General features: G+C 64.7%; 54 protein-coding genes (1 of these 54 cut by a window edge). 20 read left to right on the top strand and 34 right to left on the bottom strand.

All coding sequences use genetic code 11. The features are described from left to right. From map to QCE62_RS18370, 5 genes are all read left to right on the top strand, one after another. On the top strand, positions 1-681 hold the 3' portion of the coding sequence (gene map, locus QCE62_RS18390; RefSeq protein ID WP_309921367.1) for a type I methionyl aminopeptidase. It extends 87 nt beyond the left edge of the window; 681 of the gene's 768 nt are visible here — the last part of the coding sequence; the start codon falls outside the window, past its left edge; it ends in the stop codon at positions 679-681. A gap of 180 nt (positions 682-861) precedes the next feature. Further along, the gene (locus QCE62_RS18385; RefSeq protein WP_309921363.1) at positions 862-1,530 is read left to right on the top strand and encodes an arylsulfatase; all 669 of its coding nucleotides are present in this window, start codon (positions 862-864) and stop codon (positions 1,528-1,530) included. Further along, positions 1,530-2,234, top strand: a complete 705-nt coding sequence (locus tag QCE62_RS18380) for a substrate-binding domain-containing protein (RefSeq protein WP_309921360.1) — start codon at positions 1,530-1,532, stop codon at positions 2,232-2,234. Before QCE62_RS18385 ends, QCE62_RS18380 begins: the two co-directional genes overlap by 1 nt. Positions 2,235-2,240: 6 nt before the next feature. Next, complete coding sequence (locus QCE62_RS18375; RefSeq protein ID WP_309921357.1) at positions 2,241-2,663, top strand: RidA family protein; 423 nt, start codon at positions 2,241-2,243, stop codon at positions 2,661-2,663. After that, positions 2,660-3,442, top strand: coding sequence for a TIM barrel protein (locus tag QCE62_RS18370; RefSeq protein WP_309921354.1), 783 nt, complete (start codon positions 2,660-2,662; stop codon positions 3,440-3,442). Before QCE62_RS18375 ends, QCE62_RS18370 begins: the two co-directional genes overlap by 4 nt. A gap of 12 nt (positions 3,443-3,454) precedes the next feature. On the opposite strand, the gene QCE62_RS18365 is transcribed toward QCE62_RS18370, so the two are convergent. The 9 genes from QCE62_RS18365 to QCE62_RS18325 form a co-directional block, all read right to left on the bottom strand. Beyond that, positions 3,455-4,417 carry a LysR substrate-binding domain-containing protein gene (locus QCE62_RS18365; protein WP_309921351.1) on the bottom strand — a complete coding sequence of 321 codons (963 nt, stop codon included), beginning with the start codon at positions 4,415-4,417 and terminating at the stop codon, positions 3,455-3,457. Positions 4,418-4,465: 48 nt separating this feature from the next. Next, positions 4,466-5,356: an alpha/beta hydrolase gene (locus QCE62_RS18360; protein ID WP_309921348.1), complete on the bottom strand. Its 891-nt coding sequence runs from the start codon at positions 5,354-5,356 to the stop codon at positions 4,466-4,468. Between the two features lie 79 nt (positions 5,357-5,435). Further along, positions 5,436-7,094, bottom strand: a complete 1,659-nt coding sequence (locus QCE62_RS18355; RefSeq protein ID WP_309921346.1) for a hydantoinase B/oxoprolinase family protein — start codon at positions 7,092-7,094, stop codon at positions 5,436-5,438. Continuing rightward, positions 7,091-9,202: a hydantoinase/oxoprolinase family protein gene (locus QCE62_RS18350; protein ID WP_309921343.1), complete on the bottom strand. Its 2,112-nt coding sequence runs from the start codon at positions 9,200-9,202 to the stop codon at positions 7,091-7,093. Before QCE62_RS18350 ends, QCE62_RS18355 begins: the two co-directional genes overlap by 4 nt. A gap of 44 nt (positions 9,203-9,246) precedes the next feature. Next, positions 9,247-10,551 (bottom strand): TRAP transporter large permease subunit, encoded by a 1,305-nt coding sequence (locus QCE62_RS18345; protein ID WP_309921340.1) that lies wholly within the window; start codon positions 10,549-10,551, stop codon positions 9,247-9,249. A gap of 31 nt (positions 10,552-10,582) precedes the next feature. Further along, positions 10,583-11,161 (bottom strand): TRAP transporter small permease, encoded by a 579-nt coding sequence (locus QCE62_RS18340; protein ID WP_309921338.1) that lies wholly within the window; start codon positions 11,159-11,161, stop codon positions 10,583-10,585. A 55-nt stretch (positions 11,162-11,216) separates the two neighbouring features. Further along, positions 11,217-12,206: a TRAP transporter substrate-binding protein gene (locus QCE62_RS18335; protein ID WP_309921335.1), complete on the bottom strand. Its 990-nt coding sequence runs from the start codon at positions 12,204-12,206 to the stop codon at positions 11,217-11,219. A gap of 184 nt (positions 12,207-12,390) precedes the next feature. Next, the gene (locus QCE62_RS18330) at positions 12,391-13,230 is read right to left on the bottom strand and encodes a formate/nitrite transporter family protein (RefSeq protein ID WP_309814169.1); all 840 of its coding nucleotides are present in this window, start codon (positions 13,228-13,230) and stop codon (positions 12,391-12,393) included. 278 nt (positions 13,231-13,508) lie between these two features. Continuing rightward, complete coding sequence (locus tag QCE62_RS18325; RefSeq protein WP_309921331.1) at positions 13,509-14,807, bottom strand: nitrate- and nitrite sensing domain-containing protein; 1,299 nt, start codon at positions 14,805-14,807, stop codon at positions 13,509-13,511. Between the two features lie 149 nt (positions 14,808-14,956). On the opposite strand from QCE62_RS18325, the gene cynS reads away from it, so the two are divergent. The 4 genes from cynS (at position 14,957) to QCE62_RS18305 (ending at position 17,213) form a co-directional block, all read left to right on the top strand. Further along, entirely contained in the window at positions 14,957-15,424 is a 468-nt protein-coding gene (cynS, locus tag QCE62_RS18320) for a cyanase (protein WP_309921329.1), read from the top strand. 93 nt (positions 15,425-15,517) lie between these two features. Next, positions 15,518-15,973: a diacylglycerol kinase gene (locus QCE62_RS18315; RefSeq protein WP_309921326.1), complete on the top strand. Its 456-nt coding sequence runs from the start codon at positions 15,518-15,520 to the stop codon at positions 15,971-15,973. A 33-nt stretch (positions 15,974-16,006) separates the two neighbouring features. Further along, positions 16,007-16,522 carry a GNAT family N-acetyltransferase gene (locus tag QCE62_RS18310; RefSeq protein ID WP_309921323.1) on the top strand — a complete coding sequence of 172 codons (516 nt, stop codon included), beginning with the start codon at positions 16,007-16,009 and terminating at the stop codon, positions 16,520-16,522. 391 nt (positions 16,523-16,913) lie between these two features. Beyond that, positions 16,914-17,213 (top strand): hypothetical protein, encoded by a 300-nt coding sequence (locus QCE62_RS18305; RefSeq protein WP_309921320.1) that lies wholly within the window; start codon positions 16,914-16,916, stop codon positions 17,211-17,213. A 733-nt stretch (positions 17,214-17,946) separates the two neighbouring features. Here QCE62_RS18305 and QCE62_RS18300 read toward each other — a convergent pair. Continuing rightward, a complete protein-coding gene (locus QCE62_RS18300) occupies positions 17,947-18,816 on the bottom strand; it encodes a helix-turn-helix transcriptional regulator (protein ID WP_309921317.1) in 870 nt (289 codons plus the stop codon). Positions 18,817-18,951: 135 nt separating this feature from the next. Between QCE62_RS18300 and QCE62_RS18295 the strand changes: the two genes are divergently transcribed. The 7 genes from QCE62_RS18295 (at position 18,952) to QCE62_RS18265 (ending at position 24,302) form a co-directional block, all read left to right on the top strand. Then, the gene (locus QCE62_RS18295; protein ID WP_309921314.1) at positions 18,952-19,731 is read left to right on the top strand and encodes an alpha/beta hydrolase; all 780 of its coding nucleotides are present in this window, start codon (positions 18,952-18,954) and stop codon (positions 19,729-19,731) included. Beyond that, a complete protein-coding gene (locus tag QCE62_RS18290) occupies positions 19,728-20,534 on the top strand; it encodes a transporter substrate-binding domain-containing protein (RefSeq protein ID WP_309921311.1) in 807 nt (268 codons plus the stop codon). Before QCE62_RS18295 ends, QCE62_RS18290 begins: the two co-directional genes overlap by 4 nt. Before the next feature lie 89 nt (positions 20,535-20,623). Next, positions 20,624-21,295, top strand: coding sequence for an amino acid ABC transporter permease (locus QCE62_RS18285; RefSeq protein WP_309921308.1), 672 nt, complete (start codon positions 20,624-20,626; stop codon positions 21,293-21,295). 6 nt (positions 21,296-21,301) lie between these two features. Further along, on the top strand, positions 21,302-21,955 hold the full coding sequence (locus tag QCE62_RS18280; protein ID WP_309921305.1) for an amino acid ABC transporter permease: 654 nt from the start codon (positions 21,302-21,304) through the stop codon (positions 21,953-21,955). After that, positions 21,936-22,670, top strand: a complete 735-nt coding sequence (locus QCE62_RS18275; RefSeq protein ID WP_309921302.1) for an amino acid ABC transporter ATP-binding protein — start codon at positions 21,936-21,938, stop codon at positions 22,668-22,670. The genes QCE62_RS18280 and QCE62_RS18275 overlap by 20 nt, the downstream gene beginning before the upstream one ends. A gap of 10 nt (positions 22,671-22,680) precedes the next feature. Next, a complete protein-coding gene (locus QCE62_RS18270) occupies positions 22,681-23,937 on the top strand; it encodes a hydantoinase/carbamoylase family amidase (RefSeq protein ID WP_309921299.1) in 1,257 nt (418 codons plus the stop codon). Between the two features lie 41 nt (positions 23,938-23,978). Next, positions 23,979-24,302 (top strand): hypothetical protein, encoded by a 324-nt coding sequence (locus QCE62_RS18265; RefSeq protein WP_309921297.1) that lies wholly within the window; start codon positions 23,979-23,981, stop codon positions 24,300-24,302. Between the two features lie 9 nt (positions 24,303-24,311). Here QCE62_RS18265 and QCE62_RS18260 read toward each other — a convergent pair whose 3' ends face one another. The 7 genes from QCE62_RS18260 to QCE62_RS18230 all read right to left on the bottom strand — a co-directional run bounded on the left by QCE62_RS18260 (position 24,312) and on the right by QCE62_RS18230 (position 31,487). Then, entirely contained in the window at positions 24,312-24,953 is a 642-nt protein-coding gene (locus tag QCE62_RS18260; protein ID WP_309921294.1) for a dihydrofolate reductase family protein, read from the bottom strand. Positions 24,954-25,035: 82 nt separating this feature from the next. Beyond that, positions 25,036-25,443: a GFA family protein gene (locus QCE62_RS18255; RefSeq protein ID WP_309921291.1), complete on the bottom strand. Its 408-nt coding sequence runs from the start codon at positions 25,441-25,443 to the stop codon at positions 25,036-25,038. Between the two features lie 14 nt (positions 25,444-25,457). Further along, positions 25,458-26,450 carry an ABC transporter substrate-binding protein gene (locus QCE62_RS18250; protein WP_309921286.1) on the bottom strand — a complete coding sequence of 331 codons (993 nt, stop codon included), beginning with the start codon at positions 26,448-26,450 and terminating at the stop codon, positions 25,458-25,460. 2 nt (positions 26,451-26,452) lie between these two features. Further along, complete coding sequence (locus QCE62_RS18245) at positions 26,453-27,640, bottom strand: Gfo/Idh/MocA family oxidoreductase (RefSeq protein WP_309921283.1); 1,188 nt, start codon at positions 27,638-27,640, stop codon at positions 26,453-26,455. Further along, entirely contained in the window at positions 27,640-28,965 is a 1,326-nt protein-coding gene (locus QCE62_RS18240; protein ID WP_309921280.1) for a Rieske 2Fe-2S domain-containing protein, read from the bottom strand. Before QCE62_RS18240 ends, QCE62_RS18245 begins: the two co-directional genes overlap by 1 nt. Positions 28,966-29,022: 57 nt before the next feature. Next, a complete protein-coding gene (locus QCE62_RS18235; protein WP_309921277.1) occupies positions 29,023-29,997 on the bottom strand; it encodes a PDR/VanB family oxidoreductase in 975 nt (324 codons plus the stop codon). 164 nt (positions 29,998-30,161) lie between these two features. Continuing rightward, on the bottom strand, positions 30,162-31,487 hold the full coding sequence (locus tag QCE62_RS18230; RefSeq protein ID WP_309922891.1) for an MFS transporter: 1,326 nt from the start codon (positions 31,485-31,487) through the stop codon (positions 30,162-30,164). Positions 31,488-31,756: 269 nt separating this feature from the next. Here QCE62_RS18230 and QCE62_RS18225 point away from each other — a divergent pair, with 269 nt between their 5' ends. Together QCE62_RS18225 and QCE62_RS18220 are read left to right on the top strand one after the other, a co-directional pair. Further along, on the top strand, positions 31,757-32,344 hold the full coding sequence (locus QCE62_RS18225) for a MarR family transcriptional regulator (protein WP_309814242.1): 588 nt from the start codon (positions 31,757-31,759) through the stop codon (positions 32,342-32,344). An 8-nt stretch (positions 32,345-32,352) separates the two neighbouring features. After that, entirely contained in the window at positions 32,353-33,531 is a 1,179-nt protein-coding gene (locus tag QCE62_RS18220) for an SGNH/GDSL hydrolase family protein (RefSeq protein WP_309921274.1), read from the top strand. A gap of 18 nt (positions 33,532-33,549) precedes the next feature. On the opposite strand, the gene QCE62_RS18215 is transcribed toward QCE62_RS18220, so the two are convergent. Both QCE62_RS18215 and QCE62_RS18210 read right to left on the bottom strand, forming a co-directional pair. Further along, complete coding sequence (locus QCE62_RS18215) at positions 33,550-34,677, bottom strand: YbdK family carboxylate-amine ligase (protein WP_309921272.1); 1,128 nt, start codon at positions 34,675-34,677, stop codon at positions 33,550-33,552. A gap of 108 nt (positions 34,678-34,785) precedes the next feature. Then, positions 34,786-36,366 (bottom strand): ABC transporter substrate-binding protein, encoded by a 1,581-nt coding sequence (locus QCE62_RS18210; protein WP_309921269.1) that lies wholly within the window; start codon positions 36,364-36,366, stop codon positions 34,786-34,788. 350 nt (positions 36,367-36,716) lie between these two features. On the opposite strand from QCE62_RS18210, the gene QCE62_RS18205 reads away from it, so the two are divergent. After that, entirely contained in the window at positions 36,717-38,354 is a 1,638-nt protein-coding gene (locus tag QCE62_RS18205) for a rhodanese-like domain-containing protein (protein WP_309921266.1), read from the top strand. A gap of 1 nt (position 38,355) precedes the next feature. Here QCE62_RS18205 and QCE62_RS18200 read toward each other — a convergent pair whose 3' ends face one another. From QCE62_RS18200 to QCE62_RS18150, 11 genes are all read right to left on the bottom strand, one after another. Next, positions 38,356-39,687: an LLM class flavin-dependent oxidoreductase gene (locus tag QCE62_RS18200; protein ID WP_309921263.1), complete on the bottom strand. Its 1,332-nt coding sequence runs from the start codon at positions 39,685-39,687 to the stop codon at positions 38,356-38,358. Further along, positions 39,684-40,892 carry an LLM class flavin-dependent oxidoreductase gene (locus QCE62_RS18195; RefSeq protein WP_309921260.1) on the bottom strand — a complete coding sequence of 403 codons (1,209 nt, stop codon included), beginning with the start codon at positions 40,890-40,892 and terminating at the stop codon, positions 39,684-39,686. The genes QCE62_RS18200 and QCE62_RS18195 overlap by 4 nt, the downstream gene beginning before the upstream one ends. Further along, on the bottom strand, positions 40,889-42,562 hold the full coding sequence (locus QCE62_RS18190; protein WP_309921258.1) for a rhodanese-like domain-containing protein: 1,674 nt from the start codon (positions 42,560-42,562) through the stop codon (positions 40,889-40,891). Before QCE62_RS18190 ends, QCE62_RS18195 begins: the two co-directional genes overlap by 4 nt. Positions 42,563-42,616: 54 nt before the next feature. Then, entirely contained in the window at positions 42,617-43,615 is a 999-nt protein-coding gene (locus QCE62_RS18185; protein ID WP_309921255.1) for an ABC transporter substrate-binding protein, read from the bottom strand. Positions 43,616-43,644: 29 nt separating this feature from the next. Further along, entirely contained in the window at positions 43,645-44,391 is a 747-nt protein-coding gene (locus tag QCE62_RS18180) for an ABC transporter ATP-binding protein (protein ID WP_309921253.1), read from the bottom strand. Continuing rightward, positions 44,378-45,283, bottom strand: a complete 906-nt coding sequence (locus QCE62_RS18175; RefSeq protein ID WP_309921250.1) for an ABC transporter permease — start codon at positions 45,281-45,283, stop codon at positions 44,378-44,380. Before QCE62_RS18175 ends, QCE62_RS18180 begins: the two co-directional genes overlap by 14 nt. A 133-nt stretch (positions 45,284-45,416) precedes the next feature. After that, positions 45,417-46,793 carry an aromatic acid/H+ symport family MFS transporter gene (locus QCE62_RS18170; protein ID WP_309921247.1) on the bottom strand — a complete coding sequence of 459 codons (1,377 nt, stop codon included), beginning with the start codon at positions 46,791-46,793 and terminating at the stop codon, positions 45,417-45,419. A 72-nt stretch (positions 46,794-46,865) separates the two neighbouring features. Further along, a complete protein-coding gene (locus QCE62_RS18165; RefSeq protein WP_309921246.1) occupies positions 46,866-47,627 on the bottom strand; it encodes a glucose 1-dehydrogenase in 762 nt (253 codons plus the stop codon). An 18-nt stretch (positions 47,628-47,645) separates the two neighbouring features. Then, complete coding sequence (locus QCE62_RS18160; protein ID WP_309921243.1) at positions 47,646-47,984, bottom strand: NIPSNAP family protein; 339 nt, start codon at positions 47,982-47,984, stop codon at positions 47,646-47,648. Continuing rightward, on the bottom strand, positions 47,981-49,726 hold the full coding sequence (locus tag QCE62_RS18155) for an FAD-dependent oxidoreductase (RefSeq protein ID WP_309921239.1): 1,746 nt from the start codon (positions 49,724-49,726) through the stop codon (positions 47,981-47,983). The genes QCE62_RS18160 and QCE62_RS18155 overlap by 4 nt, the downstream gene beginning before the upstream one ends. 53 nt (positions 49,727-49,779) lie before the next feature. Next, positions 49,780-50,610, bottom strand: coding sequence for an SDR family oxidoreductase (locus QCE62_RS18150; protein WP_309921237.1), 831 nt, complete (start codon positions 50,608-50,610; stop codon positions 49,780-49,782). A 155-nt stretch (positions 50,611-50,765) separates the two neighbouring features. Here QCE62_RS18150 and QCE62_RS18145 point away from each other — a divergent pair, with 155 nt between their 5' ends. Next, complete coding sequence (locus QCE62_RS18145; protein WP_309921234.1) at positions 50,766-51,695, top strand: helix-turn-helix domain-containing protein; 930 nt, start codon at positions 50,766-50,768, stop codon at positions 51,693-51,695. Between the two features lie 37 nt (positions 51,696-51,732). Here QCE62_RS18145 and QCE62_RS18140 read toward each other — a convergent pair whose 3' ends face one another. Genes QCE62_RS18140 through QCE62_RS18125 form a run of 4 tightly spaced genes read right to left on the bottom strand, consistent with a single transcriptional unit; the run spans position 51,733 to position 55,911 of the window. Then, positions 51,733-53,049 carry an MFS transporter gene (locus QCE62_RS18140; protein ID WP_309921231.1) on the bottom strand — a complete coding sequence of 439 codons (1,317 nt, stop codon included), beginning with the start codon at positions 53,047-53,049 and terminating at the stop codon, positions 51,733-51,735. A gap of 51 nt (positions 53,050-53,100) precedes the next feature. Then, on the bottom strand, positions 53,101-53,994 hold the full coding sequence (locus QCE62_RS18135) for a phosphate ABC transporter substrate-binding protein (RefSeq protein ID WP_309921229.1): 894 nt from the start codon (positions 53,992-53,994) through the stop codon (positions 53,101-53,103). Between the two features lie 48 nt (positions 53,995-54,042). After that, positions 54,043-54,891: an amidohydrolase family protein gene (locus tag QCE62_RS18130; RefSeq protein WP_309921227.1), complete on the bottom strand. Its 849-nt coding sequence runs from the start codon at positions 54,889-54,891 to the stop codon at positions 54,043-54,045. 48 nt (positions 54,892-54,939) lie between these two features. Then, complete coding sequence (locus tag QCE62_RS18125) at positions 54,940-55,911, bottom strand: ABC transporter substrate-binding protein (RefSeq protein ID WP_309921223.1); 972 nt, start codon at positions 55,909-55,911, stop codon at positions 54,940-54,942. Positions 55,912-56,039 lie beyond the last annotated feature (128 nt).

Below are 56,039 nucleotides of genomic sequence, written 5' to 3'. Positions count from 1 at the left end.
CTGACCGGCATGTCGACGATGCAGGTCAACGATCGGGTAGACAGCCTCATCGTCGATGAACTGAGCGCGCGCCCTGCAAGCAAGGGGCAGTATGGCTATGCCTACGCGCTCAACGCATCCCGCAACGACGTGGTGTGCCATGGCGTTCCGTCGCACGCGGAGATTCTGCAGAGCGGCGACATCGTCAACTTCGACATCACGCTCGAGAAGAACGGCTATATCGCGGATTCGAGCAAGACCTATCTGGTCGGCGATGTCGCAGCGCCCGCCAGGCGGCTCGTGCAGGTGACCTATGAATCCATGTGGAAAGGCATCAAGGCGGTGCGGCCCGGCGCGACGCTCGGCGACATCGGTCATGCCATCGAGCGGCATGCCCGCAGGAACGGCTATTCGGTCGTCAGGGAGTATTGCGGGCACGGCATCGGCCGGGAGATGCATGAAGATCCGCAAGTGCTGCACTGGGGCCGGCCGCGAACCGGCCTGCGCTTGCAGGAAGGCATGGTGTTCACCATCGAACCGATGCTCAATCAAGGGCGCTCCGCCGTGTGGACTGGGAAGGATGGCTGGACCGTCCTAACCCGCGACGGTCAGCTCTCCGCGCAGTTCGAGCACACCGTCGCGGTGACGCGCAATGGCGTGCGTGTGCTGACCTTGCGAGCCGAGGAAACGCGCCTGCACTGAACAGGACTTCACGCGACACCCCGCCTCGGCACGGCGGTCGAGTGCTGACGCCTTCGCCCCGGTGACATCGACTCAACACCTGTTGCGTTTTTTGAGTTTGAGCGGCCACACGCGGGCCGGTACGCTGGGATGAGTTGCCGGACGCCTGATCCGGCGCCCGCACCCGGCGCACCGATCTCCATGAAACTCGACCATTCCATCGTGCTCCTGCACGCGACGCCCGTCGCGATCGCGCCGATTCAGGCCGCGTTCGCTACTGACTGGCCCAAAGCGAAACTGAGCAATCTCCTCGACGATGGCCTGACGGCCGCACGCGGCAAGAGCCGGGACCTGGACGGCGCGCTGCGGCAGCGCTTCGTCCGCCTCGCGCGCTATGGCTGCGAGACCGGCGCCGATGCCGTGCTCGCCACCTGCTCGGCCTTCGGTCCCGCCATCGAGGCAGCGGACGCCGAGTTGCCCATTCCGGTCTGCAAGCCGAACACGGCGATGTTCGCCGACGCGCTGGCACAAGGCCAAAGCATCGCGATGCTCGCGACCTTCGCGCCCGCCTTGCCGACGATGGTCACGGAATTCTTCGAGGAAGCCGAACGCAGCAATCCGGGCGCGACGCTTTCGACGTTCGTGGTCGACGATGCGATCGACTGCCTGCGCGCCGGCGATGCCGCGACACACAACCGTCTCGTCGCGGACAAGGCCGCGAGCCTGCATGGCTACGACGCGATCATGCTCGCGCACTTCTCGACGGCACAGGCCCTCGATGCCGTCACGGCCGTTGCCGCGTGTCCGGTGTTTTCGGCGCCGCGCAGTGCGATCGCGCATCTGAAAAGACGGCTTGGCGTGTCCTGCTGATGAATCAGATCCCCGACTCTTCGTTTTCGCTGATGAGCACGCTGGCTGTGAAAGGCGCGCTCGTCGATACGGTGATCCCTTCCTTCGAGGCTGAACACGGAATCGAAGTGCAGCCGCTCTTCGATCCCACCAACGTGCTGCAACAGCGCATCTCGGACGGCACACGGGCGGACGTGCTGATCGCGACACGCGCCTGCGTGCAGCGTCTCGCGGAAGACGGGATCGTTGCAGCGCCAAGCGTGCGTGCGCTGGTCAGGACCGGCGTCGGCGTGGCAGTTGCCGGAGATGTGGCCCTGCCGTCCCTGCACAACGTCGACGCATTGCGCACGCTGCTCCTCGACGCGCGCTCGGTCGCCTACTCGCAAACAGGCGCGAGCGGCGTGTATTTTTCGTCGCTGCTTCGGAGACTGGGCATCGCGGAACAGGTCGATGCGCGCGCAACCATCATCGAGAAAGGCCTGACGGGCGAATGCATCCTGCGCGGCGAGGCGGATGTCGCGATCCAGCAGATGAGCGAACTGGCGATGGTGAACGGCATCGCGCTCGCCGGTCCCTTGCCTGAAGAGGTACAGCACTACACCGATTTCGATGTCGCAATGTTCGACGCCAGCGCCGGCCTGCCAGCGAGCGCCGCGTTCGTCGAAGCCTTGTTCTCTGCCACGGCCCGTCACGCTTATGCGCGCTTCGGCCTCACTGTCTTCTGACTACTCATGGACCCCGACAAGCACACGCCCAGTTCACTCATCACGCCCGTCACCGTGTTCGGCAATCTCGCGTTCGTGAGCGGCCAGTTGCCGCGCCAGAATGGCGTCGTGATGTATTCGGGCAAGGTCGGCGCCGACCTGTCCGTGGACGATGCCCGCCACGCCGCCGCACTGTGCGCGCAGGCTTGTCTCGATGCCCTCGCCCAAGCGCTGAATGACGACGCGCGCGTTGCACGGATCGTGAAGATCACGGGATTCGTCGCCTCCGCGCCGGATTTCACGCAGCAAGGCGCGGTGATCGACGGCGCATCGCGCGTGCTGATCGATGCTCTCGGCGAGCGCGGCCGGCACGCGCGAAGTGCAATCGGCGTGCAGCAGTTGCCGCATGGAGCCGCGGTGGAAGTCGAGATGATCGTGGGGCTGACATGAAGCGCCGCTTCGCCGCGAATCTCAAATGGCTGTTCACCGAACTGCCGTTCATGAAACGCTTCGAAGCGGCGGCGCGGCAAGGCTTCGAAGCAGTCGAGTACGCCTCGCCCTATGAATATGCGCCGCCCGAACTTCGACGCGAACTTGAACGCTGGAACCTGACCCAGGTGCTCATCAACACGCCCGCGGCGCAGCCGGGCACGACCGGCGCGAACGGCCATGCGTGCCTGCCAGACCATGTCGAGGTGTTCCGCGAAGGCATCGATCAGGCGCTCGACTACGCCGACGCTCTCGGCTGCGGTCTGATCCATCTGCTTGCCGGAAAGCGGCCGGATACGTGCCCACAAGAAGAAGCCGAAGCGGTCTTCCGAGACAACCTCGCATGGGCGTCTGAGCGGGCATCGGGAACGCACGTGACCTTCGTGCTCGAATGCCTGAATCAGCAGGACGTGCCCGGCTACTTTCTTCACAGCCTCGACCACGCGAGCACGTTCCTGCAACGCAATGTCAGGCTGCTGTTCGATTGCTATCACGCCGGCATGAGCGGCGTAGACGTGGCACGCGAGTTCACCACGCATCAGGAAAACATCGCGCATATCCAGATAGCCGATCTGCCGGGCCGCCATGAACCCGGATCAGGCCGTCTGCCGTGGCGCGCGATCCTGTGCGCCATCGACGACAGTGCCTATGCCGGATGGATCGGTTGCGAATACCGTCCGCGTACGACGACGCTCGCGGGCCTCGACTGGCGCAACGATTTCCCGGCTACAGCAAGCTGAGCCGCGCGGCGCTCAGAACATCGTCCGCAGGTGCGCGGTCTCGAGTGCCGCGCGCAACCACTTCTCGAACACGGCGGCCTCGGCCGAGTTGCGCAGGCTCGAAGACCGCAGCAGGTAGTACGAGATATTGTCGACGTGATACTTCGGGTCGGGAAACGGCTCGATCAGGCGTCCGTCGCGCAACTCCTCTTCCGCGAGAATCTCGCTCTCGAGCACCACGCCCAGTCCCTCGACCGCGGCTTCGATCGCCATGGCCGAACGGTCGAGCCACAAGTCGTGCGCCGGCTTGACGACCAGATTGCCCACACGGCGAAAATAATCCACCCAGTTCAGCGGATTGTTGGAATGGATCAGCGTCGCCCTGGCGAGATCGCGCGGACTTTCCAGCGCGAGTTCGCGGGCCAATTGCGGACTGCACAGCGGTCTCAGCCGTTCGACCAGCAGCGGCTCGGCCAGCTTGAGACCGGGCGTTTGCGGACCGTGCGCGATGGCGATGTCGTAGCGGTTGGAATCGAGTTCGTGGGTATGCAGCGTGGCGAGGCGCACGCGGAACAGCGGATTGGCCTTCAGGAAGGTTTGCAGGCGCGGCTGCAGCCACTTGACCGAAAAGCTGTTGGGCACGGCAATCGCCAGATAGCCGCCCCAGGACTGCGGCGCCAGCGCATTGGTCGCGTTCGCGATCAGGCCGAACGCCTTCTCGAGTTCGCGCGCATACGAACGGCCGGCGACGGTCAGCACCGCGCGGCCCGCATGGCGCTGGAACAGCGGCACGCCGAGGAAGTCTTCGAGTTGCTGGATATGGTGGCTGACGGCGGAGGTCGTGATGCCGATCTCGTCCGCGCCCTGCGTGAAACTGCCATGACGCGCGGCGGCCTCGAAGGCAATCAGGGACTTGAGCGGCGGAAAGCGCACACGGCGCGCATCGGCTGCCGTATCCGCCGGTTCGCCGTTCTTCTTCCTCGACTCAGCCGTCATGAACCTGTCCTTCGCTTTTCGATGACGGCCAGCATAACGCAGTTCAAGTCAGCGACCCAGGCACAGACTGAAGAAGCGCATCAGCTCGTCGGCCAGCTTCTGAGGCTGCTCTTCGGGAATGTAATGACCGCACGCTTCGATCACGCCGCCGTCAAGCCGCTCGCACAACGGTTTCATCAGTTCGTGGATGGTCGGCGCGCTGCCGACGTCGCCGCCGAGCGCCAGCACCGGCGGCCGGATGCGTTTGGCGAACAGCTCCCGGTTCTGCCGCATGTCTTCCTCGACGGCGCGGTAATAACCCAGCATGCCGCGCAGCCCGCCGGGCGACGCATAGGCTTTAACGTACTCGTCGACATCGGCGGCTTCGAAGGTCGTCATCGCATTCGCGGTCTTGCGATTGAAGAACCATTCGATCAGGATGCGCTCGCGCCCCGCAATCAACGCCTCGGGCAAGTCTTCCACGGCATTGAACAGGAAATGCCAGCTGCGCCAGTTCGACGGCGCCGTGACCGACACGTCCGGCTTGAGCGTGATGCCCGGAATATTGCCGTCGATGAACACGATGCCGTCGAGATCGTCCGCGTAGTGATGCGCATACGGGTACGCGACCCACGAGCCGATGTCGTGTCCCACATAGAAGTGCCGGCCCACGCCCAGCGTCTTCAGCAGGTCGTGGATGCGGGCCGCGGCGGTTTCGGTGTCATAGCCGCCCATCGGCTTGTCCGTGTAGCCCTGACCCGGAAGGTCAATGGCGATGGTGCGGAACGAATCGGCCAGCAGCGGCTGGACCCGGCGCCACGCGTACGCCGTCTGCGGGAAGCCCGCGAGGAGCACGACCGTCGGCCCGGTTCCGCCGTCCACCATGTGATACCGGATGTCGCCGCTGCGGACGAAGCGGCGCTTGAACGGCTTGCCGCCGAGATCGATCACGCCTTCCATGAGAGTCCTCTTCGAGAGTTGTCGGGGAGCGCCGCATGCCGATTGTATCGGCGCCTTGCCAACGTTTCAGACGATGGCCTCAGGCAAGTTCGCGCGACTGCCGCGGATAATTCGCCGCGACGAACTGCGCGCTGACGAGGCCCGCATCGAGGTCCGCCGCGATGCGCGCAACCGGCCGCCGCGCGGGATCGCCGAAACCGCCGCCGCCCGCATCGCGAATCTCGACGATGCCGCCGTCCGGAATCAGCACGCGCGCCTTCGGATCGGTCTCCACGCCATCCACGATCACCCGCCGGTGCGCGCCCGGCTGCGCGCCTGCAAAACCCTTCGCCGCGATGCGCGTGCGCGACGCCATGAACGACGCTTCCAGCGGCCGGCCGGTGTCGTTGCGGATCGCAAAGACCTGGCCGTTGCCGCCCTGATACTCGCCGGGTCCGCCGGTGTCCTCCAGCACTTCCTTGCGCAGGAACGTGCAACTGATCTGCTGCTCCCAGAACTCCACCGAGCCGCCGATGATATTGGCCGGCGCCGGCAGTGCCGCGCGGCCGTCGTAGCCCAGCAGCGCGCCATAGCCGCCCGCCGAAAAGTAGATGGACGAATACGGCTTGCCCGCGCGCGTCTGGCCGCGCAGGTTCATCTGGAACACCATGCCAGAGTCGGCCTGCACGTCGTGCGGAAAAGCATCGGCGAGCGCATTGAAGATCAACGGCCCGACAAAATGCCCGAACACATGGCGCGCGCCGGTCGGGTTCGGACGCAGCGCGTTCAGGATGCAGTTGTCCGGGGCATCGATGGTGACGAAGTCCAGGATCGCCTGGTTGTTCGGGATGTTCGGCGCCACCAGCACCTTGGTGCAGAAGTAGCAGAACGCCCGCGTGTAGCACAGCGGCACATTCACGCCGCGCGCCACCACGGGGTCCGTGCCAGCGAAGTCATAGGCGAAGCCCGCGTCGCTCAGCGTCACCGCGACGGCCAGCGTAATGTCCGGGAAGTCGCTGCCGCCTTCGACCGGGATCGTCGCCGCATAGCGCCCCTTCGGCATCGCTTCGAGCTTCGCGAGGATCGACTTGCGCGTCAGGGCGAAAATGGCGTCGGCGGCCTCCGTCGTCGTGGCGAGCCCGTGCTCCGCGAGAATCCTGACGAGCCCCTGCGCGCCCACGTTGCAGGCCGCGATGTTGCAGTAGATGTCGCCGAGCACGTAGTCGACGGTACGCACGTTGTTCCGGATGAACTCGATCACGAAGCGGTTCTCCACGCCCGCCTCGTACAACTTGACCGGCGGGAGCGAGAAGCCTTCCTCGTAGACGTCGCGTGCGACTGAACCCATCCCCACGCCGCCGACATCCGCCAGATGCGACACGGTCAGGCAATAGCCGACCAGCGCGCCCTCATGAAACACCGGCTTCATCACGTTGATGTCGAAGGTATGCCCGGTGCCGATCCACGGATCATTGGTTACGATGACGTCGCCGTCGCGCAGCGTGGCTGCATCGAACGCGTCGAGCATGTGGCCCAGCGTGCTCGGACCCGTGCCGGTGAATGACGGCACGCTGGTCGCGCCCTGCGCGATCAGACGGCCGCGTGCATCGAACAGCATGCAGGAGAAATCGCCGCTGGCCCGCACCATCGTCGAGAAGGCGGTGCGCTCCATGGCCGAGACCATTTCGTCGGCGACGGAAACGAAGCGCGACCAGATGATGCCGGCATCCACCGGGTCCATGTTGATTGGGGTTGTCACTGCATGATCTCCGCGATGAGGTCCAGCGTCGGCGCCACACGAGCGTGCGCGTAAGCGGGAATGTAGAGGGTCGTGTCGTTCTCCTCGATCAGCGCCGGACCCGTCCGCGCCCAGCCGACCGGCAATGCATAGCGGTTGAACACGGGCACGTCGGTCCAGGTGTCGCGTTCGCCGTCGCTGATGTAGCAGGCGCGCGGCGCCTTCTCCTGCTGCGCGGCGGGCGTCAGCGCGTCGTAGGTGAAGCGGCGCACGGACTTGAGCTGCTCCGGCATCGACACCTCGACCTCCCAGGTGCTGATCTCGATACCGTAGTCGGCGAAGTTCAGGCCGAAGATGTCCTTGTACGCGGCAAGAAAGCGCGTGCGGATCGCGGCCGCATCGAGATAACGTCCTTCAGCGGATATCTCGACCGTCACCTCGGAATCCTGCCCCTCGTAGCGCATGCCGAGCTTCACGCTGGTCTGCGCGCCGCCCGACACGAGTTGCCGCGCATACGGCTCGGCAGCGATGAGCGCATCAACGGCGCGGCGAATCACGTCATCGTCCACATCCGCGAGGTTCATCTTGCGCGTCTGTTGCAGCACGATGCCTTCGCTGCTCGCGAACTGACCCATCGCCGATGCCACGCCCGCGGCGAACGGAAAGATCACCCGGCGGATCGACAGCAGACGGGCAATGGGCAGCGCGTGTACCGGCGATGAACCGCCGGTGCAGACCAGCGTGGCCCGCCGGTAATCGACACCCCGTTCCGCCGCATGCACGCGAAACGCACGAGCCACGTTCTCGTTGATCGTGCGGTGGATGCCGAGCGCCGCGCGTTCCACGGCGATCCCGAGCGGCCGCGCAATCCGCTCTTCGATGACCCGCTGCGCTTCCATGCGCGTCGCCTCGATGCCGCTGTTGCGAAAGTTGGCTTCGCCCAGAAAGCCGAGGAACAGGTTCGCGTCCGTGACAGTGGCTTCGGTGCCGCCGCGCGCATAGCACGCCGGTCCCGGCGCCGCACCCGCGCTGCGTGGTCCGACCGAGAGCGCGCCGCGTTCGTCGATCTCCGCGATGCTGCCGCCGCCCGCGCCGATCTCGATCAGATCCAGCGCCGGGATCATCAGCGGGAAGCCGCTGCCCGCTTCGAACGCGCCTTCACGCGCCACTTCGAGCCCGGCCTGCACGTCCACCTTCCCGCCGATCAGGAACGCGCCCTTGGCGGTCGTGCCGCCCATGTCGTAGGCGAGCACGGTGTGCGCGTCCGGCGCGGCATCGTCGGGCGCGTTGCGCGCGGCGATCTCGCGCGCCGCCAGCACGCCCGCCGCCGGCCCGGATTCGATCAGCCGCACCGGCGCGCGCACGCAGTGATCGATCGGCAAGGGCAGGCCCGAGGACGTCATCATCAGCAGACGGCCTTCGAAACCCTTCTCGCGCGCGCCGGCATCCAGACGCGTCACGTATTGCGCCAGCAACGGCTTGGTGAACGCGTTCACCGCGCAGGTCATCCAGCGTTCGTATTCGCCGGAGCGCGGCGCGAGCGCGCTGGACACCGAGACCACCGCATCCGGAAAAGCTTCGAGCAGCCAGGCTTCGACCAGCCGTTCGTTGGCGGGATTTTGAAACGCATGCAGGAAACAGATGGCGAAGTTGCGGGTGCCGGTGTCCTGGGTCAGCCGCCGCACGTCCGCCAGCAACGCGTGCTTGTCCGGCTGCTGCACGACGTCGCCGTCATAGGCCACGCGCTCCCGCACCGGCACCTTCAGCCGATGCTTCGTCAACGGCTTCGGAAACGCGAGCCGCAGGTTGGACACGTTGTAGCGATGCTCACGGCCGGTCTCCAGCGTCGTGCCGAAGCCTTCGGTATGCAGCAGGATGAAGTCGTGACCGCGCCGCTCGATCACGGCATTGGTAATGACCGTGGTGGCGTGCAGGAACACGTCGCAAGCGGCGAGATCGAGGTGCGCGTCGTCGCGCAGATGATCGAAACCCGCGAAGATGGCCTCTTCCGGGCGCGGCGGCGTGCTCAGCACCTTCGCGGTGGTCACGCGGTGTGTCTCGTGGTCGAGCACGACGAAGTCGGTGAAGGTGCCACCGATATCCACTGAAACAGCAAACCTGGACGTCATGGTGTTTTTCATTTGACGATGCAATGGGCGAAGGGTCGTGGCGTTCATTTCATGCCGAGGTGTTCGGGCAGCCACAGCGCGATCTGCGGAAACGCAATCAGCGCGATGCCGAACAGGATGAGCAGCGCGAGGTACGGCAGCGTGGCTTTCGTGATGACGGACAGCTTCTCGCCGGTGATGCCCTGGATCACGAACAGGTTGAAGCCGATGGGCGGATGCACCTGCACGATCTCGACGGCGATCACGAGAAAGATGCCGAACCAGATCGCGTTGAAGCCGGCGGCGAGCACCATCGGCAGGACGATGGGCAAGGTGATGACGATGATGGAAAAGCCTTCCAGGAAGGAGCCGAGCAGGATGTAGCCGATGAACAGCACGAACAGCAGCGCGAACGGCGACAGATGCAGCTGGTGCACGAACGACGCCGCCGCCTGCCCGACGCCGAGGAACGCCGAGGCGCTGCCGAGGATCGATGCGCCCAGGATGATCAGCGCGATCATCGAGCAGGTCTTCACCGCGCCGAGGCCCACTTCCTTGAGCTTGGCGACGCTCAGGTCGCGCTGGAATCCGGCAATCGCCAGCGCGCCCACCACTCCGGCCGCCGCGGCCTCGGACGGCGTGACCAGCCCGCCGTACATGCTGCCGAGCACCGCCCCGATGAGCAGCGAGACCGGCGCGAGATGCCTGAGCGAAGCCCAGCGTTCGCTCCACGGCAATGTCGCCATGCTCTCTTCCTCGGGGATCAGTTTCTTGTTCCACGTCGTGTGAATCATGATCCACGCCATGAAGCAGGACGCCAGCAGGATCGCGGGCACGAGTCCGGCCGCGAACAGCTTCAGCACCGACACCTGCGCGAGCACGCCGTACACGATCATGATGTTCGAGGGCGGCACCAGGAAACCCAGCGTGCCTGCGCCCGCGAGACTGCCCATCGAGATGCGGCGGTCATAGTGACGGCGGTCGAGTTCGGCGAGCGTCACGCGTCCGACGATCTGCGTCGTCGCGGCCGAGGACCCGGAGATCGCCGCGAACAGGGAGCAGCCGATCACGTTCGAATGCAGCAGCTTGCCGGGCAACAGGCTGGCCCATGGCGCGAGTCCCTTGAACAGCGACGTGGAAATGCGCGTGCGGAACAGGATCTCGCCCATCACGATGAAGAGCGGTAGCGCCAGCAGTTCCTGCGTGGTCATCACGTTCCACGCATATTGCGCGACGAGGCGGTCGACCGGAATCGACTTGAAGATGAAGAGCGCGAGCGAGCCGGTGATCGCCAGCGTCAGTCCGACCCAGATACCGATGGACAGCCCGCCGAACAGCAGCACGCCCATCGTGGCCAGTACGGTTCCCATATGCGTTACCTCCGTGTGATCGACGCTGCGCTCAGCGGATCAGGTTCTTGTCTTCGACCGGCTCGCCAAGCAACAGCTGGCCGAGACGCGCGAGCAGTTGCAACGCGAGCAGCATCGCGCCGAAAGCGACCAGCGCTTCCGGTATCCACAGCGGCGTATTGCTGGCGAGCGAGCGTTCGTCGAGCGTGTAGGCCTGATACGAGAAGTGCGTCATCGCGATGGAGAAGAACGTGGCAAAGGCAAGGCCCGCCGCGCTCGAGATGCATTCGAGCGCCGTCACCACGGCGGGCGACGCGTTCGACAGCAACACCCGCACGCGAATGTGGCCGCCGGCCCGCAAGGTGAGCGCCGCGCCGAACGTGAAGGTCACGGCCATCAGGTACGAGCTGTATTCCCATGCAATCGGGATATCCTTAGGCAGCCAGCTGACCACGCTCGACAGCGTCCGCACGACGATGCCCGCGATCATCAGCAGGCACAGCAGAAACAGGCACAGCGCGCCGAGCCAGCCGTCGAGCCGCGCGAGCGTGTCGATCGCGAGCAGCGCCTTCTGCGCGAACGCACGGCCCCGGGAGCCCGTGACGTGGGCGCCTGATTCGATGTTTTCCATGATTGATTCGCTCCGCTTCGGTCCGTGGCCGGTGCGAGAAACAAGATGCGGCGGCTTACTTGCCGGCCGCCTTCAGGTATTGATCCAGCAGCGGCCGGGCAGCGGGCACGGCTTGCTCGAAGGCGGTCCAGCTCGCCTTCCCCTTCGCCGCCATGGCATTGCGCACATCGGCGGACGGCGTATAGATCGCCATGCCCTTGGCCTTGAGCATCGTGAAATTGCGCGTGTCTTCTTCCCGCGCCGCTTCCCAGAACTCAGGCTCGAGCTTCGCGGCGACCTCTTCGATCGCTTTCTGGTCTTTCGGACTGAGCTTGTTCCATGCGTCGAGATTGACCGTGACGCCTTCGAAGTTCGATTGCCAGTTGACGACGTTGCAGAACTTCTGGAAGTCCCAGAACTGACCATCCACCGCCGACGAAGTGGACGTCGACACACTGTTGATCACGCCCGTCGACAGCGCCGGCACCACTTCGCCCCACGGAATCTGCGCGGGCGACGCCCCCAGGCTGCGGAAGAAGTCGCTGCCGTTGCGGTCGGTGGTGCGGATCTTCATCGAGCGGAAGGTGTCCGCATTCGCCAGTTCGGCCTTCGAGAAAATGTTCTGGCCGGGCCACGGAATCGTGAACAGCAGCTTCTGGTTGAACTTCTTGAATTCGGCGTCGTAGTAGGGCTTCGAGACGGTGCGGAAGGTCTTCATCTCGTCGAAGCCGGACACCAGATACGGCACGGAGGACGCGCCGAGAACGGGCGAGACGCCCACTTGCTGCGCGAACTGGAACGAGCCGATCGGCACGAGTCCGTCGCGGATCACGCCGAGCATTTCAGGGCCCTTGAAGCCCAGTTGTCCGCCGGCGTGAACGGAAATCTGCACGTCGTTCTGCGTGGCCGCGGCCACAGCAGCCGCAAATTTTTCGTCCAGTTTCGTCTGGTAATTGCCGGGCGCATTGGCGGTCGCGAAGTCCCAGTTCACGGCATGCGCGGGCATCGCCGCAAGCGATGCAACGACGCACGCGCATGCCGCGCCCAGCCTTTTCAATCCGTTCATGTCTCACCTGTTCGAAGGGGTTCATCGGCGAGATCGGGCTTCGCCTGACTCGACTTCGATCAGGTTAATCAGCCGGGTTGGGACCGGCCAGTTCAAAAAAGAAATGACTTGTTGAATGAAATTCAACGGCGCGGAGGGCGTGCTTCAAGCGGCTTCTGCCGCCCTCCATCAGGGCGGCTGGCGCTCAGGCCTTGCTCACCCGCACGCCGCGCGCACCCGGCGTACGCGCCGGCGCGGTCTTGTAGTGCGTGCTATAGAGCGTCGCGCCGACGAACGTCAAACCGCCGACCAGATTCCCGAGCACCGTGGGAATCTCGTTCCACAAGAGGTAGTCCATCAGCGTGAAGTGACCGCCGAGCATCAGGCCCGACGGAAACAGGAACATGTTGACGACCGAGTGCTCGAAGCCCATGTAGAAGAACACGAGAATGGGCATCCACATCGCGACGACCTTGCCGGTGACCGAAGTCGACAGCATCGCCGCCACCACGCCGGTGGACACCATCCAGTTGCACATCACGCCGCGAATGAAGAGCGTCAGCATGCCCGCCGCGCCGTGCGCCGCATAACCCAGCGTGCGGGCCTCGCCGATCCCGCCGATCTTGTGCCCGATGGCGTTCGGCGCTTCCGAGAAGCCGAACGTGAAGATGATGGCCATGAACAGGGCCACGGTGAGCGCGCCCGCGAAGTTGCCGATGAACACCAGCGACCAGTTGCGCATCACGCCGCCCCATGTCGCGCCGGGACGGCCATCGAGTACGGCCAGCGGCGCGAGCGTGAACACGCCGGTGAGCAGGTCGAAGCCCAGCAGATACAGCATGCAGAAGCCCACGGGAAACAGCAGCGAGCCGACCAGCGCATTGCCCGTGTTGATGGTGATGCTCACCGCGAACGCCGCCGCCAGCGCGAGAATGGCGCCGGCCATGTAGGCGCGGATCAGCGTGTCGCGGGTGGACATCAGGAGCTTCGACTCGCCGGCATCGATCATCTTCGGAACGAACTCGGCGGGAGACAGGTAGGCCATGGTTGTACTCGCTTTGAAAAGCCAAAAAAAAACCGCGCACGGGCAACGCATTCACATGCGTGACCTTGTGCGCGGACTTCGTTATCCACGGGTTGACGCGCAGCGTGTTGCCTGCGCGACGATCAAACCACCGTTAGCTTGATGGCCTCTAAAAGCACCTTCCATACCAGGCGACGTTCATGACGGTATGACAGGGCTTGCTTGCGGTGCGTGTGTTCGCGGTTGCACTGACGAAGTGCTTTGAGGCATCGCGCGGGACCAATCTAGTGCAGGCGTGCTCAGGAAGAGCGCTTGTCCGGCCGTGCATGACGCGGCGAGAAGCTCACCGTCTCCGGCGCGATCAGGAATTCTTCGGCAAGCTCCACGAGCGAACGGTTGCGGTCCATCGAGGTCTTCTGCAACAGCCTGAAGGCGACGTCCTCGCTGAGACCATGACGCACCATCAACGCATGCTTCGCCCGCTGCACGAGCTTGCGTTCATGCAGTGCGCGGCGTGCTTCGTCGAGTTCGACTTCCATGCGTGCCAGCCGTGCCGACTGCGCCTCCAGCACCGACTTCAGGCTGCTGACCGTCGCGCGGTCCGCGCCGGTCAGCGTGTCCGACGAGACTGGCGCGCCGTCGCCTGCGAAGAAATGATCGAGCGCCTGCGCGTGCGTGGGCGGCGTGTCGCGCAACGCCTGCAACAGCGCTTCGGAGTCGCGCAGCGCCTGTTGTGCGAGCGCGATGGAGGCATCGCACGCCGCGCGGCCGAGCGCCGTCAGCGCGAGTTGCAGATGCCACAGGTCGGTGATGCGCGCACTGCTGGCATCGAACCAGGATTCGGTCAGCGATGCATCGAGCGTCTCGCCCGCCTGCGCGCCGCACAGGATGCGCCGCAGCCGCATCAGCGCGCCGGCATGCGGCGTGAGTGCACGGCTTGTCCACCAGTCGGCCTGGGCGGCAGCGGCGAAATTCTCGAAGACTTCGAGACTGCGGTCCTGTGCGTGGATCAGATGAAGCAAGCGTTGCTGCTGGTCGGCCGGGAAGCCGCCCGACGCGAACATGTGCGCGCCCACCGCGCGTTCCTGCCCGGCTTCTTCCTTGCCCTGCACCACATGCACCAGCGCGACGAGCAGCCGCGAGATGGCCGGCTCGGGCGCGCCGTCGGCGAGCTGGAACACGAGCTCCATCAGGCCGCCGATGACCTTGCTGAAGGCCAGCACGGATGACGGCGCGGACAGGCTGCGACGATCGATCCGTCCGCGTAATGCATCGAGCGAGTCGAGATCGAGCAGCACCCACGCGATCAGCGCGAGCATGCGCGACGACGCAGCGCGCTCCGGCGCGAGTTGGAGTTCGAGATGCGTCTGCAATTGCGCGATGAGCGGCCCAAGCTCGCCGCGCGCCGTCATGCGTTCTTCGCTGAAGCGCTTGCCGCTGGACGCGAGAAAAATGCTCGTGATGCCGCGCTCGCGTTGCAGGACGTGAATGGTGCGGCCGATGAGATCGACGAGTTCGATACGGTCGGCCAGCAGCTGCAACGCGGCGATCTCTCGTTGCTTGGCGCGCAGCGCGAACTGCGAGGCGGGTGCGAACATCGTTCCGGAAAAAAACTGAATGCGGGTTGCACGAATTGTAAGCCGGACAATATTCGCCGCGGTTCAGCGTGGCTTCGAAACACGGACGCACGGATTTTTGAAGTGTTCAACTGTGCATCCCGCTGTTTGAATCGACCGGAGGAAACCTCATGCAATCGCAGATCTCGCAGTTGTCGCGCGCCACGCTGAGCGAGGCGCTCGTCGCGGCCAAGGCGCGTCTTGGCCTGACCTATGCCGAACTCGCGGAAGGCACCGGACTGAGCGTGCCCTACGTCACGGCGGCGATACTCGGCCAGCATCCGCTGCCGGAACAGGCCGCGCACAGCGTCGCCGAAAAGCTCGGCATGGACGGCGACGCCGCCGCGCTGCTGCAAACCATTCCCCTGCGCGGCAGCATTCCCGGCAACGTGCCGACCGACCCGACCATCTACCGTTTCTACGAAATGGTGCAGGTCTACGGCACGACGCTGAAGGCGCTCGTGCATGAACAGTTCGGCGACGGCATCATCAGCGCGATCAACTTCCGTATCGACATCAAGAAGGTGGAGGATCCGGAAGGCGGATCACGCGCGGTGATCACGCTGGACGGCAAGTTCCTGCCGTACAAGCCGTTCTGAGCAGCCGCGCGCTGGCGGGACGGACGGGTCAGTCACGTGCGACGTGCGGCCCGTGGCATGATGTTCGTTCAGCTTCCACGCCACCTACGCGTCATGGTTCGTCCCACTTCATCTTCGCGGTCATCGTCATCGTCCAAGGACACGCCTCATTCCAGTCCGGGCAACCGCAAACGCAGCGGCTTGCTGCGCGGCTTCTTCGCGCTGCGCCATTCGCGTGACGGCATCGTCGCGACGTGGCGCGAGGAAAGCGCGTTCCGCCAGGAGGTATGCATCGCGGTGATCCTGCTGCCGATCGCGTTTCTCGTGCCGGTCACGAGCGCCGAGCGCATCTTGCTGGCTGCCTCGGTGCTGCTCGTGCTGCTGGTCGAGTTGATCAATTCGAGCATCGAGGCGGCCATCGACCGCATCTCGCTGGAGCGCCATGAACTGTCCGGCCGCGCGAAGGACTGCGGCAGCGCGGCGGTGACCGTGGCGCTCGTGATCTGCGTCATGACCTGGGGCGTGATCTGCGGACCGCTCGCGTGGCAGTGGCTGCGGGCGCATCTGTGACGCTGTGCCGTTTCATCGACTCGTGGAGCTTCCATGCCTGTTCGACTTCTCACCGCCGCCGACGCCTCCTCGTTCCAGGCACTGCGGCTCGCCGGACTCAGTGAATGTCCGGCATCGTTTGCATCGAGTCACGAGGAAGAAGCGGACCGCTCTGCTACGCAGGTCGAGCGCATGCTCACGACGAACGACGACCAGGGCGTGTTCGGCTGCTTTGAAGGAGCGCGCCTGATCGGCATTGCAGGCGTGAAGCGCGAGACTCTGCGGAAGTTGAGCCACAAGGCCTTCGTCTGGGGCGTATATGTCGCACAGGACATGCGAGGCAAAGGCGTCAGCCGAAGCTTGCTCCGCGAAGCCATCGCCTTTGCGCAACGCACGCCGGGCGTTACCCAGTTGAACCTGACCGTGAATGCGGACAATGCGGCTGCGATACGGCTCTATGCATCGCTCGGCTTCGAGCAGTTCGGCCTCGAACGCAATGCGATCTTCGCCGAGGGATGCTTGCACGACGAGATGCTGATGCAACTCCTCCTCGACTTGCAAAGCCGCTGAAGACACGAGCGCCCGGACGCAGTCGCGACTGCGCCCGCGAACTTTGGTGCGACCGCTTCATGAGCGGTCAAGTAAGCGCACGTTCCAATCTTTTCTATTCCGCAGTTCTTCCCTTCCCCAACGTTTCATTTTTCGAAACGCATTCCGCTATTTATCGGCGAAGAATATTCCGTTACACGAAAGCCCCGACGGACGCGACGGATCGCAAAGCACAGCCACGTTAAAGAGCCATTGCCGACGGAATTCCTGTCCGAGGTAATAAGCACGATTGGCTGATGTCATGTTTGCGCGCGGTTTTTTTAAGCGACTCACCACCGCTCCAGAAAACGCGTCGCCCGGAAATGTGATTGCGCAAATCAAGTCGAAGACGTCCTACGAGGTTCAACCGATCATGAAAGCCACCCTCACCCTTCTTGCGCTTGCAGGCGCTTTTTATTTTTCAAATGCCCAGGCGCAGGTCATCGTGGCGCCGCCGCCGGCTGTCGTGGTCGCGCCGCCACTTCCGGTAGTGGTCGCCCCGCCGCCGGCGGTCGCGCCGGCGGGCGTGGCCTATCTCGCGCCCGTAGGCGTGGCGCCGGCCCCCGGCTATCTGTGGCGCTATCACGTCGGTGCTGGCTGGGGATGGTGGCATCCGCATTACGGATGGCATGCGCCGGTCGTTTATCACCACTGGGGCTATCGCCGGTGGTAAGCGGGATCACGGTGCATCAACGGATCACATCATGGTTTGGGCCATTGGAACTCTAATGAACAAGCAATTCACCTTACTCGTCGTCTCGACCTTATTGGCTGGAATGCTCGGCGGATGTGTAGTGGAGCCCGTGCCTGCCGCGCAATGGGTGCCGGCGCATTACGGTCCTCACGGCGGCTGGATCCCGGGACACTGGAGATGATCCGGCCTGCCCCTTGCATTACGCGCGTGCATCCCGCGGGAGCGCTCGCGGCGCGTGGCTCGACTGTTTATCGCTGGACTGGCGAAATCTTGAAAACGCTTTTTGTAATCACCGCGCTGGGTCTGGGCGCGGCACTGGGCGGGTGCGCCGTGTATGACACGCCCGGTGGCCAGCTGGTCGGCCCCATAACGGCAGCACCCGTGGCGGCATCCGCCGTTGTTGATACAACGGTGACGCCCGCGCAGACAGCACCTGTGGTGGCGCCGGCCACCGTCGTGACGGCGGCTCCGCCCGCGCCGGTCGTGGTCGCTCCGCCCGCGCCCGTGGTTGTCGCACCGCCCGCGCCTATGGTGGTTGCGCCAGCGGTCGTGGCGCGGCCCCCTTATGTATGGGTGCCTGCGCACTATGGGCCTTATGGCCGCTGGATACCAGGACACTGGCGTTACTACTGACGGGCATCATGCCGGAGGCGATTCGCGTTCGCGCAAGACGATGCACCCGCGAACCGCCCCCACCCGCAAAGCATCACACTCAGTCCGAATACTTCTTGATGAGCCGGTGCAGTTCGTGCATCGCCTGCGCGCCCTTCAACGCGCTTTGCCATAGCGTTCCAGTCAGATGATCGTGCTTGGCCAGCGCCTCCGGATCTTCCGTGATGGTGCCGACGCCATAGCGCAGGTTGGTCGGCTGGCCGATCCGGAACGGGCTGTTCACGAGATACCGCCGCCCTTCCGCATGAATGATCTGATAGCCGGAGGTAGGCAAGGGCTGCGTCGTCAGGCCGATCTGCACATGCATCGGCGGCGAAGCGATCAGGTCCGCCATGTGCCCGATCTCGCGCGCGGCCTCGCGTCGGAGTTCGGCGCGCTCGGCGTACGGCTTGTCGGCCGTCACCGCGAGTCCGTTGGCAAGATAGCGTTCGATGCTGCTCAACGGAACGATGTTGACCATCGCCGGCTGGCGAAAACGAAAGATCGCCTTGCGCCGCTCCAGGACCTGCAACAGCCGCTTGCCTTCGGCCGGCGTGAGCGGATCCAGGTCCTGTGGATCATGCAGGCTGCGCGCGAGCGAGCGGTCGTAACCCGCCGAACTCAGCACGTAGATCAGCGGCCCGAACACCACTGACACTCGGTCTGCCTTCTCTTCCAGGCTCGCGACGCGCTCAAAAAAGCGGAACCCGTCGGTCAGGTATTCGGCGCCGAGCCCGAGCAGCGTGCTCGGCGACATGCCATATACCCGCGCGAGCCTTTCGAGCGTCTCCAGCTTGACGATATTGCCCGCTTCATACCGGTGCAGCAGCGCGCGCGAGACGCCGATGGCCTCGGCGACTTCATCGGCGGTCATTTTCAATTGCTGGCGATGCAGCTTCAGGCGCTCCCCGATAGCGCGAAAACTCTCCATGCGTTCCGTTTTTTAATGGTGGCCCGTGACTCAAAAAAGTTACATGCGCCATAAATATGCGTCAAATCATAAAAATGAGCGTTGGCCCGCTGGTTTTGCCGCCCGATACTCGCTCCATCCAACCAGGAGCACTTCATGCCCATCATCCGACTCGACGGCGCCCGCGTTCACTACACCGACAGCGGTGGCGAAGGCCGCCCGGTCATCTTCCTGCACGGCGGTTTCGGCAGTTCGTCCGAACTCTGGCAACGCACCATCGACGCGCTGCCGCCCGGCTATCGCGGTCTCGCCATCGACAACTTCCTGCGCTCCGACGCACCGCCCGACGGCTTCACCATCGAAGCGCTCGCGCGCCGCGTGGCGGCATTCATCGACCGGCTCGAACTGGAGCGGCCGGTGGTAGTCGGTCATTCGATGGGCGGCGTCGTCACGCAGATGACGGCCGTGCGCTATCAGGAAAAGCTCGGCGGCATCGTGCTGGTCTGCACGGGTCCGTCGATGACCAATCACGCTTTGGGCCGCGCGCTGCTTGCCCAACTGGAAAACGACGGCATCGAAACGATGCGCGAGATCAGCGCGCACTGGTTCCGCGAACTGCCGCAGCCGTTCTTCGACGGCTACGTGGAGCGCGCCAAGGCCGCGCCGCTGACGGCGATGATCGACATCCAGTCTTCGCTGATCGAAACCGACATGCGCCCGCATCTGCCGGGCGTGCAGCTTCCCGCGCTGGTGGTCTGGGGTGCGCACGACAGCGGCCGCACGATGGAGCATGCGCAGCGCCTGCTGGATGGCCTGCCGAACAGCACGCTCGCCGCCATGACCGACAGCGGCCATTCGCCGATGCTGGAAACCCCCGCTGTATTCGACGAAGCCTTCCACGCCTTCCTGAAGTCCATTCCGGAGTCTGCACAATGAGTTTCACCGCTACGTTCAAGCGCCGCCTGGGTGCGGCCATGTTGTCGGTTGCCGGCGCGATGGCGCTGCTGAGTCACGCCCCAGCCGCGCATGCCGACACGCTCGACACCGTGAAGAAGACCGGTGTGATCCGCGTCGCGGTGCCGCAGGATTACGCGCCGTTCGGCTCGGTGGGCAGCGACATGGAGCTGCACGGCTACGATGTCGAAGTGGCGAAGCTGACTGCCGCCGCGCTGCATGTGAAGCTGCAGATCGTGCCGGTGACGATGGCCAACAAGATTCCGTTCCTGGTAACCAACAAGGTCGATCTCGTACTCAATCTCGGCAAGAATCCGCAGCGCGCGGAAGTGATCGACTTCACCTCGCCGTACGCGCCGTACTACACGGCGGTGTTCGGTCCGCAAGCCGATGCTCTGACGGACGTCGCTGGCCTGAAGGACAAGAAGATCGGCGTGGTGACGGGCTCGCAGGAAGACCTCTTCATCACGAAGAACGCGCCCGCCGGCACGCTGTTCTCGCGCTATCAGGACAACAGTTCGGCAGTGGCCGCCTTCCTGTCCGGGCAGACGGAATATCTCGCGACGGGCAACATCGTCGGCGCGAAGCTGCTCGCCGACAATCCGCAGAAGCATTTCGCACAGAAGCTCCTGCTGATCGATTCGCCGGTGTGCGCCGCCGTGCGCAAGGGCGACAGCGCCATGCTGGCCGCCGTCAACAGCGTCTTCGCGGCACAGAAGGCCAGCGGCCAGCTCGACGCGTTGTCGCGTCAATGGCTCAAGCAGCCGCTCGACGCAAAACCCTGACGCACTCCGCTGCCTCATCCGCTTCCTTCGCGTGGCATGAGGCAGTGAAGCGCCCTTCCGCCGCATCCCGCTCCGGATAGCTTCAGACCATGTCCTATCAATTCGACTTCGGCGCCATTGCGCCGTATCTGCCCCTGCTCGTCCAGGGCGTGGCGATGACGCTCGCAGTCAGCATCGCCGGCGGCCTGGGCGGCTTTGCGCTGAGCATTGCCGGTGCGTGGATTCATGCGGAAGGCAAGCCGTGGGCGCGCGCCATCACGCGTGCCTATGTGGAAGTGTTCCGCAACACGCCGTTCCTGATTCAACTGTTCTTCATCTTCTTCGGCTTGCCGCAACTGCATGTCAGGCTCGATGCCGTCGAGGCCGCGCTGTTGGCCGTGACGATCAACTTCGGCGCATATGGAACGGAGATCCTGCGCAGCGCGATTGCAGCGACGCCGCGCGGCCAGCATGAAGCAGCCGCGAGTCTCGCGCTGACGCGCCTGCAAACCTTCCGTCACGTGCTGCTGCGGCCCGCATTGCAGAAGGTATGGCCCGCGCTCACGAGCCAGTTCATCATCATGATGCTGACGACTTCCGTCTGCTCGCAGATCGCGCTGATGGACCTCTCGCATGTGGCGGACTTCATCCAGGGCCGCACGTTCCGTTCTTTTGAAACCTACGCCGCCGCGACGTTCACGTATCTGCTGCTCGCCCTCGTGCTGCGCCATGCGCTGCGCACGCTCGGCAAGCGCTTCGTGACCGCGCGCCCCGCGAGATAAGCCACCATGGACTTCACCCTGTGGGACATCCTGCGCGTATTGCTCGCCTCGCTGCGCTGGACCGTGGCGCTCTCATTGGTCGCCTTCGTCTGCGGCGGCGCGCTGGCCTTCGCGATCATGTGGCTGCGCCTGACGCCCGCACGCCTGCCGCGCGGCGCGGCGGCCGCCTTCATCGAACTGTTCCAGGGCACGCCGCTGCTGATGCAGTTGTTCATCGTGTTCTTCGGCATCGCGCTGTTCGGCTTTGACGTGCCCGCGTGGCTCGCGGCAGGCTTGGCGGTGTCGCTGTGGTCGGCGGCGTTCCTCGCTGAAATCTGGCGCGGCTGCATTGAAGCGGTGCCGCGCGGACAGTGGGAGTCATCCGCTTCGCTGGCGATGACACGCATGCAGCAGTACCGCCATATCGTGCTGCCGCAGGCCTGCCGCCTCGCCGTGGCGCCGACGGTCGGCTTCTGCGTGCAGATCGTCAAGAACACCTCGGTCACGTCGATCATCGGCTTCGTCGAGCTCACGAAGGCAGGCACGATGATCAGCAACACGACCTTCCGGCCGCTCGAAACCTTCGGGCTCGTCGCGCTGATGTACTTCCTGCTGTGCTCGGCGCTGTCCGCGCTGAGCCGTCATCTGGAGAAGCATTTCAATGCCCCTTATCGCAATTGACCAGGTCACCAAGCGCTTCGGCGGTAACGAAGTGCTCAAGGGCATCGACCTGAACATCGGCGCCGGCGAAGTCATTTCGCTGATCGGCAGGAGCGGCTCGGGCAAGAGCACGCTTCTGCGCTGCATCAATGGACTGGAGGGCATCGACGGCGGCCGCATCGATGTGGCGGGCACGCGCCTGTCCCACGACGACGCCGCGCTCAAGCAGTTGCGGCTTCAGGTCGGCATGATCTTCCAGCAGTTCAACCTGTTTCCGCATCTGAGCATTGGCCGCAACGTGATGCTCGCACCGATGATCGTGCTCGGCATGAAGCCCGCCGAAGCACGCAGGCAAGCGGGCCTGCAACTGGAGCGCGTCGGCCTCAGCGACAAGTTCGACGCCTATCCCGACCAACTGTCCGGCGGACAGCAGCAGCGTGTGGCGATCGCGCGTGCGCTGTGCATGTCGCCCAAGGCGTTGCTGTGCGACGAGATCACGTCCGCGCTCGATCCGGAACTCGTGCAGGAAGTGCTCGCGGTGATGAAGGAACTCGCGGCGGGCGGCATGACGCTCGTGATGGTCACGCACGAGATGCGCTTCGCGCGCGAGGTCTGCGACCGCGTGGTGTTCCTGCATCAGGGGCGCATTCATGAAAGCGGCACGCCCGATGTGCTCTTTAACCAGCCGCGCACCGACGAACTGCGCCAGTTCCTTGCAGCGGCCCATGATGCATGAGCGCACTCGCATGACGGCATCGACTGATTACGCGCACATTGCACAGCAGCTCTTCGACACAGTGCGCGAGGCCACCGCTGAAGGTCGTGGCGTGACGCGCGCATCGTACGGCGCGGGCGAGAGCCGTGCGCTCGACTTGCTGACGGCGTTCGCACAGAAGCAAGGCTTCGCTGCACATGTCGATCGCGCGGGCAACGTCACCTTCTCGCATCCCGATGACGCACGCACACGCCCCATCCTGTGCGGCTCGCACATGGATTCCGTGCCGGAAGGCGGCAACTTCGACGGCCTCGCCGGCGTGATCGCGGGCCTGCTGTGTCTCATGCGGCAACGCGATGAAGGACAGCGAGGTATGCATCCGCTGCGCGTGCTGGCGCTGCGCGGCGAGGAGAGCGCGTGGTTCGGCAAGGCATATATCGGCTCCAGCGCGCTCTTCGGGCGCTTGCCGCCCACGACGCTGGACGCGCAGCAGCGCTCGACAGGCGAGACGCTCGCGGCCTGCATGCGCGAAGCAGGCGCCGATGTGGAGGCGATCGCGGCGGGCGAAGTGCTGCTCGACGCGAACGGCGTCGCGGGCTATATCGAGTTGCATATCGAACAGGGTGCGCTGCTCGATGATGCACAACGCGCGGTCGCCATCGTGCCGTCGATACGCGGCAACGTGCGTTACCGCAACGTGCGCTGTATCGGAGAGCCAGGTCATTCGGGTGCGGTGCCGCGTGAACGCCGTCACGATGCGGTGTTCGCGGCGGCCCACGTGGTCAGCGCGCTCGATACGTACTGGAAACGCGCGCTCGCCGAGGGCGCGGACCTCGTGATCACCTGCGGCGTGTTCGGCACGCGCGCGGAACAGCACGCGATCTCGCGCATTCCAGGCGAAGTCGATTTCAGTTTCGAGGCACGCAGCGCGGACCCCAACGTGCTGGCGCAGGTGCTCGACGTGTTCGAACACACGCTCGCGGACACGGCGGCATCCCATGGCGTGCGCTTTGAAACGGGCGCGCTGTTGCAGACCGCGCCCGCGCACATGGACGCGGGCTGGATCGGCTTGCTCGAACAGCATGCGCAGACACTGAACCTGCCCGCGCCGCACGTGCCGAGCGGAGCGGGTCATGACGCCGCCATGTTCGCCGCAGCCGGCATTCGCAGCGCGATGATTTTCGTGCGCAACCAGAACGGTTCGCACAATCCCGACGAGGCCATGCGTCTCGTCGATTTCATGGACGGCGTGGCGCTGCTGTATGAAACCATCAACGCCTTCGTCTGACCGGTCGCACCGCGCGACGCCTCATCTTTGGAGAAGCAACTATGAATCTGGAACTGGCAGCGGCATCGCTTTCGCGACGAGGTCTGGGCTTGACCGATATCCGCGAGTTCGCGCTGCAATGCCGTGACAGCGCCCGTCAGCCCGGCGGCGAGGCGGCCGCGTTGATCCTGCTCGCGGAGAAGGCATCGGCGTTCTTCGAGCGGCACGAAGGCATCGCGATGACCAACGACGCGCTGCACCGCTTCGTCGAATCCCTTGGTGCCGATGTCACGCGTCTGCGCGCCGCCGCCATGGCAGGCGATGCCGCGCTGATTGAAGCGTTGAATGCGTTCGCCTCGGCCTTCTCGAACGACGTGGTGATCTGAGCGCGACCTTCAGCGCATCAGGACGATATGAGTGGCGCGTTCGGTCGGAACATGTTCGACGGTCCTGTATCCCAATGCATGGAGATCCAGCCCGTCGAAGAGCGGTTCTCCGGCGCCCAGCACGACCGGCGCCATCGCGAGATGAATCTCGTCCACATGGCCCGCCTGAATGTACTGCTTCACCGTAGAAGCCCCGCCGCCGATCTTGACGTCCCGCGCACCCGCCGCTTCGCGGGCCCGCTGCAGCGCTTCGTCGATCCCGCCGGTGATGAAATGAAACGTGGTGCCGCCGCGCATCTCGATGGAAGGCCGCGCGTAATGCGTCAGCACGAACGTGGGCGCGTGATAAGGCGGATCTTCGCCCCACCATCCTTTCCATTGATCGTCGGGCCATTCGCCACGCACCGGTCCGAACATGTTGCGGCCGAGAATGAAGGCGCCGAAGTTATCCATGGCGCGGTGGGCGAAGCTGTCGTCGGGGCCGGTTTCGCCATCGTCCTTGCCTTGCATCGCGCGGAAGGTGCGCGTCGGGAAGAACCACTGGAAGATTTCGTGGCCTCGCACGCCAAGCGGATGTTCCAGGCTCTGCGCGGGGCCCGCAGCATAGCCATCGAGTGAAACGCCGAAGCCGGCAACTTTTACTTTGCTCATTCACGTCTCCGTGTCAGGTCGTGCATGTCGGTCACGAGAGCATGAGCACGAATCGACGCGGACGCAATAGAGGTTTGTCTCTTCAAGGCTGCCCTTCGAAAGCCTCTGCCGTGCCGAGATCCGGGAGCCAGCCGAAGCGCCGCCGGGTCCACGACTGCCGCTTCGGCACGCCGAGTTCGTAACGCTGCTTCAGCGCGCCTACGCGCAACGAATAAGAAGAAGGGTTCTCTTGCGCCGACGAATACACCGGCCCGCCGCATTCCGCACAGAACGCGTGGATGCGGCGCGCGCCGCTGTCGGCGGTCTTCAGATAGCGCTTGGGCTCGCCTCTGAGGATGCGAAAGCTCTCCGCCGGTGCGGCGATATTCACGCGAAACGCCGAGCCCGTCAGCGTCTGGCAGTCCGCGCAATGACAGATGGCGACGGTGCCAGGCGTGACGTCAGCTTCATAGGCGATCGCGCCGCAATGACATTGCCCTTCGACTTTCATGGACACTCCTTCGATCAGATCTTGAAGCTCTCCAGCGTCGCCGGATGAAACAGTTCTTCCGGTTGCAGCAGCCGGCTCGACAGCCCTTCATCATGATGCCGCTTCAGGAAGCGCGACAACACATGCCGGTTGGGCGCAAAACCATACGACCAGAAATCGTGGCCCATCAAGCGGCGCGCATTGCTCAACTGTTCCTCGACGAAAGGCAGCGTCACTTTCGTGGCCGACGTGTCGCTCAACTTTGCAAGTGCCACTGCCTTGCTCTTCTCGAACGCCTTGGCCACCGCGCCCGGCAGCCACGGATGCCGCTCGGCGAGGGTGCGCCGCACGCCCAGCAGGTGCATCACCGGGAACAGCTTCGTGCGCGTGTACCAGTCGGCGGCCGCTTTCTGCGGATCGTCGTAAAGATACTTCACGTTCGGATGACCGTTCGTGAAACAAGACGGCGCACGCGGACCGATGACCGCATCGATTTCACCGGATGCCAGCATACCCGTGATGGTCGCGTTCGACGGTGCATTCTCCAGCCGTACATCGGCGGGAAGATTCAGCGTGATCTTTTCTTCACGGCCGGTCTCTTCATAACCGCCGCGCACCCACGTCACATCCGATGCCTTGACGCCATGATCCTCTTCGAGAAACAGACGCGCCCATACGTTGGCGGTCAATTGATACTCGGGCACGCCGATGCGCTTGCCCTTCAGATCCGCAGGCGTGTCGATGCCGCGATCGTTGCGCACGTAGATGGACGTATGACGGAACGCACGCGACGGAAACACCGGCACGCCGATATACGGACTCGTGCCCGCGGCCGTCTTCACGCTGTAACTGGAGAGCGACAGTTCGCAGACGTCGTAATCCGCGTGACGGAAGGCGCGAAAGAAGATTTCTTCCGGGTCTTGCAGCATGAACACCGGATCGACGCCGTCGATCTGTACTTCGCCATCCACCAGCGGTCGCATGCGGTCGTAGTTGCCCACTGCAACCGACAGATTCAGCTTGCTCATGTTCAATGTTCCTGTGTTGTAAGCGTCTCGCCGCCGATGAGTACGTCGCGCTGCTCAGCGCTCGAACGCAGCATCGCGAGGCAGATTTCCAGCGTGCCGCGTGCCCATACGCCGTCGTGCAGCGGTGCGATATCGCGCTGTACCGCGGCGATCAGTTCGTCGATGACTTCGGCGCGCGGGACCTGCGGCGCATCGAGCGCGACTCGTTCACACCGCTCGTCGCCATACACGACGATGGCGTCCGGCAACGGCCGCAGGTCGCCCCGTTCGCACGAGACGATGAGCGGCCCGAAGTGCTGATGCCAGCGTGCTTCGGATCGAGTTGGGGAATAAGCCGCGCCCCCGTAAGTGCCCGCAGCCTTCAGGCGCGCCTCTTCATCCCGCGACTGCACACGAGCCAGCTTGCGCCGCGCGGCGCCATAGTCGGCGGCGTGCTTCGTCTGCCCCATCTCGCCGATCCATCCGGTCCATTCATCGGAATCGAAGTGCGCATAGCCGTTGTAGGAGAGCGTCGCGAACGCCCCGTTCTCGAACCACAAGGTCGCCGTGTATGCGCCTTCGGTCGGACGCGCGGCGTCCCAACGGCCCACAGCTGCACGGATGCGCGTCACGCGGCTTCCGGCGAGCACTCGCACGATATCGACCTGATGCGCCGCCTGACTGAACACCGCGCCGCCGCCCTCTTCCGTCTGCAATTCCTCGGGCCTGCGCGGCCGGTACAAATAATCCGTGAAGTTGAGCGCCTGGATCATCTTCACGTCACCGAATGCGCCCGACGCAATCACCTCGCGCGTGCGCAGATACGGCGTGTCGAAGCTATGGCAATGACCGACGATCAGATGCACGTGCGCATCACGGCATGCGTCGATCATCGCGTCGCATTCGGCGAGCGAGAGCGCCATCGGTTTTTCGACCAATACATGCTTGCCATGCCGCGCCGCCACCCGCGCATGCGCTGCATGAAACTGATGCGGACTCGCGATGTACAGCGCATCGATGTCCGGCTGGCTCGCGAGCGCTTCGATATCGGCGAAGGTGGGCGCATCGAAGTCGGCGGTGAACTGCGCACGCGCCGTCTCGCGCGGGTCGCATGCCGCGACCAGCCGCACGCGCGGGTCCGCGAGAAAGGTCGGCAGCATCAACGAGAACGCGCGCCCGAGGCCCACGATGCCAAGCCGCAACGGCTCCATCAGACCTGCACCTGATAGTTCGTCTCGAGCTCCGGCGCCGCTTCCGCAGCCGGTTCGACCCACACCGGATGCGCGGCATACTGCTTCCAGTCGGTGTCCTTCGGCACCATCGCCTGGAACGAGCACACGTGGCGCGGAATCGCCTGCTCACCCGTACCGATACCAGCCTCGCCCGCCTGAAATTCCCGCAGCGCATCGAGCATGCGGCGGCGGAACTCGACCACGGCAACATCGCTGGCGCCGAGCCTTTCTTCGGTGCGATCGGCGATCGGACCCATCGTCACCCACATCGCGATGTCCTGATTCGGGAAGCCCTTGATGCCGGTGAAGTTGCCGTTCTTCATCGCCTCGCGATCCTGCCAGAAGCGATTGTCGTGATTGCGCAGCGGCCGATACGTCGCATCCAGATCGACGCCTACCTGCTGCCCGAGAAACTTGCGCCACGTCTCGGTTTCCGGCGTCTTGTCCGGGTGCCCCCACGCCATGAAATAAAAAGCAGTGCTGGTGTCGTCGCAGGGCACGTTGATGTTCGCGACGTTGTAGAGATTGTTCGGCGGAATCAGCGCGGTGGCCGGCGCGACGAACACCGTGGAGCGCACATAGTCATGCGTCGCGGCGTTCTGGATGGGACGGCGCAGCGCGGCATAGCGGAAGCCATAGCTCGTGCGATGCACTTGCAGGCGCGGCGCCTTGTCCGTCGACGGACGCAGCCAGTTCTTCGCCGTGGCTTCCGCGCCGCCGACGCGCGCGGGCACGAAATCCGACGAATGCAGACTCGAACTGTGCGCGGAATCGATCGCGCCTTCGAGAATCTGCGCCCAGTTGCACGGCACGATGACCTTGGCGATGCTCACGCGCGTGTCCTCGGTCGGCGCCCACGCGGGCGGCGCGAACGCGGGAATCGCGTCCTGCGGGCCCATGTAGGCCCAGACGAAGCCGCCCCATTCCTTCGTTTCATAAGCCTTGTGGCGGACCTTCTTCGTCATGTCGCTGCAGGAAGGCTCGGAGACCATTTCGATGACGTTGCCCTTCACGTCCATCTTCCAGCCGTGATAGAGGCAGCGCAGGCCGCAGTCCTCGTTGCGTCCGTATACGAGCGACACGCGGCGGTGCGGACAGTATTCATCCATCACGCCGACGTTGCCATCGGTATCGCGGAACACGACGAGATCTTCGCCGAACACACGCGCCTTCACCGGCGCGCCGTCCGGCTCGCTCACTTCCTCGATGAGACAGACCGGCGTCCAGTGACGACGCATCAACTGGCCCATGGGCGCGTCGCCTTCGACGCGGCACAGCAATTCGTTTTCTTCATGCGTAAGCATTTGCGCTTCTCCTGACCTGCTTATCTGAAATCAATGCAATGGGGATGAATTCAAAATTCAAAGATCCAGCACGAGTTCTTCGCTCCGGGCGCGCGACACGCAAATCATGATCTGATCGTGCTGCTCGTCTTCGCCGAGCACCATGTCGCGATGTTCCGCCACGCCCGCACACAGCTTCGTGCGGCACGATCCGCACGTGCCGCTCTCGCAGGAACTCGGCGCGCGGATGCCGTTGTCGCGCAGGATTTCGAGAATCGAGCGGTCGGCGGGGATGGCGAAACTGCGACCGGTCCGTTCCAGTTTTATGTTGAACGGCGTGTTCTCCGCCGCGCGCGACTGGTCCACGCCGAAGCTTTCGAAATGCACGCTGCCGGTCGGCCAGTGACCCGTCATGTCGCGCACGCCATCCATCAGCGCGCGCGGGCCGCAGCAGTAGACGTGTGCGCCGCTGCCGGTCTTTTCGAAGACCGGCCAGAAGTCGAAGGCCCGGGCGAGGTCGCCGTGATCGTGATGAACCACCACATGCGGCTGCCATTCCTCACTCGAGAGTTCATCGAGAAATGCCGTGGTTTCAGGGCTGCGCGACACGTAATACAGCTTGAAGCGCGGGCCGCCCGTGGCCTTGAGATGACGCATCATCGAGAGAATCGGCGTAATGCCGATGCCGCCCGCGACAAACACGAAGCTCCGCGCGCGCTCGCTCAGTCCGAACTCGTTGCGCGGCTCCGAGACCTCGATGCGTGCGCCTTCCTCCACCTCGTCCGCCATGCTCACCGAGCCGCCGCGGCCGGCTGCTTCGCGCTTCACGGCGATCACATAGCGGTCCGTTTCAGCAGGATCGCTGCACAGCGAATAGTTGCGGTTCGCTCCGCTCGGCACCCGCACGGTGAGGTGCGCGCCCGCCGTAAACGGCGCCAGCTCGCGCCCTGCTTCATCACGCAATTCGAAACGGAAGATGCCTTGCGCCACGCATTCCTTCTTCGTCACCACGAGCGTCCTGAATGACATTTCGTGGCTCGCCGACTCGTTCATTGCACCTGCTCCCTTGCTGATCTCCATGGGCTTTATATTAGATATCTAATCATTTGTAGGCAAGGGGGTTTTCCCTGAACGCGTTGTTTTTTACTGTTGCGCCGTTGCAAAAAAAACGGCGCCTTCGATACGAAGGCGCCGTGCTGCCGCAAAAAACCGGAACGTCAGGAGAGCTTTTCCGCGTGCTCGCGCAGCGTGTTCGCCGGCACGCCGATCAGCACCGCCAGGCCGCCGAGCATCACGATCGCCGCGATGGCCGCAAGCCCGATCGCCAGGCTGCCCGTCATGGTCTTGATCCAGCCGAGCGCGATAGGTCCGCAGAACGCGCCGACCTGGCCCAGACAACTGATCGCGCCGATGCCCGCGGCGGCGCCTTCGTCGGAGAGATAGGCGGGCGGAATCGACCAGATGATGGCCGCCGCGCCGAAGTAGGAAATGGAGATCATGCCGAGACAGATGATCGCGGCCGCCGTGTTGCCCGACAGCACCGGCAACAGGAAGCCGCCCAATGCGCCAATGGCCGTGCAGGCAAAGAAGTGCCAGCGGCGTTCGAGCGTGACATCGGAACTGCGCGCCACCGCAAACATGCCGAGCGCGCCGATGATGTACGGCAACGCGGACAGCAGGCCCACGTTGAGCACGTCGGACACGCCGGCCTGACGAATGATGGTCGGCGTCCAGTAGTTGAGGATCGTGCCGCACAGCGGGACCGTGCCCCAGCCCGCCGCGAGGATGTACACGCGCGGATCCTTCAACGCGACCAGCAACTGGTGGCGCGTGTGCTTTTCCGTTTTTTTCTCGGCACGGTCGGCGGCGAGCGCATCGAGGATGATCCGTTTCTGTTCGTCGTCGAGCCAGCGCGCGTCCTGCGGACGATCGACAAGATAGAAGAACGCCACCACGCCCATCAGCAACGCCGGCAGGCCTTCGAGGAAGAACAGCCATTGCCAGTTGCGGAAGCCGAGCACGTCGACGAAGTTATGCAGGATCCAGCCCGACAGCGGCCCGCCGATGACGCCCGCCGCCGCAATCGCCAGCAGGAAGCGTGAGGTGATGCGTGCGCGCCGCGCGCCCGGATACCAGTAGGTCAGGTACAGGATGATGCCGGGCCAGAAACCCGCTTCCGCTGCACCGAGCAGAATGCGCGCGATGTAGAACTGCATCGGCGTGGTCATGAAGGCCATCGCAGTGGAGATGCCGCCCCACAGGATCATGATGCGTGAGATCGTCAGCCGCGCGCCGATCCGCTTGAGCCACAGCGTGCTCGGCACTTCCAGCAGGATATAGCCGATGAAGAAGAGGCTGACGCCGAGGCCGTAGGCGGCATCGGACAGGCCGAGATCCTGCTTGAGATGCAGTTGCGCGAAGCTCACGTTCACGCGGTCCAGGTAGTTCAACACCCAGCAGACGAAGATGAACGACATCAGCCGCCAGGTGACCTTGTGATAAGTCGCCTCGACGCGCGCCGCTGCTGCGTCCGATTCCGACATGAATTGCGTGACTGTGGATTTGGCCACCAGACTCTCCGTTTCCCGCATCGATGAGGATGATGCGCGAACCGGCTCGATCGTCCGGCTCACGCTTTGGTTTTTATTCGATATCTAATCATAATGGTAAGGAGGCAGCGGTTCGCGAACAAGTTCGGGTTTGCACGGAGAGCGCCGCGCGCGCGGCCGGACGGCTGATTGAAGGGGCCAGCTGAGGGGGCCAGCGGCTATCATGTCGGGAGATACCCGCTTTCATGAAAGAAGACATCGCCATGACACGAAAGAAGACCGTTGAAGGCGCGCCGCGCGAAACCGTGGAAATGCTGCGCCACTGGCACGAGTCCGTGCCGAACGACCGTCTCGCGCACCTCGTCAAGGACGCCGCGCGCTCGATGGTCCGCGCGTTGCAGATGCGGCTCGCGGAACACGCGGTATCGTTCGGGCACTGGACCTTCCTGCGCATCCTGTGGGAGACGGACGGTCTCACGCAGCGCGAGCTGAGCGAACAGGCCGGCGTGATGGCGCCTACGACGTTCGCCGCCGTGACGGCGATGGAGAAGCTCGGACTGGTCGAGCGTCAGCAGCGTCCCGAGAACAAGAAGAACACGCATGTGTATCTCACGGCCGAGGGCCGTGCGCTGAAGGACAAGCTCGTGCCGCTCGCGGAGGAGGTGAACGACATCAGCGTGACCGGACTGAGCGAGCGCGAGATCAAGGTCGCGCGCAAGGTGCTGTTGACGATCATCGAGAATCTCGCGGATGACGAGTCGGGTTCCACCGATCCGCGACGGCGTGTGCTGTCCACGCGCGAACTCGGCAAGCTGATTGCCGAGCGCGGCGAGAGTCTGGAAGACGCCTGATTCGGCATATGCACAACTGGATCACCACGCCCATCGATGCCGCGCTGCTGCGTGGCGCCATCGAACTCGAACACACGCCGTATGGCGTGCGACCGCATCGCCTGCCGGCCTGGGCTCGCAAGCAGTGCCCCGATCCGCAACTGATGCTCGCGGAGGCCAAGCCTTCCGGCGTGCGGCTCGTGTTCGATACCGCCGCGACCGACATCGAACTCGACGTCCTGCCCACGCGCTATGTCCATGCCGGTGCGCCGGTGCGTCCTTCGGGCCTCTACGATCTCATCGTCGATGGCCAGCTCACGCAGCAACACCGCGCCAAAGGCGGCGACACCGTAACGGTCGATGCCGCGACCAACACCACCTCCGTGCAATCGGACGGCCCTGTCACGCTCGCGTTCCCGGGCCTGCTGGAAGGCCGCAAGCGTATCGAGATCTGGCTGCCGCACGACGAACTCAGCGTGCTCGCCGCGTTGCGCACGAACGGCCGCATCGAAGCAGTCGGCACGGAGGGCAGGAAGACGTGGATGCACCATGGCAGTTCGATCAGCCAGGGCTCGAATGGCGACAGCCCCACGTCGATATGGACCGCGCTCGCGGCCCGTCTCGCGGATGTCGAGCTAACGAACCTGGGCTTCAGCGGCAGCGCGTTGCTCGACCCGTTCACGGCGCGCGTCATGCGCGACACGCCGGCTGACTTCATCAGCGTCAAGATGGGCATCAACGTGGTCAACTTCGATCTGATGCGCATGCGCGCCTTCGGTCCGGCGATGCATGGGTTTATCGATACGATCCGCGACGGTCATCCGCACACGCCGCTGCTGATCGTTTCACCGCTCTATTGTCCGATCCACGAAGCCACGCCCGGTCCGGGTGCCTTCGATTTCGCCGCGCTGGCCGAAGGCAGGATAGCGTTTCGAGCGACCGGCAACCCGGACGATGTTCAGGCCGGCAAGCTGACCCTGCAGGTGATTCGCGAGGAACTGCGCCGCATTGTCGAACAGCGCGCCGCCGATGATCCGAACCTGCATTATCTCGACGGCACCCGTCTGTATGGTCCTGAAGATCAGGCCGCGTATCCGCTACCTGATGAACTGCATCCGGATGGAGCGACGCATCGTTTCATCGGCTTGCGGTTCGCGCAATTCGCTTTCGCTGACAATGGTCCCTTCGCGCGGCGTAACGCGCGCTGACGGTCACGCGCTAAGCCCCTATTCCGGCATCTGCGCCCCGCGCCATATCCGGCACTGCTGACGCACGACCTCATGCAACGAATCATGCGCGTCATACACGCGGCGCAGCCACGCGGCGTCGCTAGCGCCTTGCGTCACGGCGCGCCGGATGTCCGCCAGTCCTTCTTCCGCGCCCAATGCCTGCGCATGGGGCGCCAGGACGTCCAGCGTGGCGAGGATGCGCTCGCGAATCGGCGCGCTTTGCCCGGTTTCGGGATCGACGCAAGCGCCGTCCAGACCGAAGCGGCAGGCCATGAACCGGTTGGTCCGATACACCTCGTAGTCGCGCTCGCTGAGACGTAACGGCCGGTCAACCAGCAGATAGCGCGAGAGCGCCTGGATATACGCGGCGATGCTGGCGGCCCATTCGACGCGCAACGGCGTATCCATCACACGCACCTCGACGGTGCCATAGCCCGGACTCGGGCGAATGTCCCAGTAGAAATCCTTGAGGCTATGCACCAACCCGGTATTCGTCATGCGTTCGAAGTATGCTTCGAAGTCGGACCAGTTCGTCACGAACGGCGCCTGGCCCGACAGCGGAAACGGCGCAACCGAGTTCAGCCGTGCGCACTGGAACTGCGTGTCGCTGCCCTGCACGAAGGGTGAAGCGGCGGCCAGCGCGATGAAATGCGGCACATAGCGCGACAGCGAATGCAGCAGGACGAGCGCCGAATCCGCATCGGGACAGCCCACATGCACGTGCTGGCCAAAGATCGTGAATTGCTGATAAAGCGCGCCGTACAGACCCATCAAATATTCGGAACGCTCGCGGCCGTCAGAACGCTGGTCGTACCAGTTCTGGAAAAAATTGGTGCCGCCGCCGCACACGCCGACGTTCAGGAAATCCGCCGCGCGCACCAGCGTGTCGCGCAGCGTCTGCAACTCGCTGCGTGCCTGACCGAAGTTCCGGCAGACGCCGGTCGACAACTCGATCATGCCTTCGGTCGTCTCGGGATTGATTGCGCCCGCAAAGCGCTCTTCCCGCACGCGGGTCAGGAGCTCGGTGGTGGCCTTGGTCAGGTTGTAGTCGTGTGTGTTGACGACCTGGATTTCGAGTTCAACGCCGATCGTGAACGGATCTGATGACGCAAAGGCTTGCAGCATGGGAGGTCCTGTGCGGTCGGAGAGCGCGTGTTTTCATTCTACGCGCGCCGTCTCGACGCCATGGATATCCACGACGCACGTCCGTGCCATTCCGGTTTCTTGTGATGGTCAGGTTTGAAGCCAGGCATCCGCAAGCGTCGAATAGAACAGCATCGGTCCCTTGCGCAATCCCTTGAGCCGGCTCGAATAGAAGCCGAAGAACTTCAGTTCGAGCAGGTTGATCGAGGGCACCTCGGTCTGCACGAGCAACTGCATCTCGTCGATGAGCGCCTTGCGCTTCGCGACATCGCCTTCTTCCTGAATGCCTTCGATGATCCGGTCCATCTGCGGATTCGCATAACTGGATGCATTGCTGGACGGCACGCCCTGCTTGATGTTCTTGCTCCAGAAACGGCGCGTGACGCCGATCTGCGGATCCGGATAAGCGGAATACCACATTGAGGCCGTGTCGAAATCGCGTTCCGTGTACAGCTTGCGAATCACGCCCGGCAGGTCGAGATTGACCAGCGTCATCTCGACGCCCACGTTGCGCAACTGCTGGCGCATCAGCTCCGCCGCACGCAAATACACCTGTCCATACGCCACCTCGGTCACATGATCGATACGAAGGCGCACGCCGTCCGCGCCGCGTTTCAATCCCGCTTCATCGAGCAGACGCTCGGCTTCCTTGGGATTGAACGCGTGTTGCGGCAGTCCCGGTTTGAAGAACTGCTTTTGGTAGCTTGGCACGCAACTCTGCGCGACATCCGCCAGACCGAACCAGACGATGCGCGCCAGCGCGGCCCGGTCGATGGCATGCGCGAACGCCCGCCGCACGCGGATATCGTCAAAGGTCTTGCGGCGGTAGTTGAAGTCGAAGAAGAACATCGGCGCGGGCGCCTGCCAGCCGATCGTATCGAGCACGAGCTTCGGGTTCTTCTGCAAACGCGCGACATCCACTTCCGGCACCGGGTTGTTCGCCGCGAATGTCAGTTCGCCCGTCTCGAGCGCGACAGCACGCGCCGCCGCGTCCGGCACCATCTTGAAGATGATCTGCTCCAGATAGGGCTTGTTTTCCTTGCCCGAGGCGCCTTTGTCCCAATAGTCCGGATTGCGCTGCAAGATCACATGACTGCCGCGCACCCATTCCTTGAACATGAACGCGCCATTACCGATCGGCTTCACGTTCCAGGGATTCGTCAGCGGATCGGTGCCCTCGTAGAGATGCTTCGGGACGATCTGCGTTTCAGTGCCGAACAGCACGGCCCACAGTACCGGCGAAGGACCGCTGAGCCGGAACACGACAGTATGCGGGTCAGGTGTATCCACGCCGATCACCTTCGCCAGATTCGACGCGCCGCGCGGATGCGTCTTCTTGACCACGTTGAGGATCGAGTACTGGACATCGGCGGAAGTGAACGGCACGCCGTCGTGCCATTTGACGTTCCTGCGCAGCCGGAACGTGATTGACTTGCCATCCGGCGCGGTGTCCCACGATTCGGCCAGCTGCGGCTTCGGGCGATAGTCGCTGTCGTAGGTCAGGAGGCCGTCGAAGATGTTCGCCGAGATCACCACCGCCGGACTGGAGATGTTGATGCCCGCCACGAGACCGCCCGGCTCGGGCGTCACGTTCGCGAGCAGCGTTCCGCCTCGCACGACGGCGCCGGGCAGCGACGCGGCGAGCGCCTGCGCCGCGTGAGCGGAGGACACGAGGCCGGCTCCGGAGCTGGCCAGCAACAATTGCAGCATGCGGCGGCGTGTGATGAGGGGCGAATCCGGATTCATGGGCAAATTGGCAGGCAAGGTTATGCGCGGGTGGACGCCGTGCTTTGGAAGGACCGAAAGCGTAGGCCATGCGCGCCATCGCGCGAACCAATCTGATCTGCTATGCAAAGCTCGCGCGCTGGAAACGCGGTTTGCCCGCGTATAAGGTTGTGACGAATGCTTGGTTCGGAAAGCCGCGTGGCATTTCTAGAATGGGGCTCTCCGCGGAATGCGGAATGCATAACGCAACATGCAAAATGCAACCCCTCTCGAACACCGTGACAGGTAACCCACCCATGCCCTTTGCCATCGACGCTTTCCGCTTCATCGACGCCGCCACCCTGCGCGCCTGGCTCAACGATGGCCGCGAACTCGCGCTGCTCGACGTACGCGAGGCCGGACAGTTCGGCGAGGGCCACCCATTCTTTGCGATCCCGTTGCCGTTCAGCCGCCTCGAACTCGATGCGCCGCGCCTGCTGCCGCGCACCAGCGTGCGCATCGTGCTGATCGACGACGGCGCGACGGCCAGCGGCGCGGGCATCGACCATGCGCCGGTCGCGCAGCGGGCCGCCGCGCGTCTGCATGCCCTTGGCTACAGTAACGTCGCGGTGCTGGAAGGCGGCGCGCCGGCGTGGCAGCGCGCGGGCCGAACACTGTTTCGCGGCGTGAACGTACCATCCAAGACATTCGGCGAACTCGTCGAACATGCATACGGCACACCGCATGTCAGTGCATCGCAACTGGCGCGCTGGCGCGCCGAGCGCGGCGGATGTCCGCTCGCGCTGATCGACGGACGCACCCGCGAAGAGCATCGCAAGATGGCGGTTCCGGGTGCGGTATGCGTGCCGAACGGCGAACTGCCCGCGTGGGTCGACGCCTTTGCCGGACCGCCGGACACGACCATCGTCGTGCATTGCGCGGGCCGCACGCGCAGCATCATCGGCGCGCAGACGCTGCGCAATCTCGGCGTGCGCCGCGACGTGTTCGCGCTGGAAAACGGCACGCAGGGCTGGGCGCTGGCAGGTCTGACGCTCGAACACGGCAGCACGCGCAGTTACGCCGACCTGCCACCGTTGAGCGAAGCCGAACGTGATACCGCGCGGGAACGGGCCCGGGCGCTGGCGGAGCGCTTCGGCGTCAGCGCGGTGGACGCCGGCACGGTGCGGCAATGGCTCGGCGATCCCGCCCGCACCACGTATCTCTTCGATGTCCGCACCGCCGAAGAGTACCGCCGCGATGGCCTGCCGCTTGCGCGGCACGCGCCCGGCGGCCAGTTGATCCAGGCAACCGACCAGAGCGTGGCCGTGCGGAATGCGCGCATCGTGCTGGTGGATCATGACGGCATCCGCGCGCCGGTAGTGGCGCACTGGCTGGTGCAACTGGGCTATGAGACGGCGATCGTGGAAGCGCGATCGCTGGCGTCGACGTCCGCTGAAGCCGAGCCATCTTCGACAGTGGACGAAGACACTCCCGTCGATCCGGCCGCCCTCATACTCGATCTGCGCGCCAGCGAAGCGCATCAGATATCGCGGCCTGCCGGAAGCATCTGGACGAACCGCGTGCGTGTCTTCGACGCACTCCGCGCCCGCGACGTGCAGCGCGATGCGCCCCTGATCGTATTCGCCGATGCCCGTTCGCGCGACGCCGCGCGTCTCGTCGTACAGGATCTGCGCGATGCGGATTACACAGGCGTCACACTCGCGGCACATGGAATCAACGGATGGTCAAGCGCAGGCTGGCCCGTGGATGACACGCCGCTCCGTCTCGCGCCTGAAGACCGCATCGACTTTTTATTTTTTGTACACGATCGGCACGACGGCAATCTCGATGCCGCACGCGCTTATCTTGAATGGGAAACCGGTCTGATCGCCCAATGCGCGGAGGATGAACTCGCAGTGTTTCGCGTGGGCGAGGCGGCGCTGAGCGGGCGCTGATTCACGCCGCATCCGCCCCACGTTCGTACTGACTGCGCGGACGCGGCAAGCCCAGATGCTCGCGCAAGGTCGTGCCTTCGTACTCGCGTCGAAAGATGCCCTTGCGCTGCAACAGCGGCACGACATGATCGACGAACGCGGCCAGTCCGGACGGAAACACATCCGCATTCAGATTGAAACCGTCCGCGCCGCGTTCATGAAACCAGCGCGCGATATCGTCGGCGATCTGCTCCGGCGTGCCGACGATCATCCTGTGCGCACCCGGATTGCGATCGAGCAGATCACGCACCGTGAGACCTTCGCTGCGCGCCAGCGCAACCGTCGAATCGATGAAACCGCGCGGCAGGTCCGAGCGCGATACCTTCGCGATCAGGTCATAGGGCAGCGGCGCATCGATGCGCAGATCGTCGGGTGCAAGCCCCAGCGCACCCGCGAGCCGCGCCACCTCACGCTCCGTATCGAGCAGCGCGTCGAGTTCGGCCTTGCGTTGCCGCGCTTCGGCTTCGGTGCCGCCGATCACCGGATACAGCCCCGGCAACAACAGGAAATGATCCGGATTGCGCCCGTGACGCCGCACGCGCTCCTTCATCTCCGTATAAAAAACCTGCGCGGTGGGCAGCGTGGTCTGGGCGGTGAACACGGCATCGGCGAAACGCGCGGCGAGCGCCCGCCCGCCTTCCGACGATCCCGCCTGCACCAGCACCGGCCTTCCCTGCGGACTGCGCGGTACAGTCAGCGGCCCGCGCACCGCGAAGTGAGCGCCGCGATGCGCAATCGCATGCACGCGCGCCGGATCGGTATAACGCCCGCTGTGCTGCTCGGCGAGGAAGGCATCGTCTTCCCAGCTGTCCCACAGCTTCGTGACCACCTCCACGAATTCCTGCGCGCGCGCATAGCGTTCTTCGGTGGAGAGCGGCACGTCATGACTGAAGTTCGCCGCAGCGGACGCGTCGTACGTGGTCACTGCATTGAAGGCCACGCGCCCGCCGCTCACGTGATCGACGGATGCGAAACGCCGCGCGAGATTGAACGGATCGTTGAACGTGGTCGATGCCGTGCCGATCAGCCCGACATGCGTCGTCGCGCCCGCGAGCGCCGTCAGCAACACGGTCGGCTCCAGCGCCTGCGACGGCCCTTCCGCGTGATTGCGCAGCGCCAGCAGGTCGGACAGGAAGATGGCATCGAGCTTGCCGCGTTCCGCCGTCCGCGCGATCTCCTTGTAGAAGTTCAGATCGACGATCGCGCGCGGATTCTCGAGCGTGCGCCATCCCGCCGGGTGACGTCCGACGCCCGTGACATTGGTGTTCAGGTGAAGCTGACGTGGCTGGCTCATGACGTTGCCTGAAGTGAAGAGCGAAGCGGCGCTGCGGGCACGCGCAAGCCCGCTTTCACGAGCAGCGGCAGCACGGCCTCGCCGAAATACTTGAGGTCCGGCTCGAAGTCGAAGAAGGTGAGCTGAACGCCGTCGCAGCCTGCGTGCTTCAGCGCGATCAGTTGCTCCACGACCTGTTCCGGCGAGCCGATCAGATGCAGGTTTCCGCCCAGCACGCGCTGCTCGCGCTTGTGCTTGGCCCACGCTTTCGCGTCGCTGCGGCCATGCATGCCGATGAAACCATCGAGCGCGCCTTCGTCCGGATGCGCGACGATGGCATCGTGATACGCGCGGGCTTCGCGTTCGGTCGGCCGGCAGACGATGGTCGGATTGATCAGCGTGCGTACGCGCCGCCGGACGCGCGCCGCGCCTTCGCGGATCTTCGCCGTATGCGCGGGCAGCGCGCCGATCGCATCCTTGAAGTCCGCGCCGGCCGGGCTCGTGATGAAGATCAGGTCGGAATGCCGCACGGCATAGTCGATGCCCGCCGCCGAGCCCGTCGCGTTCACCAGCACCGGCCGATGAAAGCACGGACGCGGACTGACGAAGGCATCGTCGAGTTGCCAGTGCGGCGTGCGGATGGTCAGGTTGGCATCGCTGCGCCACAGCGTGTCCAATACGCCGACGAACTCCGCCGCGCGCACATAGCGTTCGTCATGCTCGATCATCGGCTGGCCGAACATCGCCCATTCGCTCGCGACGTGACCCGTCACGAGATTGATGCCCCAGCGCCCGTTCGAGATGTGATCGAGCGTCGCGCCGAACTTCGCCAGATGCAGCGGATGCCACGGCCCATAGAGCGCGTGCACCGTCGAGATGAGCAGGATGCGTTCGGTGATGGCGGCGAGCGCGCTCGTCGCGATGAACGCATCGAGCGACTGCTCGCGATACTTCAGCGTGCCGCCATGTCCGTTCTTGCCGAGCCACTGCGCGAGGCCGAACACGAGATCGAAGCCGAGCGCCTCGGCCTGCTTCGTCAGGCGCGCGTTGTAGTCGAAGCGCCAGTCGGTCCCGCGCGGCAGCGTCGAGATCGACCAGCCGCCGTTCTGGATCGGCAGGAACAGGCCGAGCATCAACGGCTGCGCGAAGGCCGCCGCGAGCGGACTGCCGGGGATGTCGGCGGGGCTCGTGGCGCCGTCGAAGACGGGCGAGACGGCCGCGTTCATGCGGCGCGCGCCTGGTCAGCCTTCAGTTCGTCAAGCCGCGCATGACTGCGCTTCGCCGTTGCCGTGCCGAAATCGAGCACGTCGATGGACGCAATGTCGTCACGCTCCAGTTGCTCGACGAGTTGCAGTTCCCATGCGAGATACGCGTTCATCTGCTCGGCGACACGTTCTGGCGCGGCGTGATAGGGGCTGTACCAGGCGTCGTCGTCGCCGGTGAGATTGCCGGTATCGCCGGAAGCCTGCGGCAGGCCCAGGGACAACCAGCGCCGCGTGCCGCCCGCGAGTGCCGCAACATTCGCGCGCTGTTCCGCCAGTTCAGCCGCGACCAGCGCTGCCAGCGCGCCGTCTTCCGAGGTCAGCACCAGATCACGATCTGACGGGAAATCCGCGAGCTTCGACGGAAGTTCGCTCGCCGCGATGAAGCGCGCGCCCTCGATATGCGCGCGCCTGAACCCCAGACTGCTGTCGATATCGATGACCTGCGCCGTGCCCTGCTTCAGCGCATCGGCCAGCCGGTCCGCCTCGATCCAGCGCGTGCGCGCGCCGTGCGGCCGCACGTTCAGCGGCTCGGGGCCAGCCGCGTAGCGATCGTTGCTCAGCGCAGCGCTGGCCGTGTCATCGAGCACGCGGACATCGAGATAGCCGAGTTGCTTGAGCCACGACGCGGTCATGCGCGCGCGCACGCCATCGTCGTCGCGGAGGATCACGCGTGCATGCAAAGTACCGATGTACTCGTCCGTCGCCTGCACCAGTTGGCCGCCCGGCGCCGAACGCCAGCCTGCCGGATGCCCGGCTTCGTATTCCAGCGGATCGCGCACGTCGAAGCGGTACAGCGTGCGCGTGCCGCTCTCCTGTTCCAACGCGGCGAGCGCGGCGCCGTCGATGACCGCTACATCGGCCTTGCGTACCGCCGCAGCGGCAAGCTCGCGCGCGGCTGCGAGCGTTGCGCCTTCAGGGCGCGGCGCAGTGCGCACTTCGCCATGTTGCAGTTCGAGGCCCTCAAGCAGCCACGCCATCGAGCCCCCCGTGAGCGCGGCAACCGGATTCGGCACGCCCGCGTTGATGAGCGACTGCGCGCCGAGAATGCTGCGCGTGCGGCCCGCGCAGTTCACCACGATCAGCGTGTCCGGCGAAGGCACCGCCGCCAGCGCGCGATACACCAGTTCCGCGCCCGCGCAGTCGATGCCGCCCGGAATGTTCATCGTGTGATATTCGCCGAAGGGACGCGAATCCAGCACGACCAGATCGTCGCCGGCATCCTGGCGCGCCTTGAGCGTGACAGCGTCGATGTTGGGCGTATGCAGGCGATGTTCGATCAGTTCGCCGAACGCCTTGCCCGGCACGTTGGTGCCGCTGAATACTTCGAAGCCCGCCTGCTCCCAGCCGTCGATGCCGCCCGCAAGCACCGCGACGTCCGTATAGCCCCAGCGCGCGAGCAACGCGGCGGCGCGCGGCGCTTGCTCTCCATGACTGTCGACGAGCACGACCGGCGTGCCGCGGCGCGGCACGAGCCGCTCGATCAGCAAGCCGAGCCGCCCCACCGGCGCAACCGACGAATAGAACAACCGCCTGCGGGCTGACACGCCTTCCTCGCGGACGTCGAGCACCGCGAGTTCGGAGCGTTGGGCGATGAGCGTGCGCAATTGCGCGGGAGACACGGAGCGGGACATGAGCGCGGGATCCTGGGTAATGAATATCAATGAAGGTTGGCCGGACACGGCGCGTCAGCGCGTTGCCACTGCCTGCGCGTCGAACACCGGGTTGAACTCGATGTCGACCTTGATGGGATGCTTGATGTCGCCCGACTTGTGCAGCGTGTCGGCGATCTTCTGCTCGCGTGCGACCAGCGCGCCATCGAGCGGATAGAACACGGAACGGCCGTTCTCCGCCGAGAACTTCGCGCGCGCCGGGCTCTGCTTCATTTTCTCCAGATAGATTTTTTCGACCGCCGGCACGTTCTGCGCCCACCAGGTCCACGAGTTCTTCAGACGGCCGAGAAAGTCGCCGAGCGCGCGGCTCTTTGCGGGATCGCGCAGCACGTCCGTGCGCGCGGCGAACACTGACAACGCGGGGATGTCCAGTTCGTCGCTCTTGATGATGACGCGCGCCTCGCCCTTGTCGACGGCTTCCTTCACCGGCGCATAGCCGCCCGAATACACCGCGACCTGACCGGCATTGAAGGCCGAAGCCGACACGTTGCCGTCGCCGAACTTCACGCCTTCGAAGTCCTTCGGCTTCAGATCGGCCTTGATGTACGAGAGCACGTATTGCAGATAGTTGAAGCCGCCGAAGTTATAGCCCCAGGTCTTGCCGCGCAGGTCCGCAATGGTCTTCACATTGGCGTTGTTGCGCACCACCGTGACGATGGGCGGATAGCTGCTGTCCGGGTTGCGCCATCCCGCGATGATCTGCAACGGCGCGGTGTCCGCGGTCCATGGCGCGCGCGCGTTGCCTTGCTCGATGATGAGCGAGGTATCGCCCATCAGGCCCACGTCGAGGCTCTTCGAATACAGCGCGGAGAGTTGCGCGGCGGGACCCGTGAGCACGGCCCACTTGATCTTGTAGGGCGCGCCATCGAGCACGTGCGACTGCTCGACGATCAGCGGCCACGCCGCATCCTGCGTGCCGATGGTGAGGGTGAGCGGTTCATCGGCGAACGCGGAAGAGGCGCCCGCAAGCAGGCTCGTGAAGAAGACAGCGGCAAGACGTGTTCTGATGCGCATGGTGCTTGAAGAGGAGTTGAGTGAGAGGTTCAGGCAGCGTCGGCATGCGTGACGCCAAGCTCGGCGAGCAGCCGTGCTCTGAGAGCGACGGCGGCGGCATCGCTACGCGAGCGCGGGCGCGGGGTGTCCACTTGCAGGTGCGCGCTGATCTCGCCCTCTGCCAGCACGACGATGCGGTCGGACAGCAGAATGGCTTCGTCGATATCGTGCGTGACGAGCACCACGGCCGGCGTATGTGAACGCCATAACCGCGCGACCAGTTCGTACATGCGGATGCGGGTCAGCGCGTCGAGCGCGGCGAAGGGCTCGTCGAGCAGCAGCAGCTTCGGCTCGCGCACCAGCGCACGCGCCAGCGCGACCCGCTGCGCCTCGCCGCCCGAGAGCGTCTTGGGCCAGCCATCGGCATGACGCGCGAGGCCGACTTCATCGAGCGCGGCGAGCGCCGCCGCCTTCGCGCTGCCCAGCCGCGCATGACCGATCACGACGTTCTCCCACACGCGTCGAGCCGGCACGAGGCGCGGTTCCTGAAACACCACGGAGCGCGCGCCCGCGACGCGCACGCGGCCGCTGTCGGCCTGATCGAGTCCGGCGAGGATGCGCAGCAGCGTGGTCTTGCCCGCCCCCGAGGCGCCGAGCATCGAGACGAACTGGCCGCGCCGCACGTTCAGCGAGACGTCCTTCAGCACGGCGCGGCCGTCGAAGACGCGGCTGACGGCTTCGAGCGCGAGCGCGTCGTGAGCATGGGCATTGGCATGCGTGCGTTCAGGCGAGTTCAAAGCGCGGCCTCCATGGCAAAGCGAGATGTTCGAGCGCACGCATGACGAGGTCCGTCACGATGCCGAGCGTCGCATAGACCAGGATGCCCGCGATGATGATGTCCGCGCGCTGGTTCTGGTTCGCATTGACGAGGATGTAGCCGATGCCGTTCTGCGCGTTGATCTGCTCGGCGACGACGAGCGCCAGCAGCGCCACCGCCGACGCATAGCGCACGCCGACGAGGATCGCGGGCAGCGCGGTCGGCAGGATGATGCGCCACGCGACCTGGCGGCCCGAGAGGCCGAACACGCTGGCCGCTTCGAGCAGTTTCGGATCGACGCCGCGCACGCCGGCATAGGTGTTGAGATACATCGGGAAGATGGTGGCCGCGAGGATCACCGCGACCTTCGCGCCCTCGCCGATGCCGAACCACGTGATGAACAGCGGAATCAGCGCGATGAACGGAATGGTGCGCAGCATCTGCAACGGCGCGTCGATGACTTCTTCGCCGATGCGCCAGAGTCCGGCCAGCAGCCCCGCAATCAAGCCAATGCCGCCGCCAATCGCGAGGCCCGTCGCCGCGCGCACCAGCGACACGCCGATGGCGCTCTGCAACTCCCCATCGGCGATCAGTTCCTTGAGCGCGGCGAAGATGACGGTGGGGGGCGGGAGCGTTTCAGGCGCGACGAGCTGCAAGGAAGAGGCAAGCTGCCACAACACGACGAGCGCCACCGGCACGCCGATGCGCAGCGAGCGCGAGCGCAACGCCGCGCGGCGTTGCGTGCCGCGGCGGGCGGCGGCACGCGTGGGGAGATCAATCAGCGAAGTGTTCGTGCCGCGCGCGCCCGGGCGTTCGAGCGGCGTGCCGGGATCGAGTCCGAGCGCGGCGGAGGGAAAGCGGGGGACGGTCATCGGTGTTCATCGGCGGATGGGTGAACAACCGATGGTACGGCTGCCCTATCCCGTGCCCAACCAACGAATTACCAGATGCTATGCGCATGAATCGTCATTTGGAATCCCGCGTGGGCGCAATGAGCGCGCGCGCCTATTCCACCGTCGATACCGCCTTCTCCGCAAGCGCCGGCTCGAACCCCGGCATGCGCATGCCGCCCAGCGCGAACAGCGCGAGCGCCGCGACGAAAGCCGGCACCGCGAGCAGCATGAACACCGCGCCGAACGGCAGGCCCATGCTCATCATCACGCCGCCGGTCATCGCGCCGGCCACCGCGCCCATGCGGCCGACGCCCAGCATCCATGCAACGCCGGTCGCACGGCCCTGCGTCGGATAGAAGGCGGCAGCGAGCGCCGACATCGACGTGACCGCGCTCGTCACCGCCGTCCCCGTGAGGAAGATCAGCACGGCCAGCCAGACGCGGTCCGATACCCCGCTGCCGATCACCAGCACCAGCGCCGCCGACACCACATAGGCACACGCATTGACCCGCCGCGGATTCGTGCGGTCCATCACCCAGCCGAGGCACAGATTGCCGAGAATGCCGCCAAGCGGAAACAGCGACGTGGTGAGCGCGGCGCCCTGTGCAGTGAAGCCCGCATCCTTGAAGAGCGTCGGCAGCCAGTTGGTCAGGAGGTAATAAATCATCAGGCCCGTGAAGTACGCGAGCCACAGCATCGCCGTGCCGAAGCGATACGGCCTGGACACGATCAGCGATACCGCCGAGGTCTTCTCCGTCGCCGCTTTTGTGTCGGCGGCCACGAAATGGATGCGGGCGCTGTCGTCGAGACGCGGGTCGCTGGAGATGCGCCGCAACACGCGCGCGATCCGCTCGGCGGGACGCTTGCGGACCACCATGAACTGCGCGGACTCGGGCAGCAACGCGACGAGCAGCGCCGCCAGCACGAGCGGCCCGACGCCGCCCGTCACCAGCACGCTTTGCCAGCCGAAATGCGGAATGAGCCACGCGGCGCTCAAGCCACCGATCGACAGTCCCACGGAAAAGCCGCAGAACATCGCATTGACCGCGACGCCGCGAATGCGCGCAGGCGCGTACTCGGACATCAACGTCACTGCGTTCGGCATGGCCGCGCCCAGCCCGAGCCCGGTCAGGAAGCGCCACGCCGTCAACGACTCGATGGAGCTTGCATGCGCCGACGCCAGACTCCACACGCCGAAGAAGAACACCGACAACACCAGCACCGCCTTGCGTCCGATACGGTCTGCCGCCGGCCCGGCCGCCAGCGCGCCGATGCCGAGACCGACGAGCGCCGCGCTCATCACCGGGCCGAGCGCGGCGCGTGTGATGCCCCACTCGCCGAGCAGCGAAGGCGCGATGAAACCGACCGCCGCCGTGTCGAAGCCATCGGCGGCCACGACCAGGAAGCAGAGAATCAGGATCCTCCATTGATACGGCGAGAAGCGTTGACTATCGATGAAACTCTGGACTTCCAGACTGTGCGTTTTCATGGCGGTTCGTCTCCGTTGATCTGCTGTCGTTGTCGTGGTTCATGCAAGCGCGGGTTCAGGCGTCATCGGCCGTCATGCCGAGCCCGACGCATGCCAGCCGCCGTCCACGCTCAGCACTGCGCCGGTGACGTAGCTGGCGGCATCGGAGGCGAGGAAGAGAATGGCCTGCGCGATCTCGTCGGGTTGCGCGAGGCGGCCCATCGGCGTGCGGCGTTCGATGCGCGCCAGGTCGATCTGCCCGTTCTTCACGAGTCCCTGCGCGAGCTCGGTCGCAACATAGCCCGGCGCAACCGCATTGACACGAAGGCCGTCACGGGCCCATTCGCATGCCATCGAACGGGTCATCGCCGCGATGCCTGCCTTGGCCGCGCCGTAGGCATTGCGTTGCGGAATGCCTGCCAGCCCGGCGATCGAACACAGGTTCACGATGGCGCCCGAGCCTTGCGCGAGCATCGCTTTCGCGGCCTCGCGGCTGGTCAGAAAGGTGCCGCGCAAGTGAATGCCGATCAGCGCATCGAACGCGTCCACGCCTTGCTCGATGGTCGGCTTCGCCTGTTCGCCGATGCCCGCGTTGTTGACCAGCACGTCGAGCCGTCCGCAGGCTTCGAGCGTGCCTTGCAACAAGGCCGCGACCTCGGACTCCGACGACACATCCACGCCGATCGCCACATGCCCTTCGCCGTCGAGTTGCGCAATACGCTGTCGCGCCGCTTCGCGATGCAAGTCGGCGATGACCACGCGATATCCCTGCGAGGCAAACGCGCACACCGTCGCCCAACCAATCCCGTTCGCGCCGCCGGTGACCAGCGCCACGCGTTGCCGTGCTTCGTTCATCGTCTCCTCCTTCATGCTTCAGCGCACGGCCGCCGACAGGCTCCTGAACTCGACGCGCCTGATGATGCGGCTTTCCTGCGCGGTGATCAGATGCGCCGATGCCTGCAAATAAGCGGGCCAAGCGGGATCGTCGTCGCGCGCGGTGCGGCGCTGGTCGTAATCGGCGATGCTGTCGTAGCCCCACAGATGCACGACCTGGTTCAACGCGCCGATATCGCTCATGTAGAAGCCCACCGGCGCGCCGAGATACTTGAGCTGGATGGGCATGGCAAGACGATCGAACACGTCGATGAACTCGGCCATGCCGCGCGGCCTGATGGTGTAGATGCGGTGGTCGATGAAATACTTGTGGCTCATGCCGCGCTCCTCAATGGGCTGACGCTGCTGCGCTCGGCGATGCGTCCGGCGAGATGCAAACCGGTGAGATAGCCGAAGGTCATGATCGGTCCGAGCGTGATGCCCGCGCCCGGATAGTTGCCGCCCATGATGCTCGCGCGGTCGTTGCCGACGGCGTAGAGACCGGCAATCGGCTCCGTGCCCTTCAGCACTTGGCCATGCGTGTTGGTGGCGATGCCGTCGAAGGTGCCGAGATCGCCCATCACGAGCTTGAGCGCGTAGTACGGGCCAGCGCCGAGCGGCGCGACACACGGGTTCGGTGCATGAGCGGCATCGCCGAGATAGCGGTTGAAGGACGTCGTGCCGCGCCCGAAAGCCCGGTCCTGTCCCGTCGCCGCATCGCGGTTGTACTCGCGCACCGTGGCTTCGAGCGCGGGGCCGTCGATGCCCGCGCGCTGCGCGAGTTCGGCGAGCGTGCGTCCCTTCACGAGATAGCCGCTCGTCAGATGCGGCTTCAGCGAGAGCGGCGCGGGTTTCGCGAAACCGAGTCCGTAACGGCGGATCGTCGCGTGATCGCAGATGAGCCACATCGCGGTTTCATGCGCGCCGCGGCAGGCTTCGATCATCGCCGCGCCCACGTCGTGATACGAATTCGCTTCGTTGGTGAAACGCACGCCGCCGCGCGTCACGCCGATGACACCCGGCTTGTAGCGGTCGAGCAGATGCGGAAACACGCCGACGCTGCCGTCTTTCTGCGGCACGCGTGACACGGGCATCCATGCGGCGGCCTGCGGATAGCGCAGATCGACGCGTCCGCCCGCGCGTTCGGCCATGCGCGCGCCATCGCCGGTATTGCCCGTGGGCACCGGCGACACGTGTTCTCCGCCCCGTTGCACATGCGGATACGCCGCCGAGAGACGCGCGAGATCGTGCGAGAAGCCGCCGCAGGCCAGCACCACGCCGCGCCGCGCCACGATGCGTTGCTCGCTGCCGTTCGCTTCGACTATCGCGCCGGTCACGCGGCCCTTCTCGGTGATGAGTTCCTTCGCGCCGGTGTGAGTGTGGATGGGAATGCCGAGATCGAGCGCGGACTTCGCGAGGCGTGCGGCCAGTGCGTTGCCGCTCGTCACCTGCACGCCGCGCCTGTAGCGCACGAGTTCCGTGATGTGGCTGCTCAACCGCTTCGCGACATACCACGCCGAAGCAAGCGATTTCGTCGCGTTGAAGAAGTGCTTGAGATCCGCGCTCGACGAATTGAACATCATGCCGATGAAGGTGATGGTCTTCAGCGGCGGACGCAGACGCGGCAGGTCCGCGCCGAGCGCACGCGCATCGAAGGGCTTCGCGACGATCGAGCGGCCGACATCCACACCGCCCGGCGCGTCGGGATGGTAGTCGGGATAGAGCGTGGGCAGGAATTCGACCGAGGTTTCGCGCTCGAAGAATTCAACCATGCGCGGACCGTGATCGAGAAACGCATCGATGGCGGCCTGATCGAACATCGGGCCGGTTTCATGACGCAGATACTCAATAGCAGCGGCGCGCGTGTCCTCGATCCCGGCACGTCGCGCATGCGGATTGCCGGGAATCCACAGCACGCCGCCCGAATACGCGGTGGTGCCGCCGAAATAGCCTTCCTTCTCGACGACGATTACGTCGAGCCCCTGTTTCCTGGCGGTGATGGCGGTCGCAAGACCGCCAGCGCCCGAGCCGATCACGAGCACGTCGCAAGCGAGATCGGACGACCGTGTCACGGTAGTCATCATCGTGTCCTTTATGAGTGAAACGGGCGCGGCGATGCGCGCAAATGAATGCTCTATGCAGCGCGTCTGGCTTCGTAGCCGGGGCGCGGCACGAGGTCCATGAGCATGCATTCGAAGCCGCCGTCCACGGCGATCTCGGCGCCGTTCACATAGGCCGAGCGCGGACTGGCGAGGAAGGCCACGACTTCGGCGATGTCGGCCGGCTCGCCGATGCGCCGGCTCGCGGTCATCGCGCTGCGGCGCGCTTCGACATCGCCCTGTTCATAGAAGGCACGCGAGAGCGGCGTGCGGATCATGCCAGGGCACACGGTGTTGCTGCGGACGCCGCGCGGTCCCCACTCGGCGGCGATCTGCCGCGAAAGCATCGCGATGCCGGCCTTGCTCGCGCTATACGCGCCGCTCCAGGTTTGCGGATGATGCGCCGCCACGGAAGCAATCTGTACGATGCTGCCTCGGCCTTGCGCGAGCATGCCGCGTCCGAAGGCTTGGGCGCACAGCATGGTGCCCGTGAGATTGACGGCGAGCATCGCGTTCCATGCATCCAGCGCGATCTCTTCGATACCGCCCGCACGCAACAGGCCGGCATTGTTCACAAGCACGTCTGCCGTGCCCATTGCGCGTTCCACTTTTTCGCAAGCGCCTTGCACGCTTGCTGCATCGCCGATGTCGCAGGCCACGGCAAGCGCCTGGATGCCCCGTGCCTGCAATGCGCGCGCCGTTTCATGACAGGCTGCTTCGTCGCGGTCCAGCAGCGCGATGCGCGCGCCGGCATCGGCCAGCGTCGCGGCAATGGCGCGGCCGATGCCGCCCGCCGCGCCCGTCACCACGCACAAGCGCGCTTCGACACCGAGCCAGTGCTGCGGGCCGTCGTTCGTCTCCTTCATCCTTCTCTCCTTTTGCACTTTTCGAGCCTTCAGGGAAGGGCTTTTCCGCGTTGCCGCGTGACGCTTCCCTGTGAGAAAAGTATATTCACGGCCTCGTTCCAGGAATTGGACAAAGGCAGCAGACCACAGGACAATTTGTGCAAAGGAGACGGGACGTGCTCAGGAGAATCCCTAACTACAATTTATACGGCGAATCGGCGCGGCCGCCGTGGTATGACGCGTTCAACTTCGAATGGATCGCCGAGCGCAGCGCGCCGAACGACTGGCATATTGATGCGCATCGGCATGACGCGCTCTTGCAGTTTTTGTACATTCGCGGCGGCGGCGACGACGGCGACGTGCTCATCGAGAACACGCGCATTCCCATTCAGCCGCCCTGCGTCATCATGCTGCCCGCGCAAACAGTCCACGGCTTCAACTTCGCGCCGGATGTGGACGGGCTCGTGTTGACGGTAGCGCAACGTTCGCTCGAAGCGCTTGCCGCGATGGCGGCGCCCCCGCTCATTCCGCTGTTGCAGCGCGCGGGCGTGACGCGCGTGAATGCCCGCACGCACGCCGGTGCGCTGATGCCGCTGATCGAACTGCTGGAGAAGGAATATCGCGCAACGGACCGCGGACACATGGCGGCAGGGTTGCCGTTGCTGATCGCGCTCTTCGTGCATGTCGGGCGCCTGTGCGAAGCGGCGCCGGCCTCGCGCACGGCGGCCGGCACGAGCCTGTCCGCCACGCAACGGCGCGCCGGGCAGATCAGGCGCTTCAGGGAACTGGTGGTCAAGCATGCGCGCGAACATCGTCCTGTGGATTTCTATGCGCAGACGCTCGGCACGACCGTCGCGCAGCTAGGGCGCATCTGTCGTGAGGAGATTTCGAGTTCGCCGCTTGCGGTGATCAACGAGCATCTCGTGCGCGAGGCGCAGCGGGATCTGGTCTACTCGCATATGTCGGTCAAGCAGATTGCGCATGAACTCGGGTTCGACGACATCGCCTATTTCAGCCGCTATTTCCGCAAGCAGACCGGCGTGACGCCGACGCAGTTCCAGAAGGAAGCGATACGCGCGCTGGCGATCGACCGGCGCGGAGCCTGACGCGCCGGTCCTGTTGTCAGCTTACGGAAATGACCGCTCAACGCACGCCCTGACTCATCGCCGCCGGCGGCGTGGCCTTCCGCTCCGACGCTTCACCGTTGACGTCGTTCACCTTCGGCGCCCAGTTGCGCCGCATGAGCACGATGGTGCTCGTCGCGCCGACCAGCAGGAACACGAAGATCGCCATCATCGGCAGTGTGTAGCTATGTCCCACATGCAGCAGCCAGCCGGAGAGACTGGCGGACACGCCGCCCGCGAGGCTCGTCGCGACCTGCTGCAAGCCGGTGTTCAAGCCCACAGCCTGCTTCGGAATCAGTGTGAGCTTGACGAGCGCGAGGTTGTTCGTCGTGACGAGACCCACCAGCGTCAACGACAGCACGTTCCAGAACAGCGCCATCTGCACGCTCGGTGCGTAGGCCCCGAACAACACCGTCATGCCGCCGATGAAGCCGACCACCATGAACGACTTGCGCACCACGACGGCATCGTGACCGCGGGCAATCAGCCGGTCCGCCAGCCAGCCGCTGAGCGCGGCCGTGACCGCCACGCCGCAGAAGCTGAAGGCCGTGTACAGACCCGACTGCTGCAATGAGAGTCCACGCTGCTCCACCAGATACGCGGGCATCCACGTCATGCAGTAGAACGCGAAGTAGGCGTAGCAGAAGTTGGTCAGCAGGCCGCCCCACACCACTGGGCTCGCCAGCAGATTGCGCAACGGCACCGAGGCGGCGCGCTGCTTTCTCGATGCGAGTTCGGTCGCATCGGGGAAGTCGTTGCGCACCATCAGCAACCAGGGCAGGAGCCACACCAAACCCGCGAGACCCGTCACGATGAACATCATCTTCCACGACGTGCCCGCGATCAGCCACGCGGCAGCCGGCGCGCCGAGAGCCGGACCCATCTTGCCGCCGACCGAATAGATGCCGAGCGCCGTGCCCTTCTGCGTTTCCTCGAAGCGGTTGGCGATATAGCGATAGGTAGCGGGCACGACCACCGCTTCCGCCGCGCCGATCAGCACCCGCACGATGATGAGCGCCGACAGCGTGGTGACGATGCCGGTGACCGCTGCCGCGACACACCACAGCAGGAAGCAGATCGCGTAAGGCCATTTGACGCCGTAGCGGTCGACGAGCCAGCCCATCGGCAATTGCAGCAGCCCGTAGGCCCAGAACACCGATGAGCCGAGCCAGCCGCGCTGCACCGACGTGAGCGTGAAATGCTGGACGAAATGATGATCCGCAAGCGCGGCCGACATGCTCGTGCGGTCCATGAACGCGATCATCAGGCCAAAGGCGAGCAGGAATACGACGCCCCAACGGCTCTCGAGGCGTGCCGCTCTTCGAATAGTCTCCATCACATCGTCTCCGTCTGATTTTTTGTTATCACTGCGCGCCCGTGCGCGGGTCTATCCGAGACTGCCGGTTACATCGTCGAACAGTTCGTCCACCGAGAAGCGGCGCGGAATGATCTTCTGGTCGAGCGCCCAGTCGATGGCAAGCTGGATACCCTTGCGGTTCGCTTCCAGACCGAACGGCGGGATCACGGCGGGCACGCCCTCGCCCAGTGCGCGGCTCTCCACGATCATCCGGTACAGCTCGCGCACGATGTCCGGCCGCTCCTTCGACAGCCCGGCATGCACGACGAACATATGGTTGATCGGCACCACGCCCTCGCGCGCGAACCAGTCCTTCGCGGCGGCCTGGGCATCAGGAACCAGCGTTTTCACGCGCGGGTCCTTCGGCATGTCTTCGCCCGCCAGCACCGCCGCGAGTTCGCCGTCCAGCATCATCTGCCCGACCGACGAACCCTTCGGCAGCCGCTGGCAATTGGCCGGGTCCGTGTATTCGGCGAGATGCCCCTCGCCTTGCGTCATCCACGTGACCTTGTCGAGATCGACGCCGTACTCGTGACGCAGGATGCCGCGAATCCACAGGCCAGTGGTCTGTGCATAGGTGCGCACGCCCACCCGCTTGCCCTCGATGTCCTTCGGGTCGAGATGACCCAGCTCACCGTTATAGCCTGCGCAATGATGCTGGAAGCGTCCTGAGATCGGCGCCGGAAGCAGCACATAAGGCTTGCCGTAAGCCTTCGCCTGCAGATACGTGACGATGGCCAGCTCGCCGGCATCGAACGCATTCTCGCGCAGCATCGGCTTGAAGCCGTCGTGCGCGCGTGCCGGGCCGCAGTAGTCGAGATTGACCACGTTCGACGACACGCGGCCGTCTCTCATCGCTTTCGTTGCCGCGTACTCGGCCAGGTTCACCCGCAGCGTCGGCAGGTCGGTTTGAATCGTCGCCATCTGGTTGTTCCTCATGCTTCGTTCACTGGAGATCCGTCGCCACGCCGCTCAGGCCAGCGCCGGATACAACTGTTGCGCCGTCTTGCCGAAGATCCACGCGCGGTCGTCTTCGTTCAGGCAACGGAGGCCCGCTTCGGCTGTCGCGAGAATCTCAGGCAGCGTGCCCTTCGAACTCGGGAAGTTCGAACCCCACGCCAGACGCTGCGCGCCAAACACGTCGATCAGGCGCGGGAAAAAGGTCCCGGCGTTCGCTTCGCCCTTCTGCATGTCGTCGAAAATGCGCGGGGTCAGCTTCATGTAGATGTTCGTGAGCGGCGCAAGGTCGAACAGGGTCTGTGCCTTTGCGTAAGGCGCGCCGTCCGTCACGTCGGGACGGCCGAGGTGATCGAGAATGATCTTCACGTTCGGAAAGCGCCGCGCCAGATCGGCGACCTGCGGCAGGCCCACCGGACCGGTCTGGATGCACATCGGCAGGTTCAGTTCCGCGCAGGTTTCCCAGGCAGGCCAGGCGCGCGGGTCTTCGAGTTCGCCCGGATCGAAATCCTTCGTGCTGCCGCCCGTGAACATGCGCAGGCCCGCGAGGCCGCGCTCCACGCAGGCGCGAATGGTGCGCGGGGCATCGGGCAGCGTCACGTCGACGGAGCCCACCGCGACGAGACGGTCCGGATAAGCCGCGCACGCATCGAGCACGTAGCTGTTGTCGAAGCCATACGTGGTCGACGAATGCACGACGGCGGCCTTCGCCACACCGGCTTCGTCCATTGCGGCGATCAGCGACTCGACGGTGGAAGGACGCTCCTTCGACCAGTCGGAACGCTTGCCGCCCAGCGGCGCGACGGGATAGCGCGCGGTATCGTCGGAGATGATGTGCGGATGAATATCAACGATGGATGCCATGAGTTGCTCTGTGATTCGATTGAATGGTTATGCGGTGGTGGCTATGAACTAAGCAAGCGGATCGACGAACAGCTCGGCCATCGACATCCGGCGCGGCGTGAGCCGCTGCTCGAAGGCGGTGGCTTCCAGTGCCTCGATGGTCTTGCGATTGGCCTCGATCCCGTACGGCAACGGATCATGTCCGACGATCTTGCGCAGCGCGAGATACTTCTTGTCGCTGGCGTTGGTCGGGTCGTTGTGGTCGAGCGTGGCGAGCCATGCCTGCTTCGCCTGCTCGAATGCGTCGTAGAGCGACTTCGCGATCCACGGATGCTCGGCGAGCACCGCATCTTTCACGACGATGGTGCCGTGCATCGGATACACGCCCGTGCGGCGGTAATAGTCGGCTTCGAGTTCGGCCGCGTTCGGCAGCAGGTCGGGATAGTCGGCTTCGACTTCCTGCCAGCCGCCGTTCGGGTTGCCGGTGCGGCCGATGCCGGCATTTGCCGCAAAGCCCGCCGCGAGTTCGCCTGAGGCCATCAGGTCCGCAAGCGACTTGCCTTGCGGCGCGTGCATCACATTCGACGGAAGCTTGAGCTGCGTGACGTGTTCCTCGTCATCGACGACCCATGTGACCTTCGACGAATCGAGACCGAACTCGTCGATCAGCACTTGCCGCGTCCATACGCCGGTCGTGACGGAATACGCGCGCACGCCGACCTTCCTGCCTTCGAGATCCTTGGGTGTGGCAATGCCCGCATCCGGGCGCACGAGCAGGCCGCCATGATGAAAGCGCCGCATGACGAAGATCGGCAGCGCGACGAACGGTGCGCCATAGGCTCGCGCGATGATGTAGGTGGTCGGTGCGAGTTCGCACACGTCGAACTCGACATCGCGGACCATCCGGCGGAACGCGCCGATCTGCGGCTTGACGGTGACGATCTCGGCATCGACGCCTTCGATGAGAATCGAGCCGTTGCGAATGGCCGACGTATGCGGATACTCTGCAATGGCGATCTTGAGCGGGACTTTCCTGGTCAACGGGGTCTCCTGTTGGACTCGAATGATGTTCGGGGACCGTCGGGCGATCCGGTCAGAAGATCATCGGGTAGCGTGTGTTTCCCGTCTATTGAAATAAGCCGTGGGTGCGTTAACCAACTGGTAAATGC

The organism is Caballeronia sp. LZ033, assembly GCF_031451265.1.
Classification (GTDB): domain Bacteria; phylum Pseudomonadota; class Gammaproteobacteria; order Burkholderiales; family Burkholderiaceae; genus Caballeronia.
The sequence above is the reverse complement of the archived record's forward strand: the minus strand, read 5'-3'. Positions and strand labels throughout refer to the sequence as shown.

Excerpts from the sequence above, each read along its gene's own strand:
- QCE62_RS18235 (WP_309921277.1), bottom strand. The coding sequence starts at position 29,997 with ATGAACGAGTCGGCGAGCCACGAAATGTCATTCAGGACGCTCGTGGTG.
- QCE62_RS18175 (WP_309921250.1), bottom strand. The coding sequence starts at position 45,283 with ATGACCGTCCCCCGCTTTCCCTCCGCCGCGCTCGGACTCGATCCCGGC.
- QCE62_RS18310 (WP_309921323.1), top strand. The coding sequence starts at position 16,007 with ATGCCTGTTCGACTTCTCACCGCCGCCGACGCCTCCTCGTTCCAGGCA.
- QCE62_RS18215 (WP_309921272.1), bottom strand. The coding sequence starts at position 34,677 with ATGCTGCAAGCCTTTGCGTCATCAGATCCGTTCACGATCGGCGTTGAA.
- QCE62_RS18255 (WP_309921291.1), bottom strand. The coding sequence starts at position 25,443 with ATGAAAGTCGAAGGGCAATGTCATTGCGGCGCGATCGCCTATGAAGCT.
- QCE62_RS18295 (WP_309921314.1), top strand. The coding sequence starts at position 18,952 with ATGCCCATCATCCGACTCGACGGCGCCCGCGTTCACTACACCGACAGC.
- QCE62_RS18300 (WP_309921317.1), bottom strand. The coding sequence starts at position 18,816 with ATGGAGAGTTTTCGCGCTATCGGGGAGCGCCTGAAGCTGCATCGCCAG.
- QCE62_RS18365 (WP_309921351.1), bottom strand. The coding sequence starts at position 4,417 with ATGACGGCTGAGTCGAGGAAGAAGAACGGCGAACCGGCGGATACGGCA.
- QCE62_RS18220 (WP_309921274.1), top strand. The coding sequence starts at position 32,353 with ATGCACAACTGGATCACCACGCCCATCGATGCCGCGCTGCTGCGTGGC.
- QCE62_RS18150 (WP_309921237.1), bottom strand. The coding sequence starts at position 50,610 with ATGAAGGAGACGAACGACGGCCCGCAGCACTGGCTCGGTGTCGAAGCG.
- QCE62_RS18330 (WP_309814169.1), bottom strand. The coding sequence starts at position 13,230 with ATGGCCTACCTGTCTCCCGCCGAGTTCGTTCCGAAGATGATCGATGCC.
- QCE62_RS18360 (WP_309921348.1), bottom strand. The coding sequence starts at position 5,356 with ATGGAAGGCGTGATCGATCTCGGCGGCAAGCCGTTCAAGCGCCGCTTC.
- QCE62_RS18290 (WP_309921311.1), top strand. The coding sequence starts at position 19,728 with ATGAGTTTCACCGCTACGTTCAAGCGCCGCCTGGGTGCGGCCATGTTG.
- QCE62_RS18270 (WP_309921299.1), top strand. The coding sequence starts at position 22,681 with ATGACGGCATCGACTGATTACGCGCACATTGCACAGCAGCTCTTCGAC.
- QCE62_RS18165 (WP_309921246.1), bottom strand. The coding sequence starts at position 47,627 with ATGAACGAAGCACGGCAACGCGTGGCGCTGGTCACCGGCGGCGCGAAC.
- QCE62_RS18225 (WP_309814242.1), top strand. The coding sequence starts at position 31,757 with ATGACACGAAAGAAGACCGTTGAAGGCGCGCCGCGCGAAACCGTGGAA.
- QCE62_RS18315 (WP_309921326.1), top strand. The coding sequence starts at position 15,518 with ATGGTTCGTCCCACTTCATCTTCGCGGTCATCGTCATCGTCCAAGGAC.
- QCE62_RS18305 (WP_309921320.1), top strand. The coding sequence starts at position 16,914 with ATGAAAGCCACCCTCACCCTTCTTGCGCTTGCAGGCGCTTTTTATTTT.
- QCE62_RS18205 (WP_309921266.1), top strand. The coding sequence starts at position 36,717 with ATGCCCTTTGCCATCGACGCTTTCCGCTTCATCGACGCCGCCACCCTG.
- QCE62_RS18380 (WP_309921360.1), top strand. The coding sequence starts at position 1,530 with ATGAATCAGATCCCCGACTCTTCGTTTTCGCTGATGAGCACGCTGGCT.
- QCE62_RS18200 (WP_309921263.1), bottom strand. The coding sequence starts at position 39,687 with ATGAGCCAGCCACGTCAGCTTCACCTGAACACCAATGTCACGGGCGTC.
- QCE62_RS18195 (WP_309921260.1), bottom strand. The coding sequence starts at position 40,892 with ATGAACGCGGCCGTCTCGCCCGTCTTCGACGGCGCCACGAGCCCCGCC.
- QCE62_RS18285 (WP_309921308.1), top strand. The coding sequence starts at position 20,624 with ATGTCCTATCAATTCGACTTCGGCGCCATTGCGCCGTATCTGCCCCTG.
- QCE62_RS18245 (WP_309921283.1), bottom strand. The coding sequence starts at position 27,640 with ATGGAGCCGTTGCGGCTTGGCATCGTGGGCCTCGGGCGCGCGTTCTCG.
- QCE62_RS18155 (WP_309921239.1), bottom strand. The coding sequence starts at position 49,726 with ATGACTACCGTGACACGGTCGTCCGATCTCGCTTGCGACGTGCTCGTG.
- QCE62_RS18345 (WP_309921340.1), bottom strand. The coding sequence starts at position 10,551 with ATGGGAACCGTACTGGCCACGATGGGCGTGCTGCTGTTCGGCGGGCTG.
- QCE62_RS18240 (WP_309921280.1), bottom strand. The coding sequence starts at position 28,965 with ATGCTTACGCATGAAGAAAACGAATTGCTGTGCCGCGTCGAAGGCGAC.
- QCE62_RS18265 (WP_309921297.1), top strand. The coding sequence starts at position 23,979 with ATGAATCTGGAACTGGCAGCGGCATCGCTTTCGCGACGAGGTCTGGGC.
- QCE62_RS18190 (WP_309921258.1), bottom strand. The coding sequence starts at position 42,562 with ATGTCCCGCTCCGTGTCTCCCGCGCAATTGCGCACGCTCATCGCCCAA.
- QCE62_RS18130 (WP_309921227.1), bottom strand. The coding sequence starts at position 54,891 with ATGGCATCCATCGTTGATATTCATCCGCACATCATCTCCGACGATACC.
- QCE62_RS18375 (WP_309921357.1), top strand. The coding sequence starts at position 2,241 with ATGGACCCCGACAAGCACACGCCCAGTTCACTCATCACGCCCGTCACC.
- QCE62_RS18275 (WP_309921302.1), top strand. The coding sequence starts at position 21,936 with ATGCCCCTTATCGCAATTGACCAGGTCACCAAGCGCTTCGGCGGTAAC.
- QCE62_RS18135 (WP_309921229.1), bottom strand. The coding sequence starts at position 53,994 with ATGGCGACGATTCAAACCGACCTGCCGACGCTGCGGGTGAACCTGGCC.
- QCE62_RS18335 (WP_309921335.1), bottom strand. The coding sequence starts at position 12,206 with ATGAACGGATTGAAAAGGCTGGGCGCGGCATGCGCGTGCGTCGTTGCA.
- QCE62_RS18325 (WP_309921331.1), bottom strand. The coding sequence starts at position 14,807 with ATGTTCGCACCCGCCTCGCAGTTCGCGCTGCGCGCCAAGCAACGAGAG.
- QCE62_RS18160 (WP_309921243.1), bottom strand. The coding sequence starts at position 47,984 with ATGAGCCACAAGTATTTCATCGACCACCGCATCTACACCATCAGGCCG.
- QCE62_RS18385 (WP_309921363.1), top strand. The coding sequence starts at position 862 with ATGAAACTCGACCATTCCATCGTGCTCCTGCACGCGACGCCCGTCGCG.
- QCE62_RS18170 (WP_309921247.1), bottom strand. The coding sequence starts at position 46,793 with ATGAAAACGCACAGTCTGGAAGTCCAGAGTTTCATCGATAGTCAACGC.
- QCE62_RS18280 (WP_309921305.1), top strand. The coding sequence starts at position 21,302 with ATGGACTTCACCCTGTGGGACATCCTGCGCGTATTGCTCGCCTCGCTG.
- QCE62_RS18185 (WP_309921255.1), bottom strand. The coding sequence starts at position 43,615 with ATGCGCATCAGAACACGTCTTGCCGCTGTCTTCTTCACGAGCCTGCTT.
- QCE62_RS18350 (WP_309921343.1), bottom strand. The coding sequence starts at position 9,202 with ATGACGTCCAGGTTTGCTGTTTCAGTGGATATCGGTGGCACCTTCACC.
- QCE62_RS18370 (WP_309921354.1), top strand. The coding sequence starts at position 2,660 with ATGAAGCGCCGCTTCGCCGCGAATCTCAAATGGCTGTTCACCGAACTG.
- QCE62_RS18340 (WP_309921338.1), bottom strand. The coding sequence starts at position 11,161 with ATGGAAAACATCGAATCAGGCGCCCACGTCACGGGCTCCCGGGGCCGT.
- cynS (WP_309921329.1), top strand. The coding sequence starts at position 14,957 with ATGCAATCGCAGATCTCGCAGTTGTCGCGCGCCACGCTGAGCGAGGCG.
- QCE62_RS18260 (WP_309921294.1), bottom strand. The coding sequence starts at position 24,953 with ATGAGCAAAGTAAAAGTTGCCGGCTTCGGCGTTTCACTCGATGGCTAT.
- QCE62_RS18230 (WP_309922891.1), bottom strand. The coding sequence starts at position 31,487 with ATGTCGGAATCGGACGCAGCAGCGGCGCGCGTCGAGGCGACTTATCAC.
- QCE62_RS18250 (WP_309921286.1), bottom strand. The coding sequence starts at position 26,450 with ATGAGCAAGCTGAATCTGTCGGTTGCAGTGGGCAACTACGACCGCATG.
- QCE62_RS18140 (WP_309921231.1), bottom strand. The coding sequence starts at position 53,049 with ATGGAGACTATTCGAAGAGCGGCACGCCTCGAGAGCCGTTGGGGCGTC.